The organism is Nocardia amamiensis, assembly GCF_015477605.1.
Taxonomy (GTDB): domain Bacteria; phylum Actinomycetota; class Actinomycetes; order Mycobacteriales; family Mycobacteriaceae; genus Nocardia; species Nocardia amamiensis_A.
In genome coordinates, this window is record NZ_JADLQX010000001.1 from 57,672 (window position 1) to 114,931 (window position 57,260).

53 protein-coding genes and 2 tRNA genes (2 of these 55 cut by a window edge) are annotated in these 57,260 nt (G+C 67.2%); 27 read left to right on the top strand and 28 right to left on the bottom strand.

Features of this window, described 5'->3' with window-relative positions; all coding sequences use genetic code 11:
• Together gltB and IU459_RS00290 are read right to left on the bottom strand one after the other, a co-directional pair.
• On the bottom strand, nt 1-1,105 hold the 5' end (the start) of the coding sequence (gene gltB, locus IU459_RS00285; RefSeq protein WP_195127398.1) for a glutamate synthase large subunit. 3,548 nt of this gene lie to the left of the window's left edge; only the first 1,105 of its 4,653 coding nucleotides appear in the window; its start codon is at nt 1,103-1,105; its stop codon lies beyond the left edge, outside the window.
• Between the two features lie 726 nt (nt 1,106-1,831).
• A complete protein-coding gene (locus tag IU459_RS00290; RefSeq protein ID WP_195127399.1) occupies nt 1,832-2,407 on the bottom strand; it encodes a chorismate mutase in 576 nt (191 codons plus the stop codon).
• Nucleotides 2,408-2,619: 212 nt separating this feature from the next.
• Here IU459_RS00290 and IU459_RS00295 point away from each other — a divergent pair, with 212 nt between their 5' ends.
• The 6 genes from IU459_RS00295 (at nt 2,620) to add (ending at nt 10,228) form a co-directional block, all read left to right on the top strand.
• Nucleotides 2,620-4,335 (top strand): DUF4407 domain-containing protein, encoded by a 1,716-nt coding sequence (locus IU459_RS00295; protein WP_195127400.1) that lies wholly within the window; start codon nt 2,620-2,622, stop codon nt 4,333-4,335.
• 500 nt (nt 4,336-4,835) lie between these two features.
• Nucleotides 4,836-5,708: a hypothetical protein gene (locus IU459_RS00300; protein WP_324198681.1), complete on the top strand. Its 873-nt coding sequence runs from the start codon at nt 4,836-4,838 to the stop codon at nt 5,706-5,708.
• Entirely contained in the window at nt 5,705-6,808 is a 1,104-nt protein-coding gene (locus IU459_RS00305; RefSeq protein ID WP_195127401.1) for a DUF4129 domain-containing protein, read from the top strand. The genes IU459_RS00300 and IU459_RS00305 overlap by 4 nt, the downstream gene beginning before the upstream one ends.
• Before the next feature lie 64 nt (nt 6,809-6,872).
• Nucleotides 6,873-7,850, top strand: a complete 978-nt coding sequence (locus tag IU459_RS00310; protein WP_195127402.1) for an AAA family ATPase — start codon at nt 6,873-6,875, stop codon at nt 7,848-7,850.
• Between the two features lie 3 nt (nt 7,851-7,853).
• On the top strand, nt 7,854-9,149 hold the full coding sequence (locus IU459_RS00315; protein ID WP_195127403.1) for a DUF58 domain-containing protein: 1,296 nt from the start codon (nt 7,854-7,856) through the stop codon (nt 9,147-9,149).
• A gap of 59 nt (nt 9,150-9,208) precedes the next feature.
• Nucleotides 9,209-10,228, top strand: coding sequence for an adenosine deaminase (add, locus tag IU459_RS00320; protein ID WP_195127404.1), 1,020 nt, complete (start codon nt 9,209-9,211; stop codon nt 10,226-10,228).
• A 92-nt stretch (nt 10,229-10,320) separates the two neighbouring features.
• On the opposite strand, the gene IU459_RS00325 is transcribed toward add, so the two are convergent.
• Nucleotides 10,321-11,112, bottom strand: a complete 792-nt coding sequence (locus IU459_RS00325; RefSeq protein WP_195127405.1) for an RDD family protein — start codon at nt 11,110-11,112, stop codon at nt 10,321-10,323.
• A 43-nt stretch (nt 11,113-11,155) separates the two neighbouring features.
• Here IU459_RS00325 and IU459_RS00330 point away from each other — a divergent pair, with 43 nt between their 5' ends.
• Nucleotides 11,156-12,172: a stage II sporulation protein M gene (locus IU459_RS00330; protein ID WP_195127406.1), complete on the top strand. Its 1,017-nt coding sequence runs from the start codon at nt 11,156-11,158 to the stop codon at nt 12,170-12,172.
• Between the two features lie 831 nt (nt 12,173-13,003).
• Here the strand turns inward: IU459_RS00330 and IU459_RS00335 are convergent.
• Nucleotides 13,004-14,440 (bottom strand): hypothetical protein, encoded by a 1,437-nt coding sequence (locus IU459_RS00335; RefSeq protein ID WP_440446446.1) that lies wholly within the window; start codon nt 14,438-14,440, stop codon nt 13,004-13,006.
• Nucleotides 14,441-14,525: 85 nt separating this feature from the next.
• Between IU459_RS00335 and IU459_RS00340 the strand changes: the two genes are divergently transcribed.
• Nucleotides 14,526-15,164 carry a class I SAM-dependent methyltransferase gene (locus IU459_RS00340; protein WP_195127407.1) on the top strand — a complete coding sequence of 213 codons (639 nt, stop codon included), beginning with the start codon at nt 14,526-14,528 and terminating at the stop codon, nt 15,162-15,164.
• Here the strand turns inward: IU459_RS00340 and IU459_RS00345 are convergent, their stop codons facing one another.
• Genes IU459_RS00345 through IU459_RS00360 form a run of 4 tightly spaced genes read right to left on the bottom strand, consistent with a single transcriptional unit; the run spans nt 15,165 to nt 19,450 of the window.
• A complete protein-coding gene (locus IU459_RS00345; RefSeq protein ID WP_195127408.1) occupies nt 15,165-15,932 on the bottom strand; it encodes an SDR family NAD(P)-dependent oxidoreductase in 768 nt (255 codons plus the stop codon).
• A 31-nt stretch (nt 15,933-15,963) separates the two neighbouring features.
• On the bottom strand, nt 15,964-16,965 hold the full coding sequence (locus IU459_RS39600; RefSeq protein WP_195127409.1) for a hypothetical protein: 1,002 nt from the start codon (nt 16,963-16,965) through the stop codon (nt 15,964-15,966).
• Nucleotides 16,962-18,401 (bottom strand): pyridoxal phosphate-dependent aminotransferase, encoded by a 1,440-nt coding sequence (locus tag IU459_RS00355; protein WP_195127410.1) that lies wholly within the window; start codon nt 18,399-18,401, stop codon nt 16,962-16,964. Before IU459_RS00355 ends, IU459_RS39600 begins: the two co-directional genes overlap by 4 nt.
• Nucleotides 18,398-19,450: a helix-turn-helix transcriptional regulator gene (locus IU459_RS00360; protein ID WP_195127411.1), complete on the bottom strand. Its 1,053-nt coding sequence runs from the start codon at nt 19,448-19,450 to the stop codon at nt 18,398-18,400. The genes IU459_RS00355 and IU459_RS00360 overlap by 4 nt, the downstream gene beginning before the upstream one ends.
• A gap of 667 nt (nt 19,451-20,117) precedes the next feature.
• Between IU459_RS00360 and IU459_RS00365 the strand changes: the two genes are divergently transcribed.
• The gene (locus IU459_RS00365) at nt 20,118-20,450 is read left to right on the top strand and encodes a hypothetical protein (protein WP_195127412.1); all 333 of its coding nucleotides are present in this window, start codon (nt 20,118-20,120) and stop codon (nt 20,448-20,450) included.
• A gap of 254 nt (nt 20,451-20,704) precedes the next feature.
• Nucleotides 20,705-21,313: a hypothetical protein gene (locus IU459_RS00370; protein WP_195127413.1), complete on the top strand. Its 609-nt coding sequence runs from the start codon at nt 20,705-20,707 to the stop codon at nt 21,311-21,313.
• Nucleotides 21,314-22,234: 921 nt separating this feature from the next.
• Here the strand turns inward: IU459_RS00370 and IU459_RS00375 are convergent.
• Nucleotides 22,235-22,317, bottom strand: a tRNA-Leu gene (locus IU459_RS00375).
• 226 nt (nt 22,318-22,543) lie between these two features.
• On the opposite strand from IU459_RS00375, the gene IU459_RS00380 reads away from it, so the two are divergent.
• From IU459_RS00380 to IU459_RS00415, 8 genes are all read left to right on the top strand, one after another.
• Nucleotides 22,544-23,941 (top strand): DUF3662 and FHA domain-containing protein, encoded by a 1,398-nt coding sequence (locus IU459_RS00380; RefSeq protein WP_195127414.1) that lies wholly within the window; start codon nt 22,544-22,546, stop codon nt 23,939-23,941.
• 205 nt (nt 23,942-24,146) lie between these two features.
• Complete coding sequence (locus IU459_RS00385; RefSeq protein ID WP_014980860.1) at nt 24,147-24,614, top strand: FHA domain-containing protein FhaB/FipA; 468 nt, start codon at nt 24,147-24,149, stop codon at nt 24,612-24,614.
• Entirely contained in the window at nt 24,611-26,098 is a 1,488-nt protein-coding gene (locus IU459_RS00390; RefSeq protein WP_195127415.1) for a PP2C family protein-serine/threonine phosphatase, read from the top strand. Before IU459_RS00385 ends, IU459_RS00390 begins: the two co-directional genes overlap by 4 nt.
• Complete coding sequence (locus IU459_RS00395; protein WP_195127416.1) at nt 26,098-27,582, top strand: FtsW/RodA/SpoVE family cell cycle protein; 1,485 nt, start codon at nt 26,098-26,100, stop codon at nt 27,580-27,582. The genes IU459_RS00390 and IU459_RS00395 overlap by 1 nt, the downstream gene beginning before the upstream one ends.
• The gene (locus IU459_RS00400) at nt 27,579-29,045 is read left to right on the top strand and encodes a peptidoglycan D,D-transpeptidase FtsI family protein (protein ID WP_195127417.1); all 1,467 of its coding nucleotides are present in this window, start codon (nt 27,579-27,581) and stop codon (nt 29,043-29,045) included. The genes IU459_RS00395 and IU459_RS00400 overlap by 4 nt, the downstream gene beginning before the upstream one ends.
• Nucleotides 29,046-29,082: 37 nt before the next feature.
• Entirely contained in the window at nt 29,083-30,597 is a 1,515-nt protein-coding gene (locus tag IU459_RS00405) for a protein kinase domain-containing protein (RefSeq protein WP_195127418.1), read from the top strand.
• A complete protein-coding gene (gene pknB / locus IU459_RS00410; RefSeq protein ID WP_195127419.1) occupies nt 30,594-32,486 on the top strand; it encodes a Stk1 family PASTA domain-containing Ser/Thr kinase in 1,893 nt (630 codons plus the stop codon). Before IU459_RS00405 ends, pknB begins: the two co-directional genes overlap by 4 nt.
• A gap of 135 nt (nt 32,487-32,621) precedes the next feature.
• Nucleotides 32,622-33,041 carry a CBS domain-containing protein gene (locus IU459_RS00415; RefSeq protein WP_195127420.1) on the top strand — a complete coding sequence of 140 codons (420 nt, stop codon included), beginning with the start codon at nt 32,622-32,624 and terminating at the stop codon, nt 33,039-33,041.
• Nucleotides 33,042-33,248: 207 nt separating this feature from the next.
• Here IU459_RS00415 and IU459_RS00420 read toward each other — a convergent pair whose 3' ends face one another.
• Nucleotides 33,249-33,929 carry a RibD family protein gene (locus tag IU459_RS00420; protein WP_195127421.1) on the bottom strand — a complete coding sequence of 227 codons (681 nt, stop codon included), beginning with the start codon at nt 33,927-33,929 and terminating at the stop codon, nt 33,249-33,251.
• On the bottom strand, nt 33,926-34,570 hold the full coding sequence (locus IU459_RS00425; RefSeq protein WP_195127422.1) for an aminodeoxychorismate/anthranilate synthase component II: 645 nt from the start codon (nt 34,568-34,570) through the stop codon (nt 33,926-33,928). Before IU459_RS00425 ends, IU459_RS00420 begins: the two co-directional genes overlap by 4 nt.
• A gap of 96 nt (nt 34,571-34,666) precedes the next feature.
• Here IU459_RS00425 and crgA point away from each other — a divergent pair, with 96 nt between their 5' ends.
• Nucleotides 34,667-34,930, top strand: coding sequence for a cell division protein CrgA (gene crgA / locus IU459_RS00430; protein WP_067469491.1), 264 nt, complete (start codon nt 34,667-34,669; stop codon nt 34,928-34,930).
• A gap of 86 nt (nt 34,931-35,016) precedes the next feature.
• Entirely contained in the window at nt 35,017-35,496 is a 480-nt protein-coding gene (locus IU459_RS00435) for a PH domain-containing protein (RefSeq protein ID WP_195127423.1), read from the top strand.
• A 61-nt stretch (nt 35,497-35,557) separates the two neighbouring features.
• Here the strand turns inward: IU459_RS00435 and IU459_RS00440 are convergent, their stop codons facing one another.
• Together IU459_RS00440 and IU459_RS00445 are read right to left on the bottom strand one after the other, a co-directional pair.
• Nucleotides 35,558-36,430, bottom strand: a complete 873-nt coding sequence (locus IU459_RS00440) for a rhomboid family intramembrane serine protease (RefSeq protein ID WP_195127424.1) — start codon at nt 36,428-36,430, stop codon at nt 35,558-35,560.
• A 4-nt stretch (nt 36,431-36,434) separates the two neighbouring features.
• Nucleotides 36,435-36,962, bottom strand: a complete 528-nt coding sequence (locus IU459_RS00445; RefSeq protein WP_324198682.1) for a peptidylprolyl isomerase — start codon at nt 36,960-36,962, stop codon at nt 36,435-36,437.
• Between the two features lie 105 nt (nt 36,963-37,067).
• Here IU459_RS00445 and IU459_RS00450 point away from each other — a divergent pair, with 105 nt between their 5' ends.
• Entirely contained in the window at nt 37,068-37,280 is a 213-nt protein-coding gene (locus tag IU459_RS00450; RefSeq protein ID WP_195127426.1) for a hypothetical protein, read from the top strand.
• A gap of 15 nt (nt 37,281-37,295) precedes the next feature.
• On the opposite strand, the gene IU459_RS00455 is transcribed toward IU459_RS00450, so the two are convergent.
• The 5 genes from IU459_RS00455 to IU459_RS38285 form a co-directional block, all read right to left on the bottom strand.
• Nucleotides 37,296-38,144 carry an ABC transporter permease gene (locus IU459_RS00455; protein ID WP_195127427.1) on the bottom strand — a complete coding sequence of 283 codons (849 nt, stop codon included), beginning with the start codon at nt 38,142-38,144 and terminating at the stop codon, nt 37,296-37,298.
• The gene (locus IU459_RS00460; protein WP_195127428.1) at nt 38,141-39,160 is read right to left on the bottom strand and encodes an ATP-binding cassette domain-containing protein; all 1,020 of its coding nucleotides are present in this window, start codon (nt 39,158-39,160) and stop codon (nt 38,141-38,143) included. The genes IU459_RS00455 and IU459_RS00460 overlap by 4 nt, the downstream gene beginning before the upstream one ends.
• Nucleotides 39,161-39,995: 835 nt before the next feature.
• Nucleotides 39,996-40,925 carry an acyl-CoA dehydrogenase family protein gene (locus IU459_RS00465; protein WP_195127429.1) on the bottom strand — a complete coding sequence of 310 codons (930 nt, stop codon included), beginning with the start codon at nt 40,923-40,925 and terminating at the stop codon, nt 39,996-39,998.
• A 39-nt stretch (nt 40,926-40,964) separates the two neighbouring features.
• Entirely contained in the window at nt 40,965-41,468 is a 504-nt protein-coding gene (locus IU459_RS00470; RefSeq protein WP_195127430.1) for a pyridoxamine 5'-phosphate oxidase family protein, read from the bottom strand.
• Nucleotides 41,465-41,695, bottom strand: a complete 231-nt coding sequence (locus IU459_RS38285) for an SDR family NAD(P)-dependent oxidoreductase (RefSeq protein ID WP_324198683.1) — start codon at nt 41,693-41,695, stop codon at nt 41,465-41,467. The genes IU459_RS00470 and IU459_RS38285 overlap by 4 nt, the downstream gene beginning before the upstream one ends.
• Before the next feature lie 253 nt (nt 41,696-41,948).
• Between IU459_RS38285 and IU459_RS00480 the strand changes: the two genes are divergently transcribed.
• Genes IU459_RS00480 through IU459_RS00490 form a run of 3 tightly spaced genes read left to right on the top strand, consistent with a single transcriptional unit; the run spans nt 41,949 to nt 43,887 of the window.
• A complete protein-coding gene (locus tag IU459_RS00480; protein ID WP_324198684.1) occupies nt 41,949-42,653 on the top strand; it encodes a YoaK family protein in 705 nt (234 codons plus the stop codon).
• Nucleotides 42,654-42,697: 44 nt separating this feature from the next.
• The gene (locus IU459_RS00485) at nt 42,698-42,994 is read left to right on the top strand and encodes a hypothetical protein (protein ID WP_195127432.1); all 297 of its coding nucleotides are present in this window, start codon (nt 42,698-42,700) and stop codon (nt 42,992-42,994) included.
• The gene (locus IU459_RS00490; RefSeq protein ID WP_195127433.1) at nt 42,937-43,887 is read left to right on the top strand and encodes a hypothetical protein; all 951 of its coding nucleotides are present in this window, start codon (nt 42,937-42,939) and stop codon (nt 43,885-43,887) included. Before IU459_RS00485 ends, IU459_RS00490 begins: the two co-directional genes overlap by 58 nt.
• 73 nt (nt 43,888-43,960) lie before the next feature.
• Here IU459_RS00490 and IU459_RS00495 read toward each other — a convergent pair whose 3' ends face one another.
• The 3 genes from IU459_RS00495 to IU459_RS00505 form a co-directional block, all read right to left on the bottom strand.
• Nucleotides 43,961-44,596, bottom strand: coding sequence for a C40 family peptidase (locus IU459_RS00495; protein WP_324198685.1), 636 nt, complete (start codon nt 44,594-44,596; stop codon nt 43,961-43,963).
• Between the two features lie 540 nt (nt 44,597-45,136).
• Nucleotides 45,137-45,970 carry a hypothetical protein gene (locus tag IU459_RS00500; RefSeq protein WP_195127434.1) on the bottom strand — a complete coding sequence of 278 codons (834 nt, stop codon included), beginning with the start codon at nt 45,968-45,970 and terminating at the stop codon, nt 45,137-45,139.
• Nucleotides 45,970-46,944, bottom strand: a complete 975-nt coding sequence (locus IU459_RS00505; protein ID WP_195127435.1) for a ParA family protein — start codon at nt 46,942-46,944, stop codon at nt 45,970-45,972. Before IU459_RS00505 ends, IU459_RS00500 begins: the two co-directional genes overlap by 1 nt.
• A gap of 104 nt (nt 46,945-47,048) precedes the next feature.
• Between IU459_RS00505 and IU459_RS00510 the strand changes: the two genes are divergently transcribed.
• Both IU459_RS00510 and IU459_RS00515 read left to right on the top strand, forming a co-directional pair.
• Nucleotides 47,049-47,576 carry a type VII secretion system-associated protein gene (locus IU459_RS00510; RefSeq protein WP_228837210.1) on the top strand — a complete coding sequence of 176 codons (528 nt, stop codon included), beginning with the start codon at nt 47,049-47,051 and terminating at the stop codon, nt 47,574-47,576.
• A gap of 372 nt (nt 47,577-47,948) precedes the next feature.
• Nucleotides 47,949-48,461, top strand: coding sequence for a hypothetical protein (locus tag IU459_RS00515; protein ID WP_195127437.1), 513 nt, complete (start codon nt 47,949-47,951; stop codon nt 48,459-48,461).
• A gap of 187 nt (nt 48,462-48,648) precedes the next feature.
• Here IU459_RS00515 and IU459_RS00520 read toward each other — a convergent pair.
• The 6 genes from IU459_RS00520 to IU459_RS00545 form a co-directional block, all read right to left on the bottom strand.
• Nucleotides 48,649-48,724 (bottom strand) — tRNA-Ala (locus IU459_RS00520).
• 231 nt (nt 48,725-48,955) lie between these two features.
• Nucleotides 48,956-50,458, bottom strand: coding sequence for a bifunctional 3-(3-hydroxy-phenyl)propionate/3-hydroxycinnamic acid hydroxylase MhpA (gene mhpA, locus IU459_RS00525; protein WP_195127438.1), 1,503 nt, complete (start codon nt 50,456-50,458; stop codon nt 48,956-48,958).
• The gene (locus IU459_RS00530; protein ID WP_195127439.1) at nt 50,458-50,811 is read right to left on the bottom strand and encodes a DoxX family protein; all 354 of its coding nucleotides are present in this window, start codon (nt 50,809-50,811) and stop codon (nt 50,458-50,460) included. Before IU459_RS00530 ends, mhpA begins: the two co-directional genes overlap by 1 nt.
• The gene (locus tag IU459_RS00535) at nt 50,808-52,721 is read right to left on the bottom strand and encodes an acyl-CoA synthetase (protein ID WP_324198686.1); all 1,914 of its coding nucleotides are present in this window, start codon (nt 52,719-52,721) and stop codon (nt 50,808-50,810) included. The genes IU459_RS00530 and IU459_RS00535 overlap by 4 nt, the downstream gene beginning before the upstream one ends.
• Nucleotides 52,718-53,653: a fumarylacetoacetate hydrolase family protein gene (locus IU459_RS00540; protein ID WP_195127440.1), complete on the bottom strand. Its 936-nt coding sequence runs from the start codon at nt 53,651-53,653 to the stop codon at nt 52,718-52,720. Before IU459_RS00540 ends, IU459_RS00535 begins: the two co-directional genes overlap by 4 nt.
• Nucleotides 53,650-54,783 carry a VOC family protein gene (locus tag IU459_RS00545; protein WP_195127441.1) on the bottom strand — a complete coding sequence of 378 codons (1,134 nt, stop codon included), beginning with the start codon at nt 54,781-54,783 and terminating at the stop codon, nt 53,650-53,652. Before IU459_RS00545 ends, IU459_RS00540 begins: the two co-directional genes overlap by 4 nt.
• A gap of 133 nt (nt 54,784-54,916) precedes the next feature.
• Between IU459_RS00545 and IU459_RS00550 the strand changes: the two genes are divergently transcribed.
• Nucleotides 54,917-55,579, top strand: a complete 663-nt coding sequence (locus IU459_RS00550) for a TetR/AcrR family transcriptional regulator (protein ID WP_195127442.1) — start codon at nt 54,917-54,919, stop codon at nt 55,577-55,579.
• A gap of 14 nt (nt 55,580-55,593) precedes the next feature.
• Here IU459_RS00550 and IU459_RS00555 read toward each other — a convergent pair whose 3' ends face one another.
• On the bottom strand, nt 55,594-57,260 hold the 3' portion of the coding sequence (locus IU459_RS00555; RefSeq protein ID WP_195127443.1) for an MMPL family transporter. It continues 532 nt past the right edge of the window; the window shows 1,667 of its 2,199 coding nt (coding positions 533-2,199); its start codon lies beyond the right edge, outside the window; it ends in the stop codon at nt 55,594-55,596.

Below are 57,260 nucleotides of genomic sequence, written 5' to 3' on the forward strand. Positions count from 1 at the left end.
CCGGGCCGTCCCACGGCTCCATCAACATCGAGTGGTACTCGTAGAAGGCCCGCCGCTGCGGGTCCATGTTCTCGTTGCGTTCCCACGCCTCGGGAATCATCATCAGCACGGCGTGGGGCAAGCTGCGGCCGCCGAGGTGCAGCAGTTCCAGCACCTCGTCGAACCGGGCGGTGTCGCTTGCCCCCGGAGTACAGACCGGGAAGATCTTCTCCAGCCGGTTCTTGCCCGCGGAGTCGGTGCCGAAGACGTCGCTGCGCAGCAGCGCCTCACGGGCGCGCATCCAGTTCTCGTTGCCGGTGACGGTGTTGATCTCACCGTTGTGCGCGACGCGGCGGAACGGGTGCGCCAGCGGCCAGGACGGGAAGGTGTTGGTGGAGAAGCGGGAGTGCACGATGCCCAGCGCGCTCTCCACCCGGGAGTCCTGCAGGTCCAGGTAGAACGCGCGCAGCTGCGGCGTGGTGAACATGCCCTTGTAGACGAAGGTCTGCCCGGACAGGCTCGGGAAGTAGACCGATTCCTTGCCGACCGCGCCCTCACCCGCACCGGCCGACCCCAGTTCGTGCTCGACTCGCTTGCGCACTACGTAGGCGCGACGCTCCAGATCCATGCCCGACAGCGGTTCGGAAGCGTTCTTCGGCGAGGCGATGAAGATCTGCCGGAAGGTCGGCATGGCGTCACGCGAGAGTGCGCCGAGCGACGACTCGTCGATCGGGACCTCACGCCATCCCAGGACCTCGAGGCCCTCTTCCTTGACGATCTTCTCCACGCCGTATGCGGCGCGCGCGGCTTCGCGACGGGCCTGCGGCAGGAAGGCGATACCGGAGGCGTAGGAGCCCTCCGGCGGCAATTCGAAGCCCACGATGGCGCGGAAGAAGCGGTCGGGAACCTGGATCAGGATGCCCGCGCCGTCACCACTGTTGGGCTCGGCGCCGGCGGCACCACGGTGCTCCAGGTTCAACAGAGCCGTAATAGCCTTGTCGACGATGTCGCGGCTGCGGCGGCCGTGCATGTCGACGACGAATGCGACGCCGCAGGCGTCGTGCTCGTTCGCCGGGTCGTAGAGCCCGATGGGTCCAGGTGACCTGTGGCCAGGAAGTTGCGTCATGCCTCTGCCTTCAAGAAAGTCGGCCTTCGAAGAAAACGGCCTTTCGTTCGAACGCCTCCGTACAAGACTGCGCCCGTACGTTCCGAAGCCAGCCGCGCTGATGGTCTTCGGCGTGCAGTCAGGTCTGCAGTTGTCTCCACCCGCTTCTGTGACGTAGTGGGTGCCCTTCGGTAACGGATCCCTAACAAGATCCTTACCTCCGAGCGGGGTCTCGCCCGCTACGCTGAGCACCGGCTAGGGGCTGCCCGAGCGGGCGATTGCCGAACATTCTGTGTTCGGCGTAAGAGCAAACGATAAGTCAGGTCCAGGGCCCAACCAACTTAGGTTTCGCTAATAACCAGGTTTAGCTGGGCTTCTGCATTCGGTCCTCCACGTGTGCGCGTCGTCCAGTGTAAAGCAGCGAGTAGGGTGCAATCGATCCCTCTGGCACTGGGTGCCAGCAGGGAAGAACCGGCGTGCACAACCGGCCCGAAACCTCCGCGCAACACCGGGAACCCGTCCTCACCTGCGTCGAAGAAGATTTCCCCGGACCGGGCCGGACAAAACCAAGCGGCAGCGGCTAACTCGGCGATCGAGCCGCTGAGATGTTTCCTACACCGGCGTGACAAGCCGCGAATGCGATCCGACCGTCCGGACTCTTTTGCTCACTGTGGAGTTCAGCACATTCTCAGCAAATAACGTGGAGTGTTGTTGGACACATCTTCCGAGCGTCGGCACGGCGGCTGTTCAGGCCGGGCAGAGCACGATTGCGGCACGTACCAGCGCGGCTTGGTGCAAGGCATCCAACCGGCCGGTGAGGAACGCACTGAAGACGCTGCGCGCCAACCGTTCAGCGCAATCCGGCGCGGTCAGCTCGGCTCGATGGGCGGCCAGCTGGTCGAGGATTTCGACGTTCACCCGGTCGATGACCGGACGCACGGACGCGAGACCGGCGGGGTCGCTCGGCGCCGCGGCCGGGTCGAAGCGCCACCGCAGGATCAGGCCGCGCTGCACTGTCTTGTTCGCCTCGATCTGACCGAAGAACACCTGCCGTACCCAGTTCTCCGGCAGTTCACGGCTGTTGCCGAGGCGGGCCATCGCGTCGTAGACCTCGGACTCACGGACGGGATCGTCGATGGCCGGCTCGATGCCGCGCTCGCCGGCCGCCGCCCACTTCGCCGCGGCCACCGCGTCGGCCGTGTCCAGCCGCTCGATGACCAGCGCGACCAACCGGTCCAGCGATCCGTCGGCCGGAGCCGCGCCCGCGTTAGCCGGCCACATGAGCAGCGCCGCCGCGAATATCGTCACCACGACTCCGCGCATGCCGGGACCTCCTGGGATCGCTCACCACTGCGCCAGAGTAGGTGTATTCAGCCCCCGCGGTCCCGGCGACGCTCGATGACCTGTGAGCCTGGACACATCCGGCCGCCCCTGCTCGCTGAGTCGGCCGAGGGCCTGTCACGCTGTCACAACGAATCCGTGACAGTTTCGTCGCGCCCGCGAAAGCGCCTGGGACGTAGAGGATGTGCCTTCCCATGACCGTCACCGGCTTGTTCACCTGGCTCGGCGGGGGCCGGACCAGCGAAATCATCGATCACCACGAGCGCGCCGGTTACGCCGTCACCGGCGCCGTCGTGCTGTTGTCCGCGACGGTCTCGGGCGCGATCACCGGCCTGGCGGCGGCCTCGACGGACGCGTTGCCGCTGTGGGCGACGCTGGCGGCGGCGCTCGTGGTCGCGGCGCTGACCGGTGCGCTGGCGCGAGCCGTGGCGACGGCGCGGCCGAGCGGAGGGCCGGACCGGCTCGGCCTGATCGTGCGCGTCACGGTGGCCGTGCTGGCGGGTGGATTGATCGCCGAACTGGCCGCGGTCGTACTCTTCGGCGCATCCGTCGATCGTGTGCTGGACGACCGGGCTCAGCGGTCGGTCGATTCGGCGGCGCAGGTTGTCGCGGCGCAGAGCGAACTGGACCGGGCGAAGGCCGACCGGGCCGCGCTCGACCGGTCGATCACCCAAGCGCAGGCGGACATCGACCGTGCGTTGGTGACCGCCCGCTGCGAGTACAACCCGACCCCCGAGTGCCCGCAGACCAGGATCACCGGTGTGCCCGGCCGCGGACCGGAAGCGCAGACCGCCAACGACATGCTCGACGACGCCCGCAAGCAACTCGCCGCGGCGCAGGGCCGGGTCGATGAGGCCGACCGCCGGATCGCCGACGACCAGAACACCCTTTCCGCCGCACGGAACTCCGCCTTCGAAGGAGCCGACCGTGGGCTCGGCGCGCGCTGGCTGGCGATGAACGACTACACCGTGCGCGAGGCGTTGCCGCTGCGCATTCTCACCATCGTGGCGTTCGTCGCGCTCGCTTTGCTCCCGCTGGTGCTGCGCTGGTGGCGCGGGGAGACATCGTTCGACCGGCACAACGCGGCGCGTGCCGTCCACGACCGCGCCGAGCGCGAAGCCGACACGGCCATCGCGGTCAAGCAGGCCGAAGTACGCGCCGAAGCCGAGACCCTGCGCGCCGAACAGCAGCTCACCGCCGCCCGCCTCGCCATCGAGGCGGACACGGCCATCGACCGGGAGCGGGAGCGCACCCGCATCATCGCGGCCATCGGCGGTATCGAGATCGGTATCACCGAACCGCCGCGCCGCCCCGAACTTCCCGCCGCCGCGGCGGACGATCGAAAGGACAGCGCCATGCCGGATGAGGCGACGCCGAACCTACCCGCCCCCGTCACCGCGAGCCCGCCGGCGCCCGCCGTCGTGCCAGCACCCGCACCCAAGGGCGGCGGTCTCGAGCTGCCGCTGATCGGCACGGTGCCGTTCACCGACACCGCGGCGCGCTTCATCCGGCCGCTGGTTCCGTCGTTCGTCGCCAACGCCATCGACACCGCGACGCACCCGCTGCGCACCGCGCGGCAGGCGTTCGAGGAGGTCGAGGAGATCACCTTCACCCTGCGCCGCACCCGCAAGGTGACCATCGACGGCCAGACCTCACACCCGCAGGCCATGGGCGGTCCGATCGGCTACCAGCTCCAGTCCGGCTCCCCCGACGTCGCACACGCCCAGCACATCGCCTCCACGGTCGTCGACGCCGACTATTCCGCCCCCCATGCGCCGCGCTACTCCCTTCCCCCGACCGGTGCGGCGGGCTACGGTCTGCCCACCGGTGTGAGCCGGGAAGAACTCACCCACAACCACCACGCCGAACTTCCCGAGTCCAACCGCCGCGAACTCCCGCCCGGCCGGTGATCCGCAGCGGCACCGGGAGGCGATAGTCTCCGCAGGCTCGACTTCGACCCGGGACCAGCGGAATCAGCGCAGCCACACGGCAATGCCGACTGGCGTGACGGGCAGCGGTCGCCCGGTCAGGAACATCGTCCACTGCCGTGCGGGCTGATCGGGAAACCGCAGGTACGGCTCGATGACGAAGACGGTGCCCGCGGCACGCAGCCGGTCGGCCAGCCGGTGCCGGCGATGCCGAGACGCTTGGCCGAGCCGCTCAGGAGCACGTCGACTCGGCCCGCCGCAGCTTTTTGGCCGACCTTCCCGAATAGTCCCGCACCGCAGGTCGCCCGCCGTGGCGAGCTGATGCGAATCCGTCCGTTATCCGTGGGCGCTGCGCAATCGGAACGCCACGGCGGCGAGCAGCAGGATCGACATGGTGCCGATGGTCCGGCAGGCGCTGGTCGAGATGATGAACTCGTGGTTGGTGCAGCGCCTCCCGCAGCGCTGACGGTTAGACTCGGCCCGTGCTGCCAGCCGCCGAACCGGCCGGTGCCGTCGGGGCGGGAACAGATCCGGTACCGGGATTTCCTGGAACGACGGTGCCGATCCGACCGCTGATTTTCCGCGAACTGCTCGATCAGCCGTTCGCTCTGATCCAGGCGAACATTCGCGCCCTGGCCGGGTTCAGTCTCGCAGGCTTGTTCGCCGCCGAGGCGGTCGTCGTCGCGGTGACCGCGGGCGTCTCGGGGCTGACCGACGGCTCCGACCCGGGCACCGCCTGGGCTGCGATTCTGTCGACCGCCGCCTGCGCGTGGGTGCTGCGGTTCGCGTTGCGCGGGATGACCGTGGCGCTCGGACTCGCGACCGTCGGCGGCGCCCCGATCGGCTGGCGCACCGCGCTCGGCCGGTGCGCTGCGATCTTCGGTCCGCTGCTGGTGTTCCAGCTGTTGTTCACCTCGGTTGGTGTGGCTGTGATCGCGCTGAGCAGCCCGTTGATCGTGACGCTTCCGCTGATATTGCTCTGGCTCGGCTGGCTGCGGGCGCGCCGTTGGATCACGGTTCCGATTCTGTTCGCCGAGCGAACCTCGCATCGCGACGGCGTCGCCCGCGCGAAACTGCTCGCCGAGGGCGCCGAGTGGCCGACCACCGGACTGTGGATAGCCCAGCGTGCCCTGTTCGGGCTGCTCGCGGTGCCGTTGCTGGCCATCCCGCTGTTCATCACGGATTTCTCCGGCACCCATCGGTGGCCGGTGATCATCCTGACCACCTCCGCCGTGCTGCTGGTGACGGCGTTCGGCGAGGTGGTCGAGGCATCGTCGCGGGTGGTGTGCTACATCGATCGCCGTTGCCGCAGGGAGGGATTGGACATCCGCATCCCCACTCGGGAGACGCGATGAACGATCCTCGGCCGCCGCGAAGCGCGCCGGATACACGCGATCCCGCGGAAATCAGTCTGGCCAAGACCGTCCCGGTGACGAACGACCCGGCACCCGGCACCCCTCATCTCCGCTCCGCCGCCGACCATCGGGCCGCCGCTGAATCGGCGGCGCAGCGCCGGGATTTCGACAGCGCCCTGCGGGAACGATTCCGCGCCGTGCTGCGCGGCTTGGAACAGCATGGCGTGCTGGAAGTCCGGCGCTCGCGCACCGCGCGGGAAACCGCCGACGACGTGACGACCGCGCTGCCGCTGGAGGTCGCCACCGAACTACATCCCGCGGCACGCAGTTTCGACGAGGTGGTTTACGGCGGACGCCGCGCCGGCGAAGACGAATACCGCAGACTCGAATACGCCGACCGGTTCTCCGCCGCCGCGCCGCCACCCGCATCGGAGCCCACCGCGATCGAGGCGAAGGAGCGACCGCCGCGCACCAGACGGCAACTCCCGCCACTGCCGAAGCTATTGCGCAGTCCGAAATTCTGGGCCGTGCTCGCCGCCACAGCCGCATTGCTGCTGCTGGTCTACGGCGCACTGCAATCCTGCGGTGCGCCGACCGCGCCGCCGCCGAAACCACCACCGGACCTGCCCGACGTCCCGCCGCCGGACGATACCTACGACCCGCCTGGCTTCGGAGCGGGCGACGATCCGATCTGGGATCGACTGCCCGCACCGGTCTTCTACGGCGCAGTGCAGTTTCTGCTCGCCGCCGCACTGGTGGTGTGGTGGCGCGCGCGGCGGCGGGGCGCTCTGGTGCGCGAGCCGCGCCCGGTGGAAGTCGCGGCGAACGAATTGCTCGCCGGCCAGGCCGCGCTGTATCGGCGCTCGAAGGACCACGACCACGTCGCCGGAAAGCTGCGAGCGGCGACCATGCGCCGCATTCGTACACCGCTGGGCGTCACCGCCGACACTCCGCCGGACCGGATCGTCAGCGCGATCGCCGCACGCATCGGAGCCGACCCGGCACAGATCGCGGCCGCGCTGTTCGGCCCGGTGCCCGACCCGGACGCCCTGCGGATGGTGGCCGCTCAGCTCGAATGGATCGAATCGGAGATCGGATGAGGCAGCATCGCCCAACCACCCGGCCGACGGCGTGCGGGAACGCCCGCGAACCACAGGAGGTCGAATGACCAGCATCGATACCACCCCGACGGCCGAGGAAGCGCTCGCCGCGTTCCACGCGCTGCGCGCCGAGATCGGCAAGGCGGTGGTCGGCAACGACAACGCGGTCATGTACCTGGTGCTCGCGCTGCTGTGCCGCGGCCACGTGCTGCTCGAGGGTGTGCCCGGCGTGGCGAAGACGCTGCTGGTGCGGGCACTGGCCACAGCGCTGGATCTGGACCACGCGCGTGTGCAGTTCACCCCGGACCTGATGCCGGGCGACGTCACCGGCTCACAGATCTACGATCCGCACTCGGCGGAGTTCACCTTCCGGCACGGCCCGGTGTTCACCAATCTGCTGCTCGCCGATGAGATCAACCGCACTCCGCCGAAAACCCAGTCCGCGCTGCTGGAATCAATGGAGGAGCGGCAGGTCTCGGTGGACGGGAAGCCGCAGCCGCTGCCCGACCCGTTCGTCGTGGTCGCCACGCAGAATCCGATCGAGCAGGAGGGCACCTACCCGCTGCCGGAAGCCCAGCTGGACCGGTTCCTGTTCAAGGTGGACATCCACCTGCCCGGCCGCGATGACGAATTCCGCATCCTGCAACGCCACGCCGCCGGGTTCGATCCACGTGACCTGACCGCCGCGGGACTGCGTCCCGTGGCGGGCCCCACGCACATCGCCGCCGCGCGCGCCGCGATCACGAAAATGACGATCAGCCCGGAGGTGCTCGCCTACACCGTCGACGTCTGCCGGGCGACGCGCACCTCGCCCGCCGTGCAGCACGGTGCCTCCACCCGAGGCGCGACCGCTCTGATGGCGGCTTCACGCGCGTTCGCCTGGCTCAACGGCCGCGGTTTCGTCACACCGGACGACGTGAAATCCGTCGCGGTCGCCGTGCTGCGGCACCGCCTGCACCTGCGCCCGGAAGCCGAGCTGGACGGGGTGACCACCGAGGGCGTGATGTCGGCGCTGCTGCTGTCGGTTCCGGTTCCGGTGTAGCGCATGGTCGTCACCGGTCGGCTGGCCGCCGCGGCGGGAGCGTCCGCCCTGTTCGTCACCCTGCTCGTGCCCTCCCTGCTGGGGGTCGTCACGCTGACCTGCGCGCTGGCCGCGGCCGTGCTCATCGATCTGGCCGCGGTGGGCCGGGCGCGGGATCTGACGCTCTCCCGGCAAGCACTGACCACGGTGCGACTCGGACGCTCCACCGAAGTCGAGCTCGTCGCGGTGAACACCGGGCCCAGGGTGCTGCGCGGCATCGTGTGGGACGACTGGCCCGGCAGCGCACGCGCCGTAAACCGCGCGCACCCGCTGGATCTCGCGCCCGCCACCTTGGTCCGGTTCCGCACCACGCTCACACCGACCCACCGCGGTGATCGAGTCGCGGGACCGGTCACCGTGCGGCTGCTCGGCCCGCTCGGGTTGGCCGGCAAGCAGACCAGGCACGACGTGCCCGCCCGGGTACGCGCGCTGCCCGCGTTCCGCGCCGAGCGGCTGCTGCGGTCGAAAGTGAAACGGCTGCAACATCTCGAAGGCAGCAATGTAGCCAACCTGCGCGGGCAGGGCACCGAATTCGATTCCTTCCGCGAGTACGTCGCCGGCGACGACGTGCGCGCCATCGATTGGCGCGCCACCGCCCGTGCCACCGACGTCCTGGTCCGCACCTGGCGCCCGGAACGCAACCGGCACATGCTGATGCTGCTGGACACCGGCCGGATCAGCGCGGGCCGCGTCGGCGAAGGCACCCGCCTGGACGCGAGCATCGAGGCCGCCCTGCTGCTCGGCGGGCTGGCGGCCGCCGCGGGCGACTCGGTGGACCTGCTCGCCTTCGACCGGAAACCGCGCGCCGAAGTCCGCGGTGCGGGCGGAAAAGGTTTGCAGCTGAAGCTGATGCACGCGATGGCGGGCATCACCCCGGCCCTTGTCGACACCGACAGCGCCGGCCTGGTGCGGGCGGCCGTGCAGCGCACCCGCCGACGCAGCCTGGTCGTCTGGTTCACCAGCCTCGACGGGGCGGCCGTCGAGGAGAATCTGCTACCCGTACTGCCCGTCCTCGCGCAGCGCCACCGGGTGCTCATCGTGTCGGTGACCGACCCCGACGTCGCCGCCGCGGCGGCCCGCCGCGACAACGTGGGCGATCTCTACGCGGCGGCCGCTGCCGAATCCGTCCTGGCCGAACGCGCTCTGGTCCAGGAATCCCTGCGGCGCATGGGGATCGCGGTTGTCGCCGCGCCACCGGAACGACTGCCCGAGGCCTTGGCGGACGAATACCTCGAACTCAAGCAGTCCGGCGCCCTCTAGCCGTTCCGCGCGGGCCGAAACGGCATCCAGATGCGAGGGCGAAGGAGGATCATTGGCCCATGTCCTCAGATCTCGCCGCCTTCGTCCGCGGACTGCCCAAAGCGGAGCTGCACCTGCATCTGGAAGGGACACTCGAGCCGGAGCTGAAATTCCGCCTCGCCCAGCGCAACGGCATCGAGCTGCCGGAGAAGTCCGTCGACGAAGTCAAGCAGACCTATCGCTTCCATGACCTGACCTCGTTCCTGCGGGTCTACTACCCGGCCATGCGGGTGCTGCAACGGCCGGAGGACTTCCACGACCTCGCCTTCGACTATCTGACCAGAGCACATGCGCAGGGCGTCCGCCATGTCGAGATGTTCTTCGATCCGCAGGCACACACCGGGCGCGGTGTTCCGTTCCCCGCCGTGGTCAGTGGGTACCGATCGGCGATCGCGCGGGCGCGGCGCATGCTCGGGATCTCCGCCGAGCTGATCCTGTGCTTCCTGCGCGACCATTCCGCGGAGTACGCGATGGCGACACTGCTGGAAGCACTGCCGTACAAGGACTGGATCATCGGGGTGGGGTTGGACTCCGACGAGCGCGGCAATCCGCCGAGCAAGTTCGATGCCGTCTTCCAGCGCGCCCGCGCGGAAGGATTCCTGCTGACCATGCACTGCGACATCGACCAGCAGAACTCCATCGAGCACATCCGCCAGGCGCTGGAGGACATCGAAGTCGACCGCCTCGACCACGGCACGAACATTGTCGAGGACGACCGTCTGGTCGAGCTGGCCAAAAGCAAGGGCATCGCGCTCACCTGTTGCCCGGTGTCGAACTCCTTCGTCACCGCGCAGATGAAGTCCGATGAGATCGTCGGCCTGCTGAACCGCGGCCTGACCGTGACCGTCAACAGCGACGACCCCGCGTATTTCGGCGCGTACGCCGCCGACAACTACCTGGCGCTGGCCGAGCAGGCCGGCCTCGAAATCGATCAGCTGGCGGAACTGGCCAAGAACTCGTTCCGCGCGTCCTGGATCACGCCCGCCCGCCAGGACCAGTTCCTGCGTGAGATCGACGCTTACGTCGCGGGCAACAGCTAAAGGAGCGAAGACAGAGGCAGCCGCAGAAACGACGCTGCCGGACGGAGTCCGTCCTCAGACCGCGCCGGGCCGAGCGAAGGCGAGGCAGCCGCCTACTGCGCCCGCACCGGCATCGGCGCCGGCAGCACCGGAAACATAGGCCGAGGCAGCACCCGGCGCTGCCGTTCGGCGATGACCGCACCGAGGATCTGCAATGGGGGGTAGCCGACGGGGGGTGCGACGCGCAGCCGATCGCATACTTCGGTTACGAGCACGGTCCCCAAATGGTGCTGGGCGGCGGGGGTCAGCGTGCGGAAGCGGGTCAGGTACTGCCGCACCGCCAGCGCGAGATCTTCTGGCAGCCCGGACAGGTCGAGTTGCGCGCTCCAGCCCGTCAGCCACGGCGGGGCGATCGCCAGCGCGGGCAGCGGCAGCGGCCGTTGCGCGTGCACGACCACGGTGCCCGCCAGCACGTCACCGATCCGCCGCGCGTGTGGCGAGCACATCGAGGTGAGGACCGCGATGGCGCCGAATCCGCCGAGCATCCAGAAGTCGACGATGGCGCCCGCCAAGCCGCGGGTGAGCGCGTGCCGGAAATCGACCGGTCCGCCGTCCTGACGCACCACCCGCAGGCCGAGCATCAGCTTGCCCAATGTCCGCCCGCGCCAGACGGTCTCACAGGTCACCGGGTAGCCGACCAGAACAGCGACGACGGTGACCAGCACCACCGCGTCCAGCCACGCCGAATCCACTCCCGGGGGCAGCAACATCCAGACGATCGCGAACAGGACGAATCCGAGCGCACACTGGACCAGCACGTCGATCAGGAACGCGGTGGCCCTGGTGGGGATCCGGGCGATCGGCAGCTCCAGGGCGACCGCTTCGCCGGTTGTGAATTCAGCCATCTCGTTAGCATTCTTGCGACTGGCGGGAGTGGGAGGCAACCGAATGGACGTGGACGCATACAGCCTGGCGCACCGCAGGGCTTGGGAACGGCTCGACTACCTGTCCACGCGCGGCAAGCTGACCGGCGCCGAGGCGGACGAACTGGTCATGCTCTACCGCCGGACGTCCCAGCAGTTGGCGCGATTGCAGTCGCACAGTCCCGACCCGGAGTTGATCGCCGGACTGAGCGCGCTGCTGGCCCGGGCCCGTGGCCGGGTGCTCGGGACGCGCACCGGAACCTGGCAGGAGGCCGGCCGGTTCTTCAGCCACCGTTTCCCGGCGGCGCTCTACCGGTCCTGGCCGTGGTGGGTCGGCGTGGCCGCGGTGTTCCTGCTCGTCACAGCCGGGTTGGCCATCTGGGTGGACCGGTTCGAATCCGCGCGAAAGGTACTTGGGATCCCGGATGACAGCGGGGATCTCACCGCGCCCGGCGGCGCGTTCGAGACGTACTACTCGGAACATCCGCAGGGTGCGTTCGCCGCGCAGGTGTGGACGAACAACGCATGGGTGGCGGCCATCGCCTTGTTCACCGGCGTGTTGATCCTGCCCGCCGTGTACCTGCTGTTCATGAACGCGCTCAATCTGGGCGTCAGCGCGGGACTGATGGCCGATGCGGGGCGGCTGGATTCGTTCTTCGGTTTCATCCTCCCGCACGGCACCCTCGAGCTGACGGCCGTGTTCGTCGCGGGCGGTGTGGGGCTGAAACTCGGTTGGACGCTGATCGATCCGGGTCGGCTCAGCCGGGTGGAGGCGGTCGCCAGGCAAGGCCGCGCGACCGCGACGGTGGCGCTCGGACTGGTCGCGGTGTTGCTGGTGTGTGGCTTCATTGAGGGATTCGTGACGCCGAGCCCGCTGCCCGCGCCGGTCCGTATCGCGATCGGGTTCACCGCCGAGGCGTTCTTCCTGGTCTATGTCTTCGGAGTCGGGCGTCGCGCGGTACTGGAGCAGGCGGGCGAGGTCTACGAGCCGTCGAGGAATCAGCACGCGAGTGTGAGCCAGACAACATTCAGCACACGCTGAGCGACGACGGCCTGGGCAACCGACAGCTAAACCGGGTTACAGAGTGGTTTCGAATCCCCCATTTGAGTTCCGCTGGCCGCAGCGAGTCTTGCTCGAGCTGCGGCCAGCGTTACCGTCAACTCTACACAATCGTTATCCCTACGCAACCGTCCCCGCCGAGGTCAAGCGTATAAAGCAGCACGCCAGCAAACCCTGGCGGCACCCTTCCTCCGACCCGTGCCAGCAAACCGAGCGCGGCGGCGGAATCCACCGTTTCGGCACGCTTACGGCACCCTCGTAATCTCCCTTCGGCCGCCACTCCGAATCGCTCCGCAAAGGAGTCGCGGATATCCCGGGCGCGTTAGCTATACCTGGGATAGACCTCTCCATGGTTTGCTGACATGCGCTCTCACCTGCACGTTCATTCCCTCGAAATGGCGATTGCTGGCCGCCGCCGAATAGAAAGCGACCAGAAGTTTGTTTACTTGGTAATAAACCGACGCGTACACAGCCCAGATACCGGAAGACCGGTCAGTTCCCCGACAGGCTCCGTATTAACCGGCCCGCACATCGGACCGCTCGGCCAGGCCCTACCGCCGCCATTCAGCACCTCGATCGCAACCATAAAGGCGTGTGTGATCTTCGCCTCACTACCTCGCCGCAGCGGCCCTGCCGCGCGAAATGGGCACCGTGACAGCGCAGTTCGAGAGATCCACGTCACAATCATCAACCACTGAGCACCGCTCCCGCGGTCCATTGGATCGCTGTCCCAGCACCGTGGCGCAGCTCCATGCGGGCCAGCCCGATCCCGATCGCCGGGCGCTCCGAGCCGCCTCACCCCCTTGGCCCGGCTCAGCCGACGCGCAGGATTCCGGTGATCGTGCCCTGGAGGAGCCGCCCGTCGTGGGTGATCAGCGGCGCGGTCTGGAGCGGATCGTGCGTGATGGTGCCCGGGAGCGGGTACGAGGAGGTGACCGCACCGGTATCCGGATCCACGACAGTGAAGACATACCCGTCGAGAGGTGTGGGGTAGTCGGGACCGACGCGCGCGATGGTGTACAGCCCGCCGTCGGCGGTGGACAGTCGCGGTACCGCCGCACTGCGAATCCTGTTATCCCACACGGTCTGACACCCGTTGTCGCGCACGTCGATCCGCGTCATGCCGCCGGTGAACGGCGCGCTCGGCGGCACTGCCGGACCCGCGCCCTCCGGCAGTGCCGGATACGGGTAACCGTAGGTACTGGCGACGAACACGGAACGACCGATCCCGACCGGCGAATTCTCACTGCCCGCATCGTGTTCGGCGAGTACCGGAACCGTGCACACCAATTGCCCGGTACCCGAACGGAATACCAGCGCGTTCACCTGCCCGTCGGCGTTATCGACGATGGTCAGGTAATCCGCGCCGGTGTCCGGACCGAAGTAGGTGGGTGTCGATCCGGTGCCCCAGCTCAGCTGTCCCGGCTTTCGCGCCGAGCCACGGTCGTAGGCCGCTCGCCATATGATCTCCGGATCGCCGAACGCATCGGCGCCCAGTTCATAGAGCGCGTGCGTCGTCGCCACGGCGATCAGCCCGCTCGGTGCCGCCGAAATGCTGTTCGTCACTTGCTCGCCGGCGGGCAGCGTCAATGCCGCGACCCGCCCGGTCTGGGTGACGAACCCGACCACGCCCTGGCCGGTCGCGAACCACACATTGCCCGACCAGTCCGGGACCAAGCCGGTCACGTTGTCCCCGAATGGGACCACCGACCCGAGGTCGGCGGATTCCTCGCTGACCAGCCGCCAAGCCCCCGCCACGTCACGCTCGTGCCGCACCCGGAGCATTCGATGCGCGCCATCCACGACCACCAGCCGGTTGTCGTTGTCCAAATAGGCGTACACCCCACCGAGCAGGCTGCCTTTGGTCAATGGCAGCGCGGCGAGCGGGGCCGGCAAAGGACCAAGTGCCGAAGGGTCGAGCAGATACACCGTCGGCGTCTGTCCCGCGATCGCGGTACACAGCGCGACCACAAGAAGGTCCGATCCTTCCAGCAAAGTCGGGCACGCTGCGGCCAGCGGAAAGGCCGTGACAGCCGCGACCCTGCCGCCCGGCCCGGCAAGCGGGGTGGCGTCCGAGGAACCCGCGTCGCCGTGCATGGTCGCGGTACCGGTCGGCCCGAGGAAAGGATTGCGCGGCGCGAGCGGTCCCCAGTGCCCGGCCGCCGACGCCGGTTCGCTCGGCAGCATCGCCAGGGCACAGATCGCGAGGATGGTCAACGGGCGGCGCATGCGGTGGTCCTTCTCAGGCATCGCGGCATCCGAATGGACACCCCGGGGAGCAGTATTCAGGCTTCGGCCGCTCGGATCGGTGCGGTCGGGTCGATACGATGGCGCCATGAGTAGTGTGCGGGAACGCCTGCTGTCCACCCTCGCGAGCCAGCTTGGCAACCCGCACGGCGTGCTCGGCAAGGGCGTCGCTCTTCTGCTCAATCGCGGCAACAAGACCGCCATAGCCAGTGCGGTCGACGCCGCCGCCGTCCCGTCCGGTGGGAACGTCGCGGATATCGGATTCGGTGGCGGAGCAGGGCTTCCGCTGCTGCTCGAGCGGGTCGGCGCCGATGGCGTGGTGCACGGCGTCGAGATCTCCGCCGACATGCTGGCGCGCGCCCGCTCCGGTCACACTCGCGACATCGGCTCCGGCCGGCTGCGCCTCGCCGAGGGCTCGCTCACCGCACTGCCACTCACCGACGACAGCCTCGACGCCGCGATCACGGTCAACACCGTCTACTTCGTCCCGGATCTGGCCGCAGCCTGCACCGAGCTCGCGCGGGTGGTCCGACCGGGCGGTCGCCTGGTGATCGGCATCGGCGACCCGGACGCGATGGCGAAGCTGCCGTTCACGTCCTATGGCTTCACCTTGCGCCCCGTGCCGGACGTGATCGCCACACTGGAGCACGCGGGCTGCACCGTCGAACATCAGCGGCTGTCGACCCGGCCGATTCCGCACCATCTTTTGGTCGCGACACCCCGATAACTACATCAGCGCGCCGCCGTCGACGCGGATCTCGGTCCCCGTCATGTAGCGCCCGTCGTCCGAGGCCACCATGGCGACCACGCCGGCGATGTCCTCCGGACTGCCGAGGGCTCCCCCGTTGAGCCATCCGGTCATCCGGGAGAAGAGCTGCGGATCGAACCCCTCGGGCTGATCCAGGATGGACTTCGTCGTGATACCGCTGGTGATACCGGCCGGAACGATATTCACCGCCCGCAGCCCCTGCTTGGCGTACTCCAGGGCGATGGCGTGGGTGAAGGAGTTCACGCCGCCCTTGGACGCCGCGTAGGACGCGAGGTAGGGAGCCGCGCTGAAGGCCGCGGTAGAGGAGATGTTGACCACCACGCCGTGTCCGGTGTCCAGCAGCGCGGGCAACGCGGCCTGGGTCATCAGGAAGGTGCCGGTGAGATTCACCGTGATGACCTGGTTCCACACCTCGAGCGGCATCTCGTGGGTGCGGGCGGGCCGCAGGATGCCCGCGGCGTTGACCAGCACGTCCAGGCCGCCGAGGAAGTCGAGCGCCTGTTCGGTGGCCCCGCGCACGGACTCGGGGTCGGCGGTGTTCACTTCGACCGTTCGCAAGCGCGCGGCGCCGTCACCCGCCTTCTCCGCGGTGGCCGCGAGGCCGGTCGCGTCGATGTCGGCGGCGACCAGCTGGGCCCCCTCGTCGAGCAGCCGCAGGGCGATGCCCTGACCGATGCCGGATCCGGCTCCCGTCACCATCACGCGGCGACCGTCAAATCTGCGCATGCCAAAAATTAGAACACGTTCTTGTTGATCGTCAAGATGCTTCGGCCACCCTTGCGCGACCATCGGCCGAGCGCTGCCCGCTGGCGATGCACAGGATCATGGCCGCCGTCGCCGCGCCGTAAGCCCGACTGGCCGCCGTCGGGCGGGCGGTGGGGTAGTTCGAGCGATGCGTGACGATGACGCCGTTGGGCAGGGTGACGGTAGTGTCCGGCACCGTGGCGACACAGTTGCCGCCCGCCTTGGCCACGAGATCCACGATCACCGTGCCGGGAGCGAGCAGCTCCAAGGACGCTTGCTCCAGCAGGCGGGGCGCGCGGGATCCGCGGTGCGCGGCGGTACCGATGATGAGGTCGGGCGGTGTCGTGGCGAGGAGATCGAGCAGCGCCGCGTTGTCGTCCTGGTTCGGCACGAAGCGCCCGGCCCCCGCGCCGAGAGCGGCGATCTCCTGTTCGAGTCGATTGCCGACCGCGCCCGGCTTCTCGTCGTCGAAGGTGCGCGCGGCGGCGATCGCGGCAAGTCCGGCCGCCCCGCAACCCAGGACGAGTGCGCGCACCGGACGCGACCGCACCTGCGGAGAAAGCAGCTGCCTGCCTTCGGCGTAGCCCACCGCGCCCGCGATCCGGCTCATGGTGGTCAGCGCATCGATCTCGGTCGTCGTGTCGTCGCGCGGCACCGAGTCGAACGCGACCGATTCGACGCCGAGCCCACGCAACCGGTCGATCACGTCGCGGCGGTAGTGCGGATCCTGGAAACCGACCATGGTCGTCCCGGCCCGCAACGGCATCGATGCCAGCTCGAAGGCCGGCGGTTTCACCCAGGCCACGATGTCCGAGCGCTCGAATACGGCCGTGCGATCCCCGACGACGAGCGCTCCGGACGCGCGGTATGCGGAGTCGGCGAAACCGGCGCCGCGTCCCGCACCCTCCTCCACGACGACCTGGAGTCCCGCCGTCGACAGTTCGCGCACGTTCCCCGGAGTCAGGGCGACGCGAGATTCCCGGGGAGCCGTCTCACGAAGGACACCCACGATCACCGTGGGGTCCTCGCGTCCGCCAGGAGGGCAGTAAGACCGCGAGCGGCGAGCGCATCGCGATAGGTCTGTCCATCGGCGATGTCGCGGAGTAATCGCTCGAGGCGGTCGAAAAGTTCATCGATCAACGCGGGTGACTCTTGCCGTGGCGCCTTACGCGGCGCAAGGACATTCAGGCGCACACCGGGACGCAGCGACCCGGTTCGGTCCAGCGCCACGCTGTCGACGCCCGCGACCGCGAGCAGCATGTCCTCCACCTGCGCACTGGTATGCATACCAGCCGCGTCGAGCAGGGTCCGATCGAATACCAGCGAAAGGAACATGCCTTCCTGACTGCCCAATGGTCGCAGCACGTCGGCGCCGAGCCGAGCGTTGATCGCGGTGACGCGCCGAGCGGCCTTTTCGATTTGCGAACGCATGAGCGCGTGGTTGCGTTCGAAGTAGTCCTCGGAGGTGTGCTCGAGGATCGCGCGGACCAGATGGGTGGTCTCGCGCTGGAAGGAGATGGTGAGCCGTTCCCTGATCCGCTCCAGCCACGCGCTGTCGCCGGTGCACGCCGCGCCCAGCTTGCACGGACCGAAGGCGTTGTAGCCCTTGGAGTTTCCCGTGATGGTCAAGACGGCGTCGTACAGGCGCCGAATGCCCTGGTCGGTCTCGACGTGCAACGCCGCGATCGGGATGTGCGAGGCCACCAGCCGGTCGAAGGCCATATCGCAGATGACCGGAACATCGCAGTCGAGCAGAACCCGTCCGATCTGCACCAGTTCGGCCGCCGTGTAGTCGGCGACCACGGGGTTGCCCGGCAGGGTGAGCAGCACGCCGCACAGTTCGCCGGTCGCGCGCAGTTCGTCGAGGCAGCGGGCGAGCCGCAGCGGGTCGATCTTGAAACCGTCGTCCGGGGAAACCGGGCAGGACGCGATCCGCAGCCCGAATTTCTCCACGTGGATGCTGGAACTCTTGTAGAAGCCCTCGGGACAGACGATGACGCCGCCGGGCTTGGCCAGCGTGGCGATCGCTTCCTCGAGCAGCATCGTGCTCGAGTACGGGCAGACGATCACTTCCTCCGCGCGTACCCGCACACCGGGGACGCCCTCCACCGGATGCGACAGGCGCGCGAAGAGCCTGCGCGCCGCCAACTCGCGCAGGCTCAGAGGTTGCCGCTTGTCATACAACCGTCCGTCGAGATATTCCGTCGGGGGCGCGACATGCAGGAGCTCCCGCCACGCGCGATCCAGCGCGGCTATGGCCCGCGCATCCGGCGCACAGCCGGTTTCGCCGTGGTAGGCGTCGATAACCCCCGAGTACCGGCGGCCGCCGGTCCCGAGGAACCAGGCTTCTGACGACAACTGCCCGCGTACTTCCCGTTTCCTGGCCTCGGAGCGGTTGGTCAGGATCGCGAGATCGGCGAGCGGATCGGTGAGCACCGGGCTCCGCGTCACGGCACCTCGCCTTCTACCGAAGATTCTCCTGGTGCGGGCATCGCGTTCCACTTCTCCTGTAGCGCGGCGCGGAACAGGCTGCGGCAATTGCCCTCGGTCAGACGCTCGAAGTCCGCCAGTGGCGGCTCCGCGACGATCTGGTCGACCACGATGGCCGACCCGGCGCGCCTGAGATCGTAGAGTTTCTCGAAACGCCGAACGGCGAACGCGACGTCGTGTTTGAGCACGGAAAAGCGCGTCGCGACCCGCGCCTGGCGCGAATAGTCGTATTCGCCCACCGCCACATAGCGGTCGTCGACCACGAGCATGCTTTGCGCATTGCGCGCGTACTCACGTTTGACCAGCACGCTTTCCACCCCGGCCCGGGCCTGTTTCCACAGTTTGTCCTCGTAGGGCCAGACGTCGGAAATGGTGTCCAGCACGTACATCCGGCGCACGTCGATCTTCGGCGGATGGGTCGTGTCGGCCAGCCGCAGGATCGCGGCATGGTAGTCGTCACCGACGTCGCCGCCGATGGTGCCAAGATCCGCGGTGTGGATCGCGCGCACCGAGGCGGTGGCCTGCTCCAGGATCGTCAGCCAGTCGCTGACGGTGTTCCACTCCCAGACCGTGGCGCTGCGGGAAGGGATCTGCGCGAGGATCTCCTCGGCGCGTTCCAGCTGCCGGTCGGCGATCAAGCGCAGCGGCTCGATCTCCTCCCGCGCGCCGGAGGCGTCGATCAGACTCTGTGCGATACCCAATGCGCGCTCGACCAACTCGGGGTCTTTGCCGAGCAGAACGTTGAACCGCATGCGCAGGTCGTAGTACGCGCTGCTGGTGGGATCGGTGGCGGGAGCGGCGCTGCCGTCCATCGGCAATTCCGCCCCAAGGGCGAGGCTCAAACGTTCGCGCAGCGCGAGCGGCGGAATCCGGGTGCCGTTCTCGATCTGCTGGACGAGACTGCGCGAGCAACCCGCTCTCGTCGCGAGCGCCGCCTGGGTGTATCCGCGTTCCAGGCGAAGCCTGCGGACCAGGTTGCCGACTTGCTCGCCCGAGCCCGAGTCAGCCATCCCGTGCCTCCCATTCCGAGTCTTGCATACCCCTGCTCACAGAGTGTCACGGAGCGACATTCTAATCACGATGTGTCAACAGGGCATCGGATGAATCGCGAGCAGCGCCGTATCGTTGCCGACGAAATCCTCACCCGCCCTGCGACATTCCACAGTCGGGGGATGCAGCGCTGCTGCGGCGGCATAAAAGTACGCTTTCCGGTACTCCATTCGTTCACGAGAAGCGATGCGCAGTACGAAAACTGCCACAATTTGAGCACGCTAGCGGCAATTCCAAGCTTGTCAGCTTATTCAATATCATCACGCTGCGTTAAAGCTTAGTTGACATCCTCACGTGGCGTTCCTTAGCCTTATCCTCGAATCCACCGCAAATCGACGTCGGCACAACGGTTATCGCCTGCCGGGTCCCGGTGGCCGGATAACTCGAGGAGGTGCCCGACACGGATACCTCGATATGGCGCGGTCCAGGCAGCGCAGACAACAGCTGTGGCATCACCCAGCCGGCCGGCCTTCTCGGCAACGCGCCGATCTTCTGAAACCACTCGGACACATAGCAATCAGGCACGGACGGATCCACCGCGTTCGGGCCGTGACCGAGCCCGGTCACCGCGTCCTCAGCCCAACCGCGGTTCCGCGACATCTCGAGCACAATGAATGAGAGCGGAGCATGGCACTCGATATCACCGATTCGATCATCACCAGCGACATCACCCCGGAAAACGCACGGCTGCTGTCCATTTCCACCGGCGAGGCATGGGAGCTCAGCTGGTTGCCCACCGTCACCCTGACCCGCGAACAAGCCGTGAACGGGATGGTGCTCGACGAGCTGCTCAGCGACCCCGGCACTGCCGCCAACGACCTCGCGCTCGAAGTGGCCACCATCCGCGCCGCCGAGCTCGGCATCAGCCTGCGCGACGTGCTGCTCCGGCTGTACCTCCGAATCGCGCAACGCGATCAGGACAGCGCCCGCCACCCGCACACGCCCATACCGGCGACCTGACGGCCGGAACCAGCCCGCGCACCCGGATCGCGGCATCTGTCGATCACCACACCGAGAACGTCTCGAATCCGGGAACACGGTGACCGCTGCCGGCTGGGCCCGCGAACGACCTGCTACTTGCGTACGGCATGCACGGGGCGAACGATTAATTGTGCGTCGGCCGCGGTCGCGGGCCGTGCGGCGTCCTGCCCTCGGTGGACCACGACGCGCCGGCCCCGCGACACCGCGGAGATCGCTCCGCACGAGGAGGATCGATGTTCATCCAAGTCATTCAAGGCAAAGCCGCAGACCCGGCCCGACTGCGTCAGCGCATGGATCGGTGGACCGAGGAACTGCAACCCGGAGCCACCGGCTACCTCGGCATGACCAGCGGACTGTGCGACGACGGAACGTTCGTCGCGCTGGTTCGATTCGAATCCGAGGAGGCGGCGCGCCGCAACAGTGAGCGGGCCGAACAAGGCGCCTGGTGGGCCGAGACCCAGAAATGTTTCGACGGACCGGTCACCTTCCTGGACTGCTCCAACGTGACCCAGTGGATGGGTGGCGGCTCCGATCGAGCCGGATTCGTGCAGGTCATGGAGGGCCACACCCGCGACGCGGGCCGACTGCGCGAACTACTGGAGCAGACCGGCGACCGGGTGCACGAATTGCGCCCGGAAATCATCGGCGGCACCCTCGGGACATGCGGCACCGACGGGTTCGTCGAGGCAGTGTATTTCACCTCCGAAGCCGAAGCCCGCGAACACGAGAAGATGCAGATTCCCGACGACCTGAGGTCGCTGTTCGAAGAGGAACGCAGCCTCATGGGTGACGTGACCTACTTGGATCTGCACGAGCCGAAGTTGGTGTCGGCGCAGAGGTAGCACTGCGTCCGCCACACGGCAGGACCGAGCCGGAAGCTCGGCGACGCGGTGAGCCCGCGGGCGATCTCGGTCGGCGCGCGGGTCGGCAGCGCGCCGACCGAGCACAACCAGCCCCGACCAGCCGATTCCCGCCCTGTCGCCCAGGACGGCATCGTGTTGACCGCGGTCGTGATCCGACCCAGGTGCCGCTGGCATCTGGGCCGCCTGGACCGGACGCCATCAGAGCCCTGATGTCCGGCGCCGAGGCAGGCAGGGTGACCCGAGAGAAAATGATCACCGTCTTCGGCGATGACGGCGCTTCGACATCAACCGGTGCCATGTATCAGTACTCGGTCGCCGGCCTGATGGCGAAGGCGCCGGAGCCGATGCCGCCGAACAGGCGATCAGCCGGGTACGGGACTACATCACCGGACGCCAACCAACCGGATACCACCGGCTCCCCGCTCGCCCAGCTGACCGCTTCAGCGTCGGCTGGATGGTGCACGTGCCCGCGCCCGACGGGCACCCGCATCCACGAGGGCAATCTTCTACGTCGCCGACGACGGTGCGTTCGAGCACTCGTCGTCCGCCATTACTCCGACGACATTCATCGCCGAGTTCGAGCAAGATTCTTCGAACGCCACAGCATGCCCGCCTGACCAACAGATATCTTCGGCATAAACCCGACTTGCGTCAGTGGCGAATTCCCCATGTGAGACTCCGACCACACCATTCAGCCCAACTCACCCCCATTACCCCCCAACGCAACCCCTCCACACAACCACCCCAACGCAAGCGCCCCCGTCCAACGCAACCACCCACGGAGGGGGGTCCGGGGGGCGAAGCCCCTCCGGGCGGGGCGTGGGGGTTGCACCCCCACAAAACATGACGAAACGAGAAAGGCCCATGCTCTCCATGAGCATGGGCCTCCCACGAGTGAAGTGGGCGAAGGGGGACTTGAACCCCCACGTCCCGAAGGACACTGGCACCTGAAGCCAGCGCGTCTGCCATTCCGCCACTCGCCCGAGCGACTGGGAGACAGTATCACGCTCTCGCGCCGGATACGAAATCGCCATTTCAGAGGCCTGACAGGGCCCCTGGACGGGCCAGGGAACCCAGCGCCGTCACCAAGAGTTACAGGTGTGGACGATCGTGGATATCATGCAATGAACGTGGTCGATAAGCGACACGCCATACACGCGTGTCGTTGTTACGAATCAGGAAAGAGACGCTCACCGAAAGGAGGCCGAGATGGGCATCGTTTCGCGGTTCGAGCGTCGCCTGCAAGGCGCCGTCGGGGACGTCTTCGCCAGAGTGTTCGGCGGCAATGTCGTGCCCCAGGAGGTGGAGGCGGCGCTGCAACGCGAGGCCGCCGATCATGTCCAGGATCTCGGCGGCGGTCATCTGCTGGCACCCAACAGCTATGTGATCACGATCAACTCCTCGGATCATCAGCAACTGGACGCCGACCACGACCTCACCACACGCGCATTCGCCAAACATCTACAGGACTACATCCGCGAGCAAGGCTGGCAGACCTACGGCGAAGTACACGTGGCGTTCGAGGCATCACCTACGCTGCACACCGGACAGTTCAGGGCAAGCGGCCGCGTCGATCCCGATGTCGGCCACAGAGCCAGCGCGGCTCGCCGCCCCGAATCACCGCCACAACGACGACCTGCAACCCCGCAACCAGGAGCTGGCCCCATGACGCAGAACTCAGGCTACGACCCGAGCCGTGAGCCCGCGGAGTCCGATCCACGCAACCGCGGGTACGCTCCACCGCCTGCTGGTCGCGGCGGTCCGCAGAACGGCGCGTACCGCGACGACTACGGCCGCGGTGGCGCGTACGGGGCGGATTACCAGGCCCCGGACGCGCAGCAGGGTTACAGCGACTACCAGAACGGCTACGACTACCAGCAGGGTGGCCAGGGGTACGGCCAGCAGGGCTATGGCGACCAAGGCTACGGCCAGCAGGGCTACGCCGATCAAGGCTACGGCCAGCAGGGCTACGCCGATCAAGGCTACGGCCAGCAGGGCTACGCCGATCAGGGTTACGGTCAGCAGGGCTACGCCGATCAGGGTTACGGTCAGCAGGGCTACGCCGATCAAGGCTACGGCCAGCAGGGCTACACCGATCAAGGCTACAGCCAGCAAAATCAGGGCTACGGCCAGTCCGGATACAGTCAGTCGGATTACCGCGACCCCGGCTACGGCGATCAGAACTACCCCGACCAGGGCGGCTACGGCCAGGACGACCAGGGCGGTTACGGCCAGGCCTACTCGCAGCAGCCGGGATACGGTGCGCCGCAGAGCTACGCCGGCGGCCAGGGCTACGGCGCAGCGCCGCAGGCCGCTTCGGGCTACTCGGCCACCCTGCAACTGGACGACGGCAGCGGCCGGACTTACCAGCTCCGGGAAGGCAGCAACATCATCGGCCGCGGCCAGGACGCGCACTTCCGCCTGCCCGACACGGGCGTTTCGCGCAGGCACATCGAGGTGCGCTGGGACGGCCAGACCGCGATGTTGTCCGACCTCGGCTCGACCAACGGCACCTTGGTCAACGGTTCCCCTGTGCAGGATTGGCAGCTCGCCGACGGCGATGTCATCCGTGCCGGGCACTCCGAGATCCTGATCCGCATCGTCTGATCCCGTAAGCTCGCGGTGCAGGTCACGAGATGGCTCTCGAGGGATTCGTCGGTCGTATCGTGATCGAAATCGACCGACGGCCCTATGATGCTGCCAACACACGCGCGGCGCCGACACCGGGGCCGGCAAGACCAGCAGGCTGGTGGGGGTGGTCGAACCGCACCTACGGCACCGACGTACACGGTCGAACAGGAGGTGGAGCGCCGTGCAGGGACTGATCCTGCAACTGACCCGTGCGGGGTTCCTTCTGCTGTTGTGGTTGTTCGTGTGGGCTGTGCTGCGCACGTTGCGCAGCGACATCTACGCGGCATCCGGCATTCGGATCCAGCCCAGGGCCGCACGCGGCTCCGCGGTGCTGCCGTCCTTCAGCCGGGGCCAGAAGGGCGCCAAATTTCTTGTGGTGACGCAGGGTTCACTCGCCGGCACCCGCATCTCGCTCGGCACCCAACCGGTGCTGATCGGACGTGCGGACGATTCCACGCTGGTACTCACCGATGACTACGCCTCGACCAGACATGCGCGGCTTTCTCCGCGTGGTGACGACTGGTACGTGGAAGACCTCGGCTCGACGAACGGCACGTACCTCGATCGCGCGAAAGTCACCACCGCCGTCCGAGTTCCGCTCGGCACTCCGGTCCGAGTCGGCAAAACAGTGATCGAGCTGCGATCGTGACACTTGTTCTCCGCTACGCAGCGCGCAGCGACCGCGGTCTCGTCCGAGGCAACAACGAAGATTCCGTGTACGCGGGCGCACGACTGCTCGCACTCGCCGACGGCATGGGTGGCCATGCCGCGGGAGAAGTCGCGTCTCAGTTGATGATCGCCGCGCTGGCCCACCTCGACGACGACGAACCGGGCGACGACCTGCTCGGCAAGCTCGACGCGGCGACCCGCGAGGGCAATGCCGCCATCGCCGATCAAGTCGAGGAAGAGCCCGAGCTCGACGGCATGGGCACCACGCTCACCGCGATCCTGTTCGCGGGCAAGAAACTCGGCCTCGTGCACATCGGCGACTCGCGCGCGTATCTGCTGCGCGGCGGCGAGCTCACCCAGATCACCCGGGACGACACTTTCGTCCAGTCGCTGGTGGACGAGGGCAGGATCACCCCCGAGCAGGCGCACAGCCATCCGCAGCGGTCGCTGATCATGCGCGCGCTGACCGGAAACGAGATCGAGCCCACGCTGATCATGCGTGAGTCGCGCGCCGGGGACCGGTACCTGCTGTGCTCCGACGGGCTGTCGGACGTGGTCAGCGACGAGACCATCGCGAACACGATGCGCGAGGGGACCACCGACGAATGCGCCGATCGGCTCATCGAGCTCGCGCTACGCAGCGGCGGTCCCGACAACGTGACCGTCGTCGTGGCCGACGTCATCGATCTGGACTACGGACAGAGTCACCCGATCGTGGCGGGAGCCGCGTCCGGCGTCGACGATGACACGCCACCCCCGAACACGGCGGCGGGCCGCGCCTCCGCGCTGCGTCCGCCGCGGGCCGCGCCGCGGCGGGCCGCCGCGGTACCGGAGCCCCCAGTCAGCAAGTCGCGCCGGCTGCGGTGGATCGTGCTCGCCGTGGCGCTGGTCGTCGCCGTCTGCGTCGGGCTCCTGGTCGGCTACAAGATGATCCGCAGCAACTACTACGTCGGCGCCGACGACGGTTCGGTGGTGATCCTGCGCGGGCTGCCCGGCTCGATCCTGGGCTACTCCATCCACGACGTGAACCTGGTCGGCTGTGTGACCCGCAACGGGGAACTCACCCTGACCGAGCCGGGCGAGGATGTGCCGTCGTCGTGCAAGCCGCTGAAGGTCAGCGATCTGAAGCAGACCGGCCGCGATCAGGTGGACAAGGGGCTGCCGCCCGGTTCGCTGAACAAGGCCAAGGACTCGATGACCTATCTCGCCCAGCGCGAGCTGTTGCCGCCGTGCCCGGCCAAGGAAACGGCGCCGCAACCAGGTGTGGTCCCGCCTACCGAGCCCGCGCCCAACGGCGCTCCCGCCCCGGCGTCGCCCGCACCTGCTCCCGCCCCGGCGCCGGAGCAGGGTGACGCACGCGGCACCGAGATCAAGACACCGACGAAGTCGGAGGCTACGGCCCCGCCGTCGACCACGTCGCCGAGCCCCCAATCCATAGGGGAGAACTGTCGGGTGACGGACTGATGTCCGCACCGTCACCGCCGTCGGCTGGAGCCTTTCCCAGTCCCCCGGGCGGCTTCGCTCCCGCGCCACCGCCGAGCACCAGACGAAATGTCGAACTGCTGCTGCTCGCCGCGGCGGCGGTGATCACGACTGTGTCCCTCTTCCTGGTGGAAGCCAGTCAGGAACAGTCGATCACCCTGGATATCGCCAAATACGGTTTGACGTACCTGGCGTTGTTCGGGGTCGCGCACCTGGCGGTACGGCGGTTCGCTCCGTTCGCCGATCCACTGCTGCTGCCGATCGTCGCGCTGCTCAACGGACTCGGGCTCGTGTTGATCCATCGGCTCGACCTGGCCGACCAGCAGACCGCCGCCTACAACTCGTGGGCGCTTCCCTCCCCCGACGCCAATCAGCAGATTCTGTGGACCGCGCTGGGCACGCTGGTGTTCATCACCCTGCTGATCGCCCTGCGGGACTACCGCACGCTCGCTCGCTACAGCTACACCCTGGGCCTGATCGGCCTTGTCGCACTGGCCATTCCGGCCATCTTGCCGAGCAAGTTCTCCGAGACCAATGGCGCGAAGATCTGGATCCGGCTGCCCGGGTTCAGCGTCCAGCCGGGTGAGTTCGCGAAGATCCTGCTGATCATCTTCTTCGCCTCGGTGCTGGTCGCCAAGCGCGAGCTGTTCACCGCCGCGGGGCGGCACGTGCTCGGTATGGAGTTTCCGCGCGGCCGCGATCTCGGTCCCATTCTGGCGGTCTGGATCGTGTGCATCGGCGTGCTGGTGCTCGAGAAGGATCTCGGTACCTCGCTGCTGATCTTCAGCACCGTGCTGGTGATGCTGTACATCGCCACCGAACGGGTCGGCTGGCTGGTCATCGGCGGCGGTCTGCTCGCGCTGGGCTTCTTCTTCGCCTACCAGTTGTTCGGCCACGTCCGGGTCCGGGTGGAGACCTGGCTGCACCCGTTCGACGACTACAACAACACCGGCTACCAGATCTCCCAGTCGCTGTTCGGGCTGGCCACGGGCGGTCTCGCGGGCACCGGCCTCGGCAGCGGCCGACCCAACCAGGTGCCCTTCGCCAAGACCGACTTCATCGTCACCACGATCGGCGAGGAGCTCGGGCTGATCGGCCTCACCGCGGTCCTGGTGCTGTTCTTGGTCTTCGTGGTGCGCGGCCTGCGCACGGCGCTGGCGGTGCGGGACAGCTTCGGCAAGCTGCTCGCGGCCGGCCTGTCGTTCACCATCGCGATCCAGCTGTTCGTCGTTGTCGGCGGGGTCACCAAACTGATTCCGCTGACCGGTCTCACCACACCGTTCATGTCCTACGGCGGCTCTTCGCTGCTGGCCAACTACGCACTGCTGGCTTTGCTGATCAAGATCTCCGACGCCGCCCGCGCGCCCGCGCCGGTGCGCAAGAAGGAACCGGCGCCGATCGCCGACGCGCAGACCGAGTTCATGCGCCGCGACGCGGGACGACCGGAAGCGGGGGCGGTGATATGAACACTCCACTGCGCCGAGTCGCGGTCGCGGTGATGGTGATGGTCGTCGCGCTGCTGGCGAATGCCACCTACGTTCAGGTGATCAAGGCCGACGACCTCCGCTCCGACCCACGCAACTCGCGGGTGCTGCTGGACGAATACTCCCGTCAGCGCGGGCAGATCTCGGCCAGCGGCACGGTGCTGGCCAGCTCGGTCGCGACCGACGACCGGTACAAGTACCTGCGCACCTATCCGACCGAACCCGAGGCGTACGCGCCCGCCACCGGTTTCTACTCGATGCAGTACGGCAGCACCGGGTTGGAGCGCGCCGGGGACTCGGTGCTGAACGGCTCCGACAACAAGCTTTTCGGCAGCCGCCTGGTCGACCTGGTCTCCGGCCGGGATCCGCGCGGTGGCAACGTGCTCACCACCCTCAACCCGGTGATGCAGCAGGTCGCCTACGACCAGATGACCAGCAAGAACTACACCGGCTCGGTGGTGGCCATCGAGCCGAGCACGGGCAAGATTCTCACCATGGTGTCCACGCCGAGCTACGATCCGAACAGGCTGTCCGGGCACGACGGCGCGCGGGGCACCCAGGCATGGGAAAACCTGAGTGCGGATCCGCGCCATCCGATGTTGAATCGCGCTATCTCCCAGACATACCCGCCCGGATCCACGTTCAAAGTGGTGGTCACCGCCGCCGCGCTGGCCAACGGCGCCGCGACCCCCGACGACCAGTTCACCGCGGCACCGAACATCACGCTGCCCGGCACAACGACCACCCTGGAGAACTACAACGGATCCACCTGTGGCCCCAATCCGACCGCTTCGCTCTTCGAGGCGTTCCGGCGGTCGTGCAACACGGCATTCGCCGAACTCGGCGTGAAGGTCGGCGCGGCGAACCTGAAGGACGAGGCCGCCGCGTTCGGCGTCGGACCACACCGCGGCATCCCGATGCCGGTGGCGGAGAGCACCGTCGGGACCATTCCCGACGACGCCGCCTTGGCCCAGAGCAGCATCGGACAGCGAGATGTGGCGCTGACCCCACTGCAGAACGCGGTCGTCGCGGCTACCATCGCCAACGGCGGCGTCCGGATGGAGCCCTATCTGGTCGATCAGCTGCAAGGCCCCGATCTGAGCGAGCTGTCCAAGACCAAGCCGGTCTCGGTCGGACAAGCGGTCAGCGCAGAGGTAGCGTCGACCCTGACCAACCTGATGGTCGCGTCGGAGAGCAACACCGCCGGAGGTGGCCAGTCCCGCTATCAGATCGCGTCCAAGACCGGCACCGCGGAGCACGGAACCAACCCGCGCAGCACGCCGCCGCACGCTTGGTACATCGCGTTCGCCCCCGCGCAGAACCCGAAAATCGCCATCGCGGTGATCGTGGAGAACGGCGGGGACCGGGCGCTGGCCGCGACCGGCGGCTCGGTGGCCGCGCCGGTGGCTCGCGCGGTCCTGGACGCGGGTCTTCGAGGGGGCTGAACGATATGGATGTGCGAGTGAAGGTACGGGGACTTCGATGCTGAACAACGGTGCGATGATCGCCGACCGGTACCGGCTGCAGCGACTGATCGCGACCGGCGGCATGGGCCAGGTCTGGGAAGCCCTGGACACCAGGCTCGACCGCAGAGTCGCGGTCAAGGTGCTGAAATCGGAGTTCTCGGCCGACCCGACCTTCCGGCATCGGTTCCGCACCGAGGCGAAGACGACCGCCCAGTTGAATCACCCGGGCATCGCCGGGATCTTCGACTACGGCGAGACCATCGACCCGCAGGGCGGCGAGACCGCCTACCTGGTCATGGAGTTGGTCCAGGGCGAGCCACTGAACACCGTGCTGAACCGGCTCGGCAGGCTGTCGGTGGCCCAGGGCCTGGACATGCTGGAGCAGACCGGCCGCGCGCTGGATGTGGCGCATCGCGCTGGCGTGGTGCATCGCGATGTGAAACCGGGCAACATCCTGGTCACGCCGACCGGACAGGTGAAGATCACCGACTTCGGCATCGCCAAGGCGGTGGACGCGTCGCCGGTGACGAAGACCGGCATGGTGATGGGCACCGCCCAATACATCGCGCCGGAGCAAGCGGTCGGTGAGGACGCCACCGCGGCCAGCGACGTGTATGCGCTCGGCGTGGTCGGCTACGAGGCGCTCGCCGGGCAGCGGCCGTTCACCGGCGACGGCGCGATCACCGTGGCAATGAAGCACGTCCGCGAAGCCCCGCCGCCGATGCCCGCCGATCTGCCCGGCAACGTGCGCGAACTGATCGAGATCACGATGGAGAAGGACCCCGGGCGTCGCTACGCCCGGGGTGGCGAGTTCGCCGACGCGGTCGCAGCGGTGCGCGCCGGCCGACGTCCACCGCCGCCGAGCGGCGCCCATCCCGGCGCACCGCTGACCGGGGCCACCCGGGTACTGCCACCCGGCCCGACAACCGTCATCCCCTCCGCACCAACCGATTTCGACGGCGCCACGGTGCGCTACTCGACGCCTGCGGCCGGGGCGGTCGGCGCGGCGACCCGCGCCGGGGCGGTCGCGGCTCCGGCGACGATGCTGAGCCGCAGCTCCGACGGCAGCCAGCCACCCGGCGGCAAGCGGCCGACCACGACGCAGAAGTGGATGGCCGGGCTCGGCCTCGGCGCGCTGCTGTTCGGCGCGATCACGACTTACTTGCTGTTCGGCGGCGATACCAACCCGGATTCGACGCCCTCGCCGACCTCGACGGTCGCGCCGAACCCGAAGCCGATTCCGCCGGTGGTCACCACAAGCCCCAAGCCCGCGCCTCCGCCGGTGATCACGACCATTCCGGAACCGATCACCACCGATCCGACGACCACGACCCCGGAGCCGACGACGACCACGCCGCCCACCACCACGGCGCCGAGCACGACGAAGCCGACGACGACCACGCCGACCCCCACCACAACCACTCTGCCGCGGGTTCCGACGATCCAAATACCATTTCCCGGAATTCCCGGCGCCCAAGGCCCCACGGCCTCCCGCAGCGGATCCGCTACTTCGTCGCAAGGACAGCCATGACGACCCCGAAGAATCTCTCGTCTCGCTATGAGCTGGGCGAGATCATCGGGTTCGGCGGCATGTCCGAAGTGCACAAGGCGCGTGACATCCGGCTGAGCAGGGACGTGGCGATCAAGGTGCTGCGGGCCGACTTGGCGCGCGACCCGACGTTCTACCTCCGGTTCAAGCGGGAGGCGCAGAACGCCGCGGCGCTGAATCACCCGGCCATCGTCGCGGTCTACGACACCGGCGAGGCCGAGGTGGACGGCGGTCCGCTGCCGTACATCGTGATGGAGTACGTGGACGGCGATACGCTGCGCGACATCGTGCGCGGCAAGGGCCCGCTGCCGCCGCGGCGGGCCATGGAGGTCGTCGCGGATGTCTGTGCGGCATTGGATTTCAGCCACAAGGCCGGAATCGTGCACCGCGATATGAAGCCCGCGAACATCATGATCAACCGGTCCGGCGCCGTGAAGGTGATGGACTTCGGCATCGCCCGCGCGATCGCCGACAGCTCGAACCCGATGACGCAGACCGCGGCTGTGATCGGCACCGCCCAGTATCTGTCGCCGGAGCAGGCTCGCGGCGAGACGGTGGACGCCCGTTCGGATGTCTACTCGGTCGGCTGTGTGCTGTTCGAAATCCTCACCGGCGAGCCGCCTTTCACCGGCGACTCGCCGATCGCCGTGGCCTACCAGCATGTGCGGGAGGATCCGCGGCTGCCCTCGCACGTGTTCCCCGGCGTTCCGCGGGAACTGGACTCGGTCGTGCTCAAGGCGATGAGCAAGAACCCGGCCAACCGATACCAGACCGCGGCCGAGATGCGCGCCGACCTGATCCGGGTGCTCGGCGGGCAGAAGCCCAGCGCCCCGATGGTGATGACCGACGAGGACCGCAGCAGCTTCATGAGCTCGGACGAGCCGGCGCCGCGCAGTTACCGCACCATCGAGCGCGACGACGACACCGCCGAGCAGGAGTCGGCCGACCCGGACGGCCGACGCCGCACCGCCTATATCGCACTCGGCGCTGCCGCGGCGATCGCCGTGGTCTTCGCGCTGTTCTGGGTGTTGATCGGTCCGGGGAGCCGGCCGGACCAAGTCGCGGTTCCCGACCTGGCCAACAAGTCCGCCCAGCAGGCGCAGGACGCATTGCAGAAGCTCGGATTCACGGTGGCGATTCAGCAGAAGCCCGACGGCAAGGTCGCCACCGGCAATGTGATCGCCACGCAGCCACTCGGTGGCTCCAGGATCGACGAGGGAAGCACCGTCACGGTCCAGGTGTCCAGCGGACCGGCGCAAGTCCAGGTGCCGAGGCTGGACGGTCTGACCCAGCAGGAGGCCGAGCAGAAGCTCAACTCCATCGGGCTGCAGATGGACCCGAACGTGGACCGCAAGCCCTCCAGCATCCAGGACACCGACAAGGTGATCGGCACCGAACCCGCGGCGGGCTCCCGGGTCGACGCGGGCCGCACCATCGTGGTCGTCATCGGTGGCGGCCCGGAGAAGGTTCGGGTGCCGAACGTGATCGGTCAGTCGATCGACGTCGCGCAGCCGAATATCGAGGGAGCCAATTTCAAGGTTCAGATCCAGGAAGTCGCCTCGTCGCAGCCGAAGGGCGAGGTGGTCGCCACCAAACCTGCCGGCGGTTCGTCGGCCGACAAAGGTTCGACCGTGGTGCTCCAGGTATCCACCGGCGACCAGATCAGCATGCCCGAGATCCGGGGGCTGACGCCCGCTCAGGCGGTGGACAGACTGCGCCAGAGCGGCTGGACCGGCAGTCTCTCGCAGATCAGTCAGTCCACGGTATTCGATCCGGGCAACGTTGGGCGCATCGTCGCCCAGCAGCCGTCGGCTGGTTCGTCCGTCGGCAAGAACGCCACCATCGCGATCACGACCGGGGCGATCGCTTGACTCTCGCGCGGTCGCGCCCGTGGCCGCGCGGGGTGTCGTTATCGGTATCGAGAAAACGAGACCACCCGGTGTGAATTGCGGGAGAATAGGGCTGCTTCATCCTAATCAGCGCAGCTGACCACAAGGAGGTAGCTCATGACCACTGCCAGGGACATCATGAAGCCCGGCGCACAGTGGATTACCAAGGAAGAGACCGTCGAACGGGCCGCCAGGCTCATGGACGAACTCGGCGTGGGGTCACTGGTCATCGCGGACGAGAACGAACGGATGTGCGGCATCGTCACCGACCGCGACATCGTGGTGAAGTGCATCGCCCATGGCAAATCGCCGTCGAGCACGCGGGTGGAAGAACTGTGCGAAGCGACGCCGCGATGGGTCGATGCCGACGCCGACATCGAGGTCGTTCTCGACGAGATGGAAAGCAACCGGGTCAAGCGCATGCCGGTGATCGAGAACAAGCGGCTGGTCGGCATGATCAGCGAGGCCGATCTGGCCAGGCACCTGGACGACAACCAGCTCGGCGAGTTCGTCACCGCCGTCTACGGACGTCCCTAGGTTCGGCACATAATCCAGGCGGTGCCCTTGGGACACCGTCCGCTGGACTTCGGCTTCGACGGCGGCTGCCGTAGCTTTCGCACCGGTACATCGATCACGAGATCTCGCCTGGCGATGACAACTCGATTGATCTCCCAGCGCCGGATCGGTTGGTGCACGGCAGCCGCGTCGAAGTGGTGCCCTTCGTCGCCCAATGGGCGGATCTCGTCAGACCGAACGCGCCTTCGGCAAATAGCGCAGCACGGCGACATCGCCCGCCTGAGTGACCTCCGCGAGCCGCATCCTGCGATGCGGCCCGCCGGGGTACCGCGCGTCGCCGAGGAATCGCGGCGCAGCAGTATCGCCGACCAGGATGGGAGCGACGGCGACGTGTAGTTCGTCGGCCAAGTCGGAAGCGAGGAAAGCGGTGTGGACCTGGGTGCCGCCCTCCACCATGAGGCGGCTGACGCCGCGACGGCCCAGGTCGTCGAGCACCGCTCCGAAGTCGAGTTCCGCGCCGAGACTGGCCACCTCCGCGAGACCGGCCAACCGATCGGCGAGTTTCGCCACGCCCGCGTCGGTGGTGTAGACGAGTTTGCCGCCGCCGTGATGCCAGAACCGCAAGCCTCGGTCCAGGTCGCCGCTCGCGGACACGGTCACCTTGAGCGGAAACTCCGGTTTGCCCGCGGCGACGCGGGCCGCTCTGCGGTCCGGACTGTCGACGAGCAGCCGCGGGTTGTCCCTGCGCAGGGTCTGCGCGCCGACCAGAATGGCATCGGAGTCCGCGCGGACCTGGTCGACGCGATCGAAGTCCGCCGCGCCGGACAGGCGCAGCCGCTCGGGGCTCGCATCGTCGATGTACCCGTCGATGCTCACCGCGACCGACAGCAGCACATGGGGACGGGTCACTGCAGCACCAGCGCGGCGACCTCCGCTTCCAGCGCCGCCACCAAGCCCTCGGCGGGACGCTTTCCGCACACGCCGAGCCAGTTCGCCAGCATGCGGTGGCCGCCCTGGGTCAGGACCGATTCGGGATGGAACTGCACGCCATGGATGGGCAGCGTGTGATGACGCATCGCCATCACGATCCCGCTCTCGGTGCGTCCGAGCACTTCGATCTCCTCGGGGAGGGTGTCCTCCAGCACGGTGAGCGAGTGGTACCGCGTAGCCGTGAACGGGTCGGGCAGGCCGGCGAGTACACCGGCGCCGATGTGGAAGACCTCGCTGGTCTTGCCGTGCAGCAACTCGGGAGCCCTGGTGACAGTGGCGCCGAACGCCTCGCCGATCGCCTGGTGGCCCAGGCATACGCCGAGCAGCGGAACGCCGTGGTCGGCGCAGGCACGCACCAATGGGATGCTGGCGCCCGCACGGTCCGGGGTACCGGGGCCGGGACTGATCAGGATGCCGTCGAAATCGCGCACGACCGCGTCAACGTCGGCCAGGTTCGGATCGTCATTGCGCCATACGACGGCATCGACACCCAGCTGACCGAGGTATTGCACCAGGTTGAAGACGAAGCTGTCGTAATTGTCGACGACCAGAACTCGCATGGCATCGAGATTACGTCCCCGCCCGGCACCACGTCGCACCGATTACCAGTTGGGATAGCCTAGGGGCACGACCTGCACGCCGAATACGAGGACGTCATGCCCAAGTCGAAGGTCCGTAAGAAGACCGACTATACGATCAACCCCGCCAGCCGGACCCCGGTGAAGGTGAAGGCCGGGCCGTCTCCGGTCTGGTATGTCGCCATCATGCTCGGTTTCATGCTCGCCGGGCTGATCTGGCTGCTCGTCTACTATCTGGCAGCCGAACAGATCAGTTGGATGAACGACCTCAACGCCTGGAACTTCCTGATCGGCTTCGGCCTCATGGTGGTAGGCCTGATCATGACCATGCGCTGGCGCTGACCGCGTCGAAGCGGATTACAGACGTGTCATTCATGCACATCTGTGGATGAGCCTGTGGACAACTCGAGGAGCGATTGGGGATTGCCTTGACTCCGGAGCCTCAGGATTCCGTCGCCGGCGACGAGCCGCACTTGGCGTGGACCACTCCGACCGCGGCGCTCGTAGCGGTCACCGTCGGCGGCGTCGTCTTGGCCGTGGCCGCTGTTTTCAGCACCGATGCGCCCAGCCGCCTGCTCGTCGGATTGGCGGCCGTCGGCCTTCTAGCTCTTGCCGTGCTCGGTTTCCGGCAGCGACCACGCCTTTCCGTGCGGCCGGGCGCACAGCCGCGTCTGGTCGTCCGCACACTGACCGGGCCGGTCGAATACACCCGGGACCAGATCATTCGAGCCCGCGTGGTCGGCTACCGTCGCCTCGGTCGCAAGAATCCCATGCTGGAACTCGACGTGGAGCGCGACGGCGCGGAGCGACTGCTGATCTTCGGCCGCTGGGACTTGGGCGTCAATCCCGAGGTCGTGTACCACGACCTCGTCGAGGCATTGCGCCTCTCCGAGGACAAGACCCGCTGATTCCGGGCCCGGAGCGACACGACACGCCGGTCGCGATGTTTCACGTGAAGCGAATTCTGTGTCAGGCTGCCAGCGCGACCGCGCTGACACCGGTTGCCGCCAATGCCGCGACCGCGACAACCGCCACGGCCACCCAGCCGACCAGCCGCGCGGACTCCTGCGACTTGACCCGCAACCACCCGGGCAGGAACAGGATGCCGAGGGTCGCCAGCGTGCCCGCAGCCAGACCGCCGAGGTGCCCCCAGAGCGAGATGCCGGGTAGCGACAAGCTGATGAATACGTTGATGCCGATGATGATGAGCATCTGATTCGGGTTCTGCCGCAATCGGATCAGGATGACGGTAATGGCGCCGAACAGTCCGTACACCGCACCGGACGCGCCCGCAGTGAGGCTGTTCTGGGCGAACAGCATCACCCCGGCCGCACCGCCCAACAGCGAGACCAGATAGACCGCCAGATAGCGCAGCCGTCCTAGCACCAGCTCAGCGTCTCGGCCAACGACATACAGCGCGAACATATTGAGCAGCAGGTGGATCGGACCGTAGTGCAGGAAGCCGGAACCGAGCACTCGCCACCACTGGCCGTCCGCGACCGCCGGGGCGAACAGCACCCAGTCCAGGAACAACGCCGAGCCCCGCTGGTTGTCCATCAGGCTCTCGGCCTGGGCCGCGGTGATCGCGTAGATCACCACATTGATCGCGATCAGCGCGTAGGTCACCGCGGGCGTCGACGACCGGGCCGCCGGTGCGCCCGAGACCGTCCGCACCGGCGGAACGCTTCGCTGATCCTGACGCAGACAGTCGACGCAATGCTGGCCGACCGCCGCGGGGCGCAGGCACTCCGCGCAGGAGGGCCGACCGCACCGCGTACAGGCCAGGCCGGTCGGACGATTCGGGTGGCGGACGCACGTCGGTGCGGGCGGCTGAGGATTCATGGTCTCAATCGATCGTGATCTTGGTGATGACGACGGGCTCCAGCGGGCGGTCGTCGCGATCGGTCTTGGTGGTCGCGATCGAGTCGACGACCTTGCGCGAATCGGGATCGATGACTTCGCCGAAGATCGTGTGCTTGCGGTTGAGATGCGGTTGCGGGCGGACGGTGATGAAGAACTGTGACCCGTTGGTACCCGGCCCAGCGTTGGCCATCGCCAGCAGGTAGCCGCGGTCGAAGCGCAGTTCCGGGTGGAACTCGTCGCCGAACTCGTAGCCTGGGCCACCACGGCCGGTACCGGTCGGATCGCCACCCTGGAGCATGAAGCCGGCGATCACCCGGTGGAACAGGGCGCCGTCATAGAACGGGCCGGAGCTGCCCCCGCTGGCGTTCGCTGTGGTGTACGGCGCCGAACCGTCCGCGAGACCGACGAAATTGCGGACCGTCTTGGGCGCGTGGTTGCCGAAAAGCGAAATCTTGATATCGCCGCGATTCGTGTGCAGTGTCGCCACGGATGTCTGGTTCGGTGAGGTCACGCCGCCCATCGTGCCACGGTTTCCGACGGCCCCGCCGAATTGGGCCGAGCCCCGCTGTGAGCTGGGGCTCCTGCGCGAATCGCCGGGCTGTGCCAGAGTGGTCCAATGACCTCGGGGCGCCTACATGTCTCTTCGCGTGCACGTAACCGGCTCATCGTCGCAGCTACCATCGCGCTGGCAGGCGGCGTGGCCTATCTGATCCGCACCCGGCGGCCCCAGCAGCCGGAACCCGCGCCCGCGCCGCCGCGGATCGGATACTCCCGCAATGGCTCCGCGCCGACCCTCGTGGCGGGCGCCGGCGCGGAGCAGGATCGCTAGACGCGGACGAACCGGTCAGCGACTGACCGCCTTCTTGTACTGACGCAGGGCCAGCGGCACGAACACCACCATGATCACCACCACCCAGATCAGTGAGGTGAGCACCGGGTGCTGGAGCGACCACGCATCCGGGGTCGGCGCCAGCGGGCTGGTGTTGCCGAACAGGTCGCGGGTCGCCTGGGTGAGCGAGGACACCGGGTTCCACTCCGCGATCACGCGCAGCACGGTGGGCAGTTTGTCGCTGGGCACGAACGTGTTGGCGATGAAGGTGAGCGGGAAGATCACCATGAAACTGGCGTTGTTGAACACCTCCGGTGCCCGCACCAGCAGACCCACCACGGCCATGATCCAGGACACCGCGTAGGCGAACAGCAACAGCAGCACATAGGCCAGCACCGCGTCCAGGAACGAACCGCGGATCCGCCAGCCGACGACCAAGCCGGTCAGCGACATCACCGTCAGGCTCACCACGTTGATCACCACATCACTGATCGTGCGGCCGACCAGCACCGCCGACGACGCCATCGGCAGCGAGCGGAACCGGTCGATGATGCCCTTCTGCATGTCCTCGGCCAGGCCCGCACCGGTGAAGGTCGCGCCGAACACCACGGTCTGCGCGAAGATGCCCGCGATCAGGAACTCGCGATAGCCGCCGGAGAGGCCGGGCACGTCGATCGCCGCGCCGAAGACGTAGGCGAACAGCAGCACGAACATGATCGGCGAGAGCGTGGAGAAGATCAGGACGTCGGGTACCCGCTTGATCTTGATGACGTTGCGCTTGGCGATGGTCACGCTGTCGCTGACCACTATCGACAGTCGCTCGCCCAGCGAGGGCCGTGCCAGGCCAGGGGCCATCGCGGTCATCGATTCGTTCCTTTCGTAGCTTCCACCTTGTCGCCCGCTTCGGGCCTGTCGTTCGCCTGGTCCCCGCCTGCGGGCCTTTCCGCCTCGTGGCCGGTGAGGGTGAGGAAGACGTCGTCGAGCGACGGGCGCCGCAGGCCGACGTCGTGAATCTGCACGCTGTGCTCGGCCAGCCTGCCGACCGCCTCGACCAGCGCCTGCGATCCGTCGGCCACCGGGACGGTGATCCGGCGCAATCCGGGCTCGAGATGGATCTCGCCATCCGCCAAGCTCTTCAGCGCCGCCTCGGCGGTCGCGAGATTCTCCGCGCGATCGACGGTGAGTTCGATGCGGTCGCCGCCGACCAGGGTCTTGAGCTCGTCGGCGGTCCCCTTCGCGATCACCTTGCCGTGGTCGATCACCGCGATGGAATCGGCGAGCCGATCGGCCTCTTCCATGTACTGGGTGGTGAGCAGCAACGTGGTGCCGCCCGCGACCAACTCCTCGATGACATCCCAGAGGTCGAGGCGCGCACGAGGATCGAGCCCGGTAGTCGGCTCGTCGAGGAACAAGACGGGCGGATTCGCGACCAGTGCCCCGGCAAGGTCGAGCCGACGTCGCATACCGCCGGAGTACCCCTTCACGGGTCGGTCCGCGGCGTCGGTGAGCCGGAATCGTTCGAGCAGTTCGCGGGCGCGTTCCTTACTTCGCTGCACGCCCATGTGATAAAGACGTCCCACCATTTCCAAATTCTCGAAGCCGGTGAGATATTCGTCGACCGCGGCGTACTGACCCGACGCGCCGATGCGGGAGCGCAAGGCCTGCGGGTCGCGCAGCACGTCGATTCCCGCGACCGTCGCGCGCCCGGCATCCGGCACCAGCAGGGTGGTGAGCACCCGGACAGTAGTGGTTTTACCCGCACCGTTGGGTCCGAGCAGTGCGGTGACGGTCCCTTCCGGGACCGTCAAGTCGAGTCCGTCGAGGGCCACCAGCTGGCCGTATCGTTTGACCAGACCCTCGGCGACTATTGCGTCGGGCATGATTCTCCTGACGTTGAGTTTTCTCGATATGTTCGGTGCGGCGCCAGGAGTCCGGACGCCGACGATTCGCTGGATCAGGTGACCCGGCCGATACTCGAGTCAGTATTGCGCCGGCCACCGACAAATTCATCCGGTTTGTTTCGGGATGGCAACGGGCGCAGCGCAGCAGCGGCGCGAGAAGGCCGCATTCCGATCCAGGCGTGCTCGGGGGTCCCGGATCGGAATGCGACCGGTTCGATGATCCCGCGCGCCCGTGCGCCGGGGCGCGCGTAGCCGACTACCCGAATGGACGAGGACCCATACTCGGATCGCATACCGCCGAGCGCGGAACGGCGGATCGAGCGGGTGTGCTCAGCCCGGCCTGTCGAGACGTTGGACACGAACACATGTTCGCATCGGGGTATGACACATTTCGGCGGCCGCGAGTGTGCGACACGCGGTGTGCGGGTCCCGCGCGCCGACACGCACGATGCCGCACGGATCCCGCCCTTACGGCGACCGGTCGGCACTTTCCGCGCCGTGGGTGCGGCAGCAGGTCATGGGGCTGCTTCAGCACGGAATAAGCTGCTGGCCAATGCTTTTGGCAAATGAGAGGCCACCGGGCGGATACGGCGCGAAGAGCCGGTCGGTGACCCGCGACGGCCATCGGCCGACGGAAAGGTAAGCCCAACCGAAAAAACTTGGAAAGTGGCCGCCCCCACGCACACACAATCGCGGATCATCGAGTAGCATCATTCACGTCGGCCCCTCCCCCCCGGGCCGACCTTACGCGGGCCTCGGCTAACTCCCCCCCTTCGCCGAGGCCCGCTCCCATTTCCGGGGCCAGGCGATACGCCTATTCCGTCCAGTCGACATCCGGTTGCACGGTGCGCCACGCCGCGGCCAGTCGCTGCCCACGCACCCGCCCCGCCGTCGCCAGCAGCGGCCGGTCCCGCTCCCACCGCTGCCGTGTCACGGGGTCCGCGGACTCCCACAGCGGGTCGAGACCAGTCAGCAGATCACCGAAAAAGGCGAAAACCCCGCCGAGCGCGATGTGCACGCCCGGCGAGGTCGGCGCATCGATACCCAACCCGCGAACAGCCGCTATCGCGGTCAGCAGCCGCTGCAAACTCTCCCGCGGCCAATCCGACGCTCGGGCCACGCGCACCAGCCAGCCCAGCGTGGCGGCCAGCACGTGGATGTCCTCGATCGTGCGAAATGGCTTGAGATAGTCCAGATACCCATCGCCGGGCAAGACCCGCGCGGGCACGTCGGTCAGCAGCACCGAGGCGTGCGGCACCTCCGGCGCGAACGCGAGCGCGGGGTGGTCGGTCAGACGCACGCCGGTCTCGCGCGCGTCGACCATGGTGGCTCGCAGCCGGTTTCGCCCATCCGCAGCCGTGCCGACGCTGGCGATCACCACCAGAAGGTGCGCGAAAGCGCCCATCGTCGCGAACGACTTCGTGCCGTTCACCAACCAGACGTCGTCCCGCTCGGTGAGCGTGGTGCGGATCGCGGAGGGATGACCGCCGCCCTCCTCCGTCGCGCACATCGCGACCAGCTCGTCGTCGGGCAGGTCCGGGATCAGCGTCCGTAGTGCCTCCTGATAGCCCGAGAGGAACGCGAAACCGAGCCGGTCGGCGCCGAAGCCGCCCGCGATCGCGACATCGACCGGCCGATCGAATCGGTTCGCGGCCACACGATGTCGCGTCCACGCGGCGGCGACGTCGTTCAGCGGCGCCGTCACGGCGGGCTCGGTCAGCAGGAAGTCGAACAGGGAATCCACCTCAGCACGGTAACCGAGCGGCGAACCATCCTCGCGGACTCAGCTCGTGGCCTGCCGCGCCGCCGCCGACGCCTGCCAGATCCGGCTGCGCAGATCCCGGCCGCGGATCACTTGGATCCGCCACGGATCCAATCGCAGAATCCGCAGCTGGGGATCCTGCGGCGACCGCCAGAACTGGCCGAGGTCGTAGCCGGCGCCACGCGGACTGGTCCGGCGGTACAGCCGCCACACCCGCTGCCGGATATCGGTGGTGTCGACCCCTTCGGCGGTGGCGTCGACGGCGACGGAGTTGTTGCTGCCCTGTGCCCAGTAAGAGAAGCTCACGTGTGGATTGTTCGCGATGTGAGCCTCCTTGACCGGCGTGCGGTAGGTCGCCAGCCACCCGAGTGGGCGCCCGTCTACGGTTTCCCAGATCGGGATCAGGATCCTCGTGCGCGGCCGGTTCCGCTTGTCCACCGTCACCATCGTCGCGTACACGATTCGCCCGACGTAATCGTCGAATTCGTCCTCGATCTCGGCGAACGACGCCACCTTCTGTGTCATGCCGCCGCCTCCTCCGCAGGCGCAGCGGCGCCGAGGCCCTCCCCCCAACCACCGTCGACCGGAAACTCGACCGGCCGCCCGGCCAGGCGGGCCCGCGCCTGCGCGAGGTTGTCCTCGTTGCGGCCGGTCAGCACCACCTCGACGCCCTCGACGAGCAGAGCCTCGACGATGGCCGGCCCCATGCCGTGCGTCCCACCTGTTACCACGGCCTTCTTTCCTGCGTTCACGATCAGGGTCCTTCGCTGTGTCCAATGGTTACTTTTTGTAACCGACAGCATCTTGCGTCACTGGGATCGACCTGGGAAGACGGCACTTCGAAGTCACTCGGTTACCGCACGGGTACCGACTGCGTGTGAGTTCTGGAGGAAGTCTGGGCAGAGCCGGTGGCGATCCGCTGGCAACCTCGGCGGTGCGTGGGCGAATTCCGTGGACGAGCCTGTATCACTGAGGTATCGCACCGTCCTCGAAGGAGCCGGACCTGTGCCGAAAACGGACGTTAGCCGCCATCAAGCACTGTTCAACGCCGAAGCCAGACTGTCCTGGGTGCTCGCCGCGCTCGCCGGCCTGATCGGTGCGGCGGCGTTCATGCACACGGCTGGCTATTTCGTCACGTTCATGACCTGCAACACCGAACGCGCGGTCCTCGGGTATTTTCACGACGAGCCCGACATGGCGGTGGCGGCCGCCGGTCTGCTCATGTCGTTCCTGTCCGGTGTCGTGGTCGCCTCTTGGTGCCGCAGGCGTTACTGGTCCGGGCACCCCCACGGCCCCACCCTACTCACCACGGTCTGCCTGGCGGTGGCTTCCGTTGTCGACATCCTGGAATACCAGACGATCGCCGAGCGGATCGGCTTGCTGCCGATCATGTTCGTCGCGTTCGGAGTCGGCGCGCTCAATACCTCGTTCGTGCAGAACGAGGAGGTATCCGTGCCGCTGAGTTACGTCACCGGCACGCTGGTCAAACTGGGCCAAGGTATCGAACGCCACCTCAGCGGTGGCGACTACGCCGATTGGCTCGGATACTTCCTGCTCTACGCGAGTTTCGCGCTCGGCGCCCTGATCGGTGGACTGCTGAGCCTGGTCGTCGCGGGCTGGGCCATGCTGATCACAGCGACCGTCGTATGCCTGATCGTCACCGGCTACACCTACCTGCACCTCGACCGGCACGGTCCCCTCACGCGGTAAGCATCCGCGATGCGTCTGTCGGTGTTCGCGGCTACGGTGGCCGCGTGCAGAATTTCGACGACGAAGCCGACGCGTTCGCCGTGCTCGTCATGCGACATCTGTCCGCGCGTGGCGAGACCGACATCGAGTACGAACAGGATGAGTTCGCGATACGCACCGGCGATCTGATTCTCAACCTGCACAATATCTTTCGGGAGACGCGCGAGCTCGATGACGCGGAGCGCGACGCCCGCGTCGCCCGGCACTTCGAAGCACTGCGCGATCTCCAGGATCCGCAGCAGGATTGGCCATCGGTGCGTTCGGCACTACGGCCGCTGTTGCGGCCAACAGCTTCGGCGTAGATGTCCCCGAATTCGAGCTGCGGCCGATCGCGCGGCCCGCGTTCCCGTTCGTGGACGAGCTGGTCGCCATCGACATGCCCCATGCTCGATCGATCGTCACCTACGCGTCGGTACGCGAATGGGGCGTCACGGTCGACGATGTCTTCGCCGCCGCTCGCGAAAACCTCGGCGCCATAGTGGGTTCCACCGGCATCAAGGAACCCGGCATCCTGCGTTTCGTCGACGACGGCGACGGCTACTGCGCATCCTGGCCGCTGATTCCCGGTTGGCTCGCCGGCTCCGGCGCCGGAGCCGAGCCGCCGGTCGCGTTCATGCCCGACATCGACACCCTGATCATCGCCCCCGGCGGGGACGAGCTCGAGCACGTCTTCGAGGCGATCGAGGAGCAGTATCGCGACGCGGTCCGCCCGATCTCGCCGCAGGGATACACCGTGGACCACACCGGCGCGGTGATTCCGCTCGATCGCTCACCCGCATACCGCCATCTGCCCGCGGTGCAGCGCGCCCGATGCGGTCTGGCCGTGACCGAGTACGACGCTCAAGCCCAGATTCTCAACGAGATCGTCGAGCGAGATCTCGAGTTCACTCCCTATGACATCGAGCCCGCCTACGTCGGCTCGGTCATGTACGGCCATGGCGACAACGGTCCCTATACCATCACCGTCTGGGGCGAGGGCGTCGAATACCTTCTGCCGGAAGCCGACTACGTCGCGTTCTGCCGAGACGACGAGAACGGCGATCTGGAGCGTCTTTTCGAGGTCCCATTCGATACCGTCGCGGCCCTTACCGGTCTCACGCCGGTCCCGGACCTGTCACCCCGCCGCTACGAGATCCGCGAGTGGCCCGATGCCGAAACCCTGGCCGAACTGAAGGACGCCGCGGTCTCGCTCTGACTTGCGAAGGGAATCTGAACGTACTTGCCCGGTCGGCTCCGCGCGGTAGGCGAGGGATATACACGGGCGGAGGTCAGAATCGGCGGGCACCCGCCACTGGCATAGAGGAGAGGGGCGAGGTGGTCACCCCGATGCCGTATGTCGACGCGTGGATGACCTTGCCTTCGCCCGCATAGAGAGCGGAGTGGCTTCCGCCGTAGAACGACACCATATCGCCTGGTTGCAGCTCGTCCAGTGGTACCGGTGTTCCGGTGGCGAGTTGCGCCTCGCTGGTGCGGGGAAGGTCGACGCCGGCTTGCTCGTAAGACCACTGCACCAGCCCTGAACAGTCGAAAGAGTCGGGGCCGACCGCGCCGTAGTTGTAGTCCGCGCCGAGTTTGGTCCGCGCGGCCTCGACCGCGATCTCACCGGTGGTTTTCCGCGGCGCCGCCGCGGCGGGCGGGGTCGGCGCCCGCGGCATGATTTCCGGCGTTCCAGCACGGAAAGGCAGCTCGATCGAGGGCAGAACATTGAGCAGCGGAATCTCGATCGGCGGGACAACCGCGAGCACCGGCACCTCGACCGCGGGAACGGATAACGATATCGGAAGCTCGATTATCGGAGCCGGAGTAAAAGGCGCGATCTCGATTTGCGGAACCGCAATGGAAGTTGGGAACTCCATTTCGGAGATGTCGGCCAAGATCGGGCTTTCTTCCGTTACCTCGGCCATTATCGGGGCTTCTGTGACCGGAAGAATGGCGTGGTTCCGGAGCGGTACCTCGAGTGCGCCGGGAAACGAAATCTCGTCTGAGACTTCGAATGCCCCCACACCGGGAACAGTGACCGGCTGGGCCGCTGCGGGTCCGGCTTCGATCACCATGCCCATGAGTGCGGCAGCACCTGCGGCGAGTGCCCAAAAAACGGCACGTCGCAGGTAGGGGGTATATCGGACGTCGGTCGATGATGCCATGATGCGGTCCTCCGATGCTCATATCGTCGGCCGGTGGCGGGCCGTACGACGCCGCAGCTCGTGGCGCGTGGGACCCAACCAAAGACCTCGAATTGATTCGAAAACCATCACGGTGCTTCGTCAGTCCAGCGGATCCGATCCGAGAATTCACTTTTCGCCATAGCGCACACAACGCAAAGTCCAACACGCCCGAATTCGATAACAAAGCAATAACTCCCGCAAGCGGCATTCGCGGCCTGCGACGCAGAAGTGCCCCGCAGGGAATGCATCCGGCTGCGGGGCACTGGCGGCGATCGGACCTCAGGCGGTGATCTGTTCCTCGATCTGTTCGGCGATCGTGCGGAGTTTCGCCGCGAATTCGCGCGCCGCGGCCGGATCATGGCTCGATCCTTTGACGACTCGCCGGGTCAGTGCGGCGAGCCGAGATTCCATCGCGCTGAACACGCTTGCCGCCCGGTCGTTCGAGTCGCCGCGCAGTTCACCGCGCAACCACGCCTGCAGCCGCTCGACCACCACGTGCTCGTCATAGCGCTCGGGCAGCAGCGCCACGGCTTGGCGGAGTTTTCCCGCGGTGACCTTCACATCCGCGTCAGCGGCCACGGTGGCGTACACGGTGACCGCCGCGTCTTCACCGTGTTCGGCGACTACCGGCAGCAGTTCACGGACCTGGCCCTCGTTGATGGCAGGTGCGATCGGATGCAGCCTGGCGGCTAGGGGCCACGCGCGAATTAGCTTGTGCGCGTAAGAACGCTGCATGTCCCACCGCTGTTCGACATACTCGTCGAAAGTCTCGTGACTGTCGCGGTACAGCCGTCCGTCACGCACGATCTGCAGAGCTCGTCCAGCGGCCCAGAAGGCCATGCGAAGCGTATCGATCGACGACTCGCACGCCGTCAACTGCGCCCGCTCCCGATCACTGAGCGGCCCGTCGCCCGCGGCGGGCACCGGCATGGTCAGGACATTAGAAGCCGCGCCATGCGTCGAGGATGGCGCCGAAACCTCCGCACCCGCACCGGCGGCATCCGGTCGATGCCATTCCGCATCGCGCAGCGGCGAGACCGGAGGGGTGTGCTCGGCAGCGTCGGCCAGTGGATTGCCGCCGCCGATCGATCCCTTTCTCCGCTGGGGAGGCATCAGGCAGGCACCTCCATCATCAGCCGGTAGGAGTTCACCAGCTCGTCACCGACCTGCCGATATTCGCCCAAGTCTTCGATCGGGTTCTCGGCGCCCTCGCCGACCTCGCCATCGGCCGCCTCCCGATACCATTTCCAGGCACTCAAATAGGATTCGAATACGTCGTAGCCGGCGTTCTCCAGATTCCGCCGCTGGGCTCGGTATTCGGTCGAGACGTTCACGCCGTTTTTCATGATCACCGGTACTTTGGTCATCAGGATCCGCACTCGGATTTCCCGGCTGCTCCCGGCGGCTGCCTCCTCGGCCGCCTTGAATGTACTCGGCACTCGTTTGACTTCGGACGGGCTCACACTTGTCACCAGCAAGAGCTCGTCGCTCCGCGGGATGGCGGCCTTGAAGATATCGGCCGACTCACCGCCGGCATCCACGATGATTACGTCGAAATCGGCGGCCTTGTCGCTGATGCAATCGTCGACGTGCCGGGAGGGGAACGCAACCAGTTCGAACGGCACCTCGATTCCCCCTTTGACCAGCCGCCGGTGCCAGGAGTACCCGGTCTGACTGAGCGGGTCGGCGTCGATGACCAGCACCCGCGATCGGTGCACCGAAGCGAAGTAACTCGCCAAGAAGAACGCCGAGGTCGTCTTGCCGACGCCGCCCTTGAGATTCCCCAGCGTGATGACCAGAGGTTCGGGCAATTCGAGTGGCGCAACAGAATTCGTCATGGACGGTCCTCCGAGGGTGAGGAGTGCATTACTGTGCGGGGCAAGTCTGGCACAGCGCCACTGAATTTCGGCTGATTGCGGCGGCCTGTTGTCGCCGCCGTCTCGGCACCGCTGTTGTGTCCAATTGGACACAGAGCGCCTGGTGGCCGCTATCCCTGCGGCGCGTGTTAGCGGGATTACCCACCACAGAGCGGAGGGTCGGCCACAGACAACCAGCGGCCCCTCGTTCACCGCACGGCGAATTCCCATTGCTGGGGATACCTTCGGCGTGCGCGGACGAACCCGGACCGATGATTACCGCCGAGGCTTTCGCGGTTCAGGATGAGGGACCTGTCGAGAAGGGCAGTTGTGTGATGGAGCCGCTACCGGTGACTCTCCGGCGAGATGACTGGGTCGTATTACTCGGTACCGAATGGGAGTCGGCCACACCCCGGTCGGAGCCGCCATTGGACATTATCGTCGGTGGCTGGATGGTGGACGAGGAGGGCAAAGCAGGTCCATTCCAGCCGAATCCGAGCTATATACCCGCTGACGAGGCGACACCGACCGATCCTGTCGATACGCTGCTGCGCCGGATCGCAGCGGGCGAGCCCGTCGGCAACCAACTCGTCGCACTTATCCGCAACTCGGTGGTCGAGATCGGGTGCGATGAACAGGACCAGCCCGTGGTGGACACCGCACCGGACGGTGTGCCCTGCGTTCTCGTCGCCACGGCCGAAGTTCAGAAGCTGGACGTGATAGCCGACCGCTGGTGGCCGGTGCTCGGCAGCGACCTTCCCGCGGTCGTCCCACCCGGTATCGACATCCTTCTCAACGCCAACGGTGCAGCCCCGTTCCGCCTCGCGGCGGACATATTGCGGAACGAGTACCGAGATCTCTGAGACATCACCGTGTTACGCGCAATCGCTCAAATGGTTGGGCGCCTGGACGCGGCCGTTGCAAACGCGGCACGAACGGTCGGAGGTCGCTTCACAGCCACCGGTAATCACCTCCGCGAAACAGCCATACGCCTCGAGCACGCCGATTCGGAAGGTGCGCTCCCGTTCGGGCGGCTGGACACACAACCTGCGGCGCGCAAGATGGTCGGGTCGGATCGGTCGGGCAGGTTTGTGCGATTTCAGGCCGACGATGTCGTGAGCGTTCCCCTGAGAGACGCGCAGGGGAACGTCATCGGGGTGTCATTCCCGTCGAGAAGGGGCGACATCGGAAGTAAGAAGCGATGGGCACGTGCGGCCTTCAGGTCGAGCGACCACGTGTACTACCCGTTCTGGAAGAATCCAGCGGCGAAGCAGCCCCAGTGGGTATTCGGCCGCCGCCGCGAGGCACCGTGGTCGTCTGAAGATCCGGTCTACGCGCACGCACACGCCGACAACCGCACGTTCCATATCAAGATCAAGACAGGGCGTTGGAGGTCGAAAGCCGTGCAGATCGACGGACCGACATATGCCGAATTGCTGGCCGGGAACAAGCATTTGGCCCAAGCGCTCGATGCCAAGCCAGGCCCGCTGGTTCTGCTCTCCTGCAGCCCGGCCCGGCCCGGCGGTTCCGCGGCCGCCTCCATGGCCGATCATCTCCATACCCGGACCGACATCGACCGGGACGTCTACGCCGCGAAGGGCGATGTGATGACACAGACGTGGCAGTCTCGCGAGAACGTCTCCAGTGTTGGTGTCGAGGTTGATGCGGCAACCGGCGATGCAGCGGACTCACTATGGGAGGTCTACCGGGCCCCTCGGGGCACTCCGGCAGAACCGAACGACCACTAGCTGTTGGCCTCCAGCCAGCCACCACAACTTGTGCGAGTACCACCGGATGGTTCCAGGAGACGCGGCACCGGGACTGGCCCCGTATGGGGTCCGGGAGCGAAGGTCTCCGGGCCGGGCGTGGGCGTTGCGCCCTCACAGAACACGCGGGACCAAAAAGGCGAGCCTCTCCGCGAGCACTCGCCTCCATTGGTGGAGCCTAGGGGAATCGAACCCCTAACCCCTGCCTTGCAAAGGCAGTGCTCTGCCAATTGAGCTAAGGCCCCGAATCAGCGGGTGGTGACCTCGTGCCACGTGTCCGCGTCGCCGCGCTGGCGCAGCTTGGAGATGCCGAAAAGGATCAGAATCACGGCACCGGCGGTGAGAAGGATTTTCATGGCCCCAGCCTACTGTGCTGGCCAGAAGTCAGCCTAGAAGAGATCGGGCTCCTTGACCACGCTGGTCAGCACCTACACCCCCGCCCGGGCCGAGACTCTCAATAGTGATTGTTTCATCAGTTACGGGGCATAGGCAGTGTATAGGCGTGTCAAGTCTCGGGCTGCGCACTGCACGGTCCCGTCCGGGCGGACCAGCGCGGCTCGGGCGCCTCCCCGGCGCAACCAGCGGCGCAGTTCGGTTCCGGGACCGGCAGTCACCACCACCCAGCCACGTGCCCGGATCTCGCCGTATTGCGCCGGTCCCGGCTGCACCGTGGTGACGATCGCGTACCGTCCCGCGGCGACATCGTCGTAGCGGCGGCCTTCGTCGAGAACCGCGTTGGGCACCAGGCTGCCCGCTCGACCGCCGAGCAAACGCGGCCGCACCACGAGCTCGGACCGCCGCAGCGGCGGCGTCACCCCATCGGTGACCAATGCGTGGAAACCGGGCACTCGGTGCAGATGTGGCGTGATGAGACGGCGGAGGAGGTTACCGAGTTCGCCGCCGTCGGTCATGGCCACGCCGGTGGCCTTCGCGAGTCGAATCATGGTGCGGGCATGGGGTTTGCGTTCTGCCTCGTAGGTGGCGAGTACCCGCGCGGGCAGGTCTCCGGCGAGGACTGCGGCGAGTTTCCAGGTGAGGTTGGCCGCGTCGCGCAGTCCGGCGCCCATGCCCTGGCCGATGAACGGCGGTGTGAGGTGGGCGGCATCGCCGAGCAAGAAGATCCGGCCGGCGCGCCAGCGGTCGGCGAGCTGTGCGCGGAAGGTGTAGTCGGCGAGCCGGACCAGTTCGAGTTCCTCGATCGGAACCGTGCCGGTCCACGGGCGGATCAGTCCGTGCAGTCGCTCGATGTCACGGTAGTCGTCCGCGGTTTCGCCCGGCCCGAGCCGGAATTCCCATCGGTGCCGCGTCTTTCCGATGCGCATGTACGTGGCAGCGCGAGCCGGATCGCAGACCTGATGTACGCCTTCCCATTGCCCTAGTTCGACGGTGGTGGCCACGTCGACGACCAGCCAGCGCTGCTCGAAGTTCAGGTCCTGCATGCTGGCGCCGATCGAGGTTCGGACCAGGCTGTTGGCGCCGTCGCAGCCGAGGACGTACCGCGCCCGGACCGATTCCGCCGCATCGGTCGTCCGGTCCGTGAAGTCGACGCGCACGCCGTCCGTTTCCGGCACGACCGCGGTGACCTCGACGTCGCCGCGGACGGTGACGTCGGCGTGCCGTTTCACGGCGGCCCGCAGGATCTCCTCCAGCTCCGGCTGGTCGAACATGTTCGCGTCCGGGTAGCCGTTGCGGCCGCCCGTCGGATTCCGGTGGAATTCGGCCAGCACCCGCAGTTTCCGGTCGACCAGGCGCAGCCCGAGGGCCGGCCGGGAGATGGCGTCGAATTCGTCGCCGACGCCCAGCCGGTCCAGAATCCGGCGGATCTCACCGTCCAAGTGGACCGCGCGCGGCTGCGGGTAGACCCCCTCCCACCGCTCCAATACCAAGCATTCGACACCGTATCGGGCGAGCAACGTGGCCGCGGTGAGGCCGGTCGGTCCCGCGCCGACGATCACCACAGGTACATGCGCGGAAGGCATTACAAGGCTCCCAACACAGTCACGATGTAGCTGACGGCCATCAGTCCGGTGCCGACGGCAGGAGCGAACTCTCGCACGCCGTCTCCGGTACGCCGATGAACGACGACAGCCCCGGCCATCAGCAGCACCAGACCGGCTCCCGCCGCCGCGCCCACCGGCCACCAGACGATGCCGCCCAGTAGACCCAGCGCGGCGGCCAGCTCGAGCGCGCCGATCCCCCGGTACGCCGAGACGGAGAACCCGGCATGCGCGGCGCGCTCTCGCATCGGCCCGACGGCCAACACCTTCGACACCCCGAGCAACAGGAAGAAGACCGCCAGCAGGAGGGCCAGCACGATCGACGCGACATTCATCGGCGCGCCCCGATTCGCCACTCGATCGAGTACCGGGCGAGGACGGCCGCTACGACGGCCTCGGCACCGGTGTCGTCGAGTTCGACGGTCGCGACGATCACGCCGTCCTCGACGGCCGCGGCGATGCTGTGCACTCCGATGATCTCGGCGAGGGCATCGAGAAGTTCGCGGCGGGTGGCGTCGGCGCGGAGCCCGAGTTTGTCGGGTTTGCCGACGTCGGTGACCGGTAGCGCGTCGAGGATCGTGACCGTCTTCGGCGCGGCAGCCCGTTCGGGTACGTGTTGGCCGGCCCAGTCGACCAGACCGGTTTCGGTGACGTCGGCGCCGGGTGCCAGGGTGACGTAGGCGACGGGCACTTCACCGGCGTGCAGGTCGGGGCGGCCAACCGCACCTGCCGCGGTGACCTGGGGGTGGGCGAGCAGGGCGTCTTCGATGGTCGCGGGGTCGATGTTGTGCCCGCCGCGAATGATGAGGTCCTTGGCGCGGCCGTGCAGATGGACAAAGCCGTCGGAGTCGATGTGGGCGAGGTCGCCGGTGTCGAGCCAGCCGCCGACGAGTTTGCCCATACCGTCGAGCACATGCCGCTGCTGGCCGCGCCCGGTCACATAGCCCGCGAAGACGGTCGGGCCGCTGATGGCCAGCACCCCGGTCGCGCCGGCGGGTAGGTCGGTCCAGGTGCCGTCCTCGTCGATGCGCACCGTCTTGAGCTGCTGGTATGGCATACGCTGCCCGACCGATCCCGGTCTCGGCAGGTCGGGGAAGCTACGCGCGCTGGCGCAGGTCGCTTCGGTGAGTCCGTAGCCCTCGACCAGGGTGATTCCGGTGTGCGTCTGGAAGTTGCCCCGCACCGCGGCGGGCAGCGGCGACGCGCCCACCATGGCGTACCGGAGGCTGGAGATGTCGGCGGTGACCGGGCACTGCGCCAGCACGGCGTACACCGTTGGCACCGCGCTCATCGCGGCGATCCGGTAGTGGGCGACGATGTTCCAGAACTCGCCGTAGATCGCGAAGTCCCGATAGCCGAGCGGCCCGGCCCAGACCACGGATTGGCCTTTGAACAACGGCGCGAGCAGTGTGACGACCAGCGCGTTGACGTGGAACAGCGGCAGGGCCGCGAACACCACGGCATCGTCGTCGAGCAGGGAATTCGCCGCGATCATCCACGCATTGGCGACCTCGTTGGCATGGGTGTGCGCGGCCAGCTTCGGCACACCGGTGGTGCCCCCGGTGTGGAACAGCGCGGCGAGATCGGACGGGAGCGGCAGCCGCCCGGCGAAGGCGTCCGGATCGTTGGCTGCGGCCAGTTCGTCGAGGTAGCCGACGCGCACTCCGTCCAGCGGCTCCAGTGGCTGAGGTTCACCCGCCGTGGTCGGGCGCAGTGCCAGCACCGCGTCCAACAGGCCGTCGGCGGCCAGCGCACGCGCGGAATCCCACACGGGCGCAGCCAATTCCGGCCCAGCCGTGATGAGGACGCGCGCTCCGGTGCGTTGCAGCAGTTCGGCGATGTGCCGCGGGGACAGGCCGCCGTTGATCGGGGCGGCGATTCCGGCCAGCTGGGCGGCGAGGGTCGCCGCGATCAGCTCGGCGCAGTTCGGTGCGATCAGCGCTACCGCGTCACCGCGTCGGACACCGAGCTCGTGCAGCAGGTTCGCGTACCGGTGTACCTGTGACAGCAGTTGAATGAAACCGAGCCGCAATGGTTCTCGCCACCGCGCCGCGTCCGGCAAGACCGTGACGGCGGTCCGCTCCGGCCACGACCGAGCTGCCCGCACCAGCAGGGCATAGGTCGACTCGGGCAGACCACGCCGCGCCAGCGGCGTCGATTCGATCTCGGCCAGATCGCTCGGCTGCGCGTAGCGTGGCCACAGCAGCTCCTCGGACGGGGTGCTGATGGTCAGGTTGTCGGTCACCGGTACCTCACCGTGGTGCGCTGGCGGCCCAAATCGATGGCGCCGTCATCGGTGGCGATCGTGGCCTCGACGACGTCGCCGTCGTGCAGATACTTCGGGTTCTTGGCCTGACCTTTGAAGAAGAGGTTCCACTTCACCGTCGCCGGGAGCAGATTCGCGATGAACTGGACCGGTTTCGGCGGAGCGCTCAACGCGGTGCCGATCGGGGTACCGGTGAGCAGCAGGTCACCGGCGTCCATGCGCTGGAACCGCGTCAACGCCTGCAGCGTCTGCAGCGGCCGGTAGATCATGTCCGCGACCGTCATGTCTTGGCGCACTTCGCCGTTGACCCACAATCGCAGCCGCAGATCGGTGAACCGCTTCAGCTCATCGGGCTGCAACAGCACCAGCGCGGGCCCGACCGGGGTGAACGTCGGATATGACTTCGCCTCGTAGAACTGCGTTTTCGGCAACTGCACATCACGAGCGGAGACGTCGTTCGTGACGACGAGACCGGCGATGTAGTCGGCGAGGTTGTCCGGGGTGACTTCCGATCCGACCGGCATCTCCCGGCCGAACACCAGGCCGATCTCCACCTCGTAATCCAGCAACCGCACGTGGGCGGGCCGGATGACATCGGTGTGCGGACCGCTGATCGACCCCGACGCCTTCCGGAAGAACGTCAGCGGAATCGTCTCCGGGTCCATGCCCGAATCCTTGACGTGCGAGGCGAAATTCGTCATTTGCGCGACCACCCGGCACGGCGCGGTCACGGGAGAGACCAGCGAGAGCCCCTCGACCGGCACGGCCTCGCCGCTCGCGGCGGCCGCGAGGACCGCCTCGCGATCGGCGAGCAGCTGAGCTGTCGTGGTCGCGGCGGTGTCGACTTTCGCGGCGCCCGCGGGTGTGGCCACCCACCAGGCATCGCTGGTTCGAAGAACGGAAATGCTCATGAATTGGCTACTTTCAACAGGCCGCGTAGGCGACGGAGATCGAATTCGTTGTCTTCGCGCAGCGCGTCGACCATCGCGCGCAGCTCGTGAAGCGATTCCCGGCCGGGCTTCAGGCCGAGGAAGTCTTTGCTGGCCGGCGGCCCCCACTGGGCCAGTCCGGAAGCGGTGAACGGCGCCCACCCGGGTTCCAGCGTGCTGTCGAACATGTCGCCGTCGCTGAAATGCTCGACCAGGAACCCATCCGGGTCGCGCCAGTAGTCGAAGATCTGGCTGCCCTGGATGTGCCTGCCGATCCCCCAAGACCGGTAATAACCGTGGTCGCGCAGGTACTCGCCGCCCGCGGCCAGCGCGTCGAGATCGGCGACTTGATAGGCCGAGTGCACATACCGGTTGGCCGGTCCGAGTACCAACGCCAATGTGTGGTGATCGGCGGGTGTCCGGCCGCGGTCACAGCGGATGAAGCTCATCACCGGCCCGCGCACACGCTGCCCCGGGTAGTAGAGAAAGTCGCTGACGATCAGGCCCAAATGCCGCAGATACCAGTCGAGCGTCTCCCGGTACTTGGTGGTCTGCACCACCACATGCCCCAGACGCTGGACCAGTGCCGGTTCGCGTGGCGGGCGCTGCGTGCGGTTTATCCGGGCAACCCCGTGCCCGACGTTGAGTGTGTGCGGCGCCTGTGCGGGCAAGGCGGTCAACGTGTGCATATCCGCGACGACCCGCACCCGCAACCCGCTCGGGTCAGTCAGCTCGACGGTCGATCCGCCCAGGCTGTCGGGCAGGTTCACCACCTTGGTTCCCCCGGCTTCCGCCAAGCGGAGCAGATCGGCGGTGTCCGCCGCCCGAAAGGCCGGGCCGATGAATCTCGAGCGCGGTCCGCGCCGGATCAACACGCATGGCGCGTCGGCGTCGGTTCCCCGCAGGTGCAGTTCATTCGACGTGCGCAGCGACGTCGCGAAGCCGAAAGCGTGTGCGAAGGCCGCCGCGCGCTCGAGGTCCGGTTTCTCGAACTCCAGCCACGCCAGGTCGTGCACCTTCACGATCGGGTCGCGCGCTCGCCCTGGATGTTCGCCCGCCAAGGCGCTGTGCTCACTGTGCAGGCCGGTGTGCGGGTCGTGATGGTCGATCATCGACCACTCCCTCCATCTGACTGACGATATCGTCATATACGACGTAACACTCAGTCAAGTAGTTCTGAATAATTCGTCACAACTGAAGTGGGGGTTACCATGTGCGAGGACGAGCAGGGAGAGGTGAGCAGGCATGACCGAACAGACCGACGCGGAACCCAACCGGCTGGAGCGCCGCAAGGCACGCACGCGCGCCGCCCTGGTGAGTGCGGCCCAGTCCTTCATCGCGACCGGGAAGCTGAACGCGCCGATCCTGGAAATCACCCAGGCGGCCGATGTCGGCATGGGGTCGTTCTACAACCACTTCCACAGCCGGGAGGATCTGTTCCAAGCCGCGGTCGAAGAGGCGCTGGACCAGCACGGCGCCGTGCTCGACACATTGATGGAGGGGTTGGACGACCCGGCCCAGATCTTCGCGCAGAGTTTCCGGCTGACCGGTCGCATGCATCGGCGAAACCCCATCCTCAGCAAGGTGCTGCTCAACAACGGACTCGCACAGACCGCCTCCGAGAAAGGGTTGGCGCCACGCGCTCGGCGGGACATCGAGGCCGCCGCTCACGCGGGCCGTTTCCACATCAGCGACGCGGAACTGGCCATGACGATCGTCGCCGGCGCCGCACTGTGCCTGGGCCAGCTCCTGCACGATCAGCCCGAACGAGACGACGCCGCCGCGTCCGACCAGGTCACCGAGGACCTGCTGCGCATGTTCGGCATCCCGGCCGACGAGGCGGGCGAGATCTGCCGGCTCCCACTGCCTTCACTCGACCTGCTGCCGCTCGGCGACAGCGCCGCATGACCTGATCGACGGCGTCAACTCACGCTGGGCGCGAAGTCGCGAGTGAATTCGTGCTCCAGTTCCGCGCCCTCGATGTCGAGATCCGGCACGTAACGCCCGAACCAGCGGGGGTGGTACCACATGCGGCTTCCGACCAGGGCCATAACGGCCGGCACCAGCGTGAGCCGGACGACGAAGGCATCGAGCACCACCCCGACCGCCAGCGTGAACGCCAGGGGCTTGACGATCGGATTGTCGACCCAGGTGAAGGCCACGAACACGGCGCACATGATCAGCGCCGCGGCGCTCACCACCCGGGCCGAATGCGCCACCCCGTTCTGCACGGCCCCGACCGCATCCCCGCCACGGCTGAATTCCTCCTTGATCCGGGACACCACGAAGATCTGGTAATCACTGGAGAGCCCGAAGATGATCGCGAGGATGACGATGGGCAGGAAGCTCAGCGTCTGCGCCTTGGTCACCTGAAAAAGACCCGCTCCCCAACCCCATTGGAACACCGCGACCTGAATGCCCAGCGCGGCGAAAACCGAGAGGATGAATCCGACGATCGACGACAACGGCACCAGCACGGTGCGGAACGCGATCGTCAACAGCACAAGCGCCAAGCCGACCACGACCAAGAGGAAGATCGGCAGCGCGTCGGCCAGCCGGTTGGAGGTGTCGATGTTCGCGGCGGTGGTGCCGCCGATCAGGAAGGTGGCTCCCGTGTTCGCTTCGATGCGGGCGCGGTTGTCCCGCAGCCGGGTGACCAGATCCGAGGTGGCCTGATCGTCCGGACCGGTTTTCGGCACGACCTGGAGGAGCAGCAGGCGGTCGCCGCTGCCTGCCGGCTGTACCGCGGCGACGTCGGGTTCGGCCTGCAACCGTTGCGTCAACGTCTGCCCCACCTCCGGGCCGGTGGCGTTGGACAGGTCCGTCACCATCAGCAGCGGACCGTTGAACCCGGGACCGAATGAGCGGCTGACCAGGTCATAGGCCTTGTGGGCAGTGCTCGATTCCGGTTGCGACTCGCCACTGGGCAGCCCGAGATCCATCCGAGTGACCGGTATCGCCAGGACGGCCAGCGCCGCGATGCCGACCACGAGCAGCGGCACCCGGAAGCGCGTGACGAATCGGCCCCAGGCATGCCCCATCGTCTGCTCCGGTTCATACGCCGCGATCCGCGCCACCTCCTCCGGACGTCCCGGATGCAACGGAGGCGAAATGAACCGAGCGACAGTGTCACCGGCGAATCCGAGCAGCGCGGGCAGCAGCGTCAGGGCGACCAGCATCGCCACCAGCACGGCGCCGGCCGCCGTGAGCCCCATGACCGTCAGGAACGGAATGCCGGCGACCGAAAGCCCGCACAGCGCGATGATCACGGTCACCGCCGCGAACACGACCGAGCTTCCCGCCGTGCCGACCGCCAGCGGTATCGACTGCTCCGCGGGCAGCCCGAGCACGATGTTGTGCCGATGCCGGGACAAGATGAACAGCGCATAGTCGATCCCGCACGACAGCCCCAGCATCAACGCCAGCGACGTCGCCGCCGCGGGCACGTCGACGAAAGCGGCCACACCCAGGATTCCGGTCAGACCGATGGCCACGCCCACCAACGCCGTGACGATAGGCAGTCCAGCGGCGACAACCGCCCCGAACGTGACCAGCAGGATGAGGAAGGCCGCGGCGATACCGAATATCT

Excerpts from the sequence above, each read along its gene's own strand:
- IU459_RS00290 (WP_195127399.1), bottom strand. The coding sequence starts at position 2,407 with ATGCGCGGAGTCGTGGTGACGATATTCGCGGCGGCGCTGCTCATGTGG.
- IU459_RS00295 (WP_195127400.1), top strand. The coding sequence starts at position 2,620 with ATGACCGTCACCGGCTTGTTCACCTGGCTCGGCGGGGGCCGGACCAGC.
- IU459_RS00305 (WP_195127401.1), top strand. The coding sequence starts at position 5,705 with ATGAACGATCCTCGGCCGCCGCGAAGCGCGCCGGATACACGCGATCCC.
- IU459_RS00310 (WP_195127402.1), top strand. The coding sequence starts at position 6,873 with ATGACCAGCATCGATACCACCCCGACGGCCGAGGAAGCGCTCGCCGCG.
- IU459_RS00315 (WP_195127403.1), top strand. The coding sequence starts at position 7,854 with ATGGTCGTCACCGGTCGGCTGGCCGCCGCGGCGGGAGCGTCCGCCCTG.
- add (WP_195127404.1), top strand. The coding sequence starts at position 9,209 with ATGTCCTCAGATCTCGCCGCCTTCGTCCGCGGACTGCCCAAAGCGGAG.
- IU459_RS00325 (WP_195127405.1), bottom strand. The coding sequence starts at position 11,112 with ATGGCTGAATTCACAACCGGCGAAGCGGTCGCCCTGGAGCTGCCGATC.
- IU459_RS00330 (WP_195127406.1), top strand. The coding sequence starts at position 11,156 with ATGGACGTGGACGCATACAGCCTGGCGCACCGCAGGGCTTGGGAACGG.
- IU459_RS00335 (WP_440446446.1), bottom strand. The coding sequence starts at position 14,440 with ATGCCTGAGAAGGACCACCGCATGCGCCGCCCGTTGACCATCCTCGCG.
- IU459_RS00340 (WP_195127407.1), top strand. The coding sequence starts at position 14,526 with ATGAGTAGTGTGCGGGAACGCCTGCTGTCCACCCTCGCGAGCCAGCTT.
- IU459_RS00345 (WP_195127408.1), bottom strand. The coding sequence starts at position 15,932 with ATGCGCAGATTTGACGGTCGCCGCGTGATGGTGACGGGAGCCGGATCC.
- IU459_RS00360 (WP_195127411.1), bottom strand. The coding sequence starts at position 19,450 with ATGGCTGACTCGGGCTCGGGCGAGCAAGTCGGCAACCTGGTCCGCAGG.
- IU459_RS00365 (WP_195127412.1), top strand. The coding sequence starts at position 20,118 with ATGGCACTCGATATCACCGATTCGATCATCACCAGCGACATCACCCCG.
- IU459_RS00370 (WP_195127413.1), top strand. The coding sequence starts at position 20,705 with ATGTTCATCCAAGTCATTCAAGGCAAAGCCGCAGACCCGGCCCGACTG.
- IU459_RS00380 (WP_195127414.1), top strand. The coding sequence starts at position 22,544 with ATGGGCATCGTTTCGCGGTTCGAGCGTCGCCTGCAAGGCGCCGTCGGG.
- IU459_RS00395 (WP_195127416.1), top strand. The coding sequence starts at position 26,098 with ATGTCCGCACCGTCACCGCCGTCGGCTGGAGCCTTTCCCAGTCCCCCG.
- IU459_RS00400 (WP_195127417.1), top strand. The coding sequence starts at position 27,579 with ATGAACACTCCACTGCGCCGAGTCGCGGTCGCGGTGATGGTGATGGTC.
- IU459_RS00405 (WP_195127418.1), top strand. The coding sequence starts at position 29,083 with ATGCTGAACAACGGTGCGATGATCGCCGACCGGTACCGGCTGCAGCGA.
- pknB (WP_195127419.1), top strand. The coding sequence starts at position 30,594 with ATGACGACCCCGAAGAATCTCTCGTCTCGCTATGAGCTGGGCGAGATC.
- IU459_RS00415 (WP_195127420.1), top strand. The coding sequence starts at position 32,622 with ATGACCACTGCCAGGGACATCATGAAGCCCGGCGCACAGTGGATTACC.
- IU459_RS00425 (WP_195127422.1), bottom strand. The coding sequence starts at position 34,570 with ATGCGAGTTCTGGTCGTCGACAATTACGACAGCTTCGTCTTCAACCTG.
- crgA (WP_067469491.1), top strand. The coding sequence starts at position 34,667 with ATGCCCAAGTCGAAGGTCCGTAAGAAGACCGACTATACGATCAACCCC.
- IU459_RS00440 (WP_195127424.1), bottom strand. The coding sequence starts at position 36,430 with ATGAATCCTCAGCCGCCCGCACCGACGTGCGTCCGCCACCCGAATCGT.
- IU459_RS00450 (WP_195127426.1), top strand. The coding sequence starts at position 37,068 with ATGACCTCGGGGCGCCTACATGTCTCTTCGCGTGCACGTAACCGGCTC.
- IU459_RS00455 (WP_195127427.1), bottom strand. The coding sequence starts at position 38,144 with ATGACCGCGATGGCCCCTGGCCTGGCACGGCCCTCGCTGGGCGAGCGA.
- IU459_RS00460 (WP_195127428.1), bottom strand. The coding sequence starts at position 39,160 with ATGCCCGACGCAATAGTCGCCGAGGGTCTGGTCAAACGATACGGCCAG.
- IU459_RS00470 (WP_195127430.1), bottom strand. The coding sequence starts at position 41,468 with ATGACACAGAAGGTGGCGTCGTTCGCCGAGATCGAGGACGAATTCGAC.
- IU459_RS00495 (WP_324198685.1), bottom strand. The coding sequence starts at position 44,596 with ATGGCCGAGGTAACGGAAGAAAGCCCGATCTTGGCCGACATCTCCGAA.
- IU459_RS00500 (WP_195127434.1), bottom strand. The coding sequence starts at position 45,970 with ATGCCTCCCCAGCGGAGAAAGGGATCGATCGGCGGCGGCAATCCACTG.
- IU459_RS00505 (WP_195127435.1), bottom strand. The coding sequence starts at position 46,944 with ATGGGAATTCGCCGTGCGGTGAACGAGGGGCCGCTGGTTGTCTGTGGC.
- IU459_RS00510 (WP_228837210.1), top strand. The coding sequence starts at position 47,049 with ATGGAGCCGCTACCGGTGACTCTCCGGCGAGATGACTGGGTCGTATTA.
- mhpA (WP_195127438.1), bottom strand. The coding sequence starts at position 50,458 with ATGCCTTCCGCGCATGTACCTGTGGTGATCGTCGGCGCGGGACCGACC.
- IU459_RS00530 (WP_195127439.1), bottom strand. The coding sequence starts at position 50,811 with ATGAATGTCGCGTCGATCGTGCTGGCCCTCCTGCTGGCGGTCTTCTTC.
- IU459_RS00540 (WP_195127440.1), bottom strand. The coding sequence starts at position 53,653 with ATGAGCATTTCCGTTCTTCGAACCAGCGATGCCTGGTGGGTGGCCACA.
- IU459_RS00545 (WP_195127441.1), bottom strand. The coding sequence starts at position 54,783 with ATGATCGACCATCACGACCCGCACACCGGCCTGCACAGTGAGCACAGC.
- IU459_RS00550 (WP_195127442.1), top strand. The coding sequence starts at position 54,917 with ATGACCGAACAGACCGACGCGGAACCCAACCGGCTGGAGCGCCGCAAG.